The sequence below is a fragment of the Roseburia lenta genome (assembly GCF_014287435.1).
GTDB classification, from domain to species: Bacteria; Bacillota; Clostridia; order Lachnospirales; family Lachnospiraceae; genus Pararoseburia; species Pararoseburia lenta.
The window spans coordinates 288,358-346,028 of sequence record NZ_JACOPG010000004.1 but is presented as its reverse complement, the minus strand read 5'-3'; the positions used below and the strand labels follow the sequence as shown (position 1 = coordinate 346,028).

The window sequence follows — 57,671 nt, the reverse complement described above, 5'->3', positions numbered from 1 at the left end:
GCCGCACACATCTCTGGCAAACTCAATGGCTGCCACCTGCATACCCAGACAGATGCCAAGATATGGCACATCATGCTCTCTGGCATACTGGCAGGCTAAGATCTTGCCTTCCACACCACGATCTCCAAATCCGCCCGGTACCAAAATACCGTCCAGACCGGATAAGATTTCTTCTACATTATCCTTGGTGATCTTCTCACTATCGATCCACTCGATCTCCACCTTGGCATCATTGGCATAACCGCCATGCAAAAGTGCCTCATGCACAGACAGATAAGCGTCATGCAGGGCTACATATTTACCTACGATAGCGATCTTGGTCGTCTTGGTCAGATGATCGATGGTATCGACCATCTTTTCCCAACCTGCCAGATCCGGTGTCTTATCCTCGATCTGTAAGCGGCGGCATACCACGGTATCCAGACCATGCTCATGCAGCATAAGAGGTGCCTTATAAAGGCAGTCCATGGTATCATTTTCGATCACGCAATCCTTTGGCACATTACAGAAGAGGGAGATCTTGTCCTTGATGCTCTGCTCCAACGGACGGTCTACACGGCATACAATGATGTCCGGTGCGATTCCCAAGGACTGCAATTCCTTTACGGAATGTTGGGTCGGCTTTGACTTATGTTCGTTGGAACCGGAAAGCCATGGTACTAAAGTCACATGGATAAAACAGCAGTTTTCCCTTCCACGCTCCAGTGATACCTGACGGATAGCCTCCAAAAACGGCTGGCTTTCAATATCTCCCGTCGTTCCACCAATCTCTGTGATCAAAACATCTGCATCGGAACTCTCTGCCCCCATATAGATAAAGCGCTTGATCTCCTCAGTAATATGTGGGATCACCTGTACGGTCTGTCCTAAGTATTCACCCTTTCTCTCACGGTTTAAGACATTCCAGTAGACCTTACCACTGGTCAGGTTGGAATACTTGTTCAGATTTTCATCGATAAATCTCTCATAATGTCCCAGATCCAGATCTGTCTCCGCGCCGTCATCTGTCACGAAAACCTCGCCATGCTGGTATGGGCTCATGGTTCCCGGATCTACGTTCATATAAGGATCCAGCTTTTGTGATGCCACCTTGTAGCCACGCATTTTCAAAAGTCGTCCCAGCGATGCTGCCGTAATGCCCTTTCCTAGTCCTGATACTACTCCACCGGTTACAAATACATGCTTTGTCATAAAATTCTCCTTCCTCTTTTTTAGCCATAGGTCCGCACGATATCCTGTGCGATCTCCAAACGGCTCATTCTCTTATCCATTGCCTGTCTTTCAATATATTTATGCGCATCCTCCTCTGACATCCCACAATAGGAGATCAAAAGACATTTTGCGCGCGATACGGTCTTTAAACTATCCAGTTTTTTCTGTAATTTTGCATTTTCTTTTTGTGCCATTGTGATACGTCTTTGTGCGACCCTGGCAAGTTTTAGGGCGCTCCAGAACATCTGCCTGCTGATCGGCTTGCTGACGGTGATCACACCGTAATCCTCCACCCGATCCATGATCTCCTCGCTGTATTCCGCTTTGACAAACAAAATGACCTGACAGATATTTTTCTCCGCAATGTCGATCGACAACTGCTCGCCGGATTCCTTACGCAGGGGTGCATTGATCAGACACAGATCAAAATCTTTGTCGACCAGCATGCGTCTGGCTTCCTCGCCGCTATCCACCACGGTGATCTCTTTATAATCATTTTGCATCAGAAAATCGCGAAAGAACTCGATGCCCTTGGGCGCATCACATACGATCAACGCTTTGTCCATCCGCGCATCCTCCCTTCATAAAAATGAATTGCTTACATTGCCTCCTGCTCGATCACTTCTATGAAACGATTTGCGATGTCCTTGCATGGACTATTCTGTAAAAATGCACTCTTCTTGGCACATTCTACCGCCTCTGTCAAAGACAAAGGCAGCTTATCGTAGGATGCTTTTTCCTCATCCTTTACCAAACGGCTACTCTTATCCACCGGCGATGGCAGAATCTCTTTGCCACGCACCCCGGCAAGCCCTGCCTGGATCACGATGGCAAATGCCAGATAAGGATTGATTCCGGAATCCGGCGAACGCAGTACAAAACAGGTACGCTTGCCCTGCACGATCGGCACACGCAAAAGACGTGACCGGTTCTGGGCTGACCAGGTAATATACTTTGGTGCTTCGTTCTCTCCAAAACGCTCATACGACTGCTTCTGGGTATTTAAAAATAAGGTAATATCACGCATACGGTGGAAAACGCCTGCCATAAAGTGTTCGGTAAACTCCGGATCGATCTCATCCATATTGACGCCGTTTTTCCATGTGGAGATCTTCATATGCAGACCATTGCCGCTCTTTCCCTTGAGAGGCTTTGGATCAAAGGAAGCAAAGACCCCGTTTCGGTTAGAAATGGCACTGACCACATTTTTGTAGGTAATATAATTGTCTGCGGTTCCAAGCGCATCCGAAGACCGGAAATCGATCTCATTTTGTCCCGGACCGGATTCATGGTGGGAAGATTCCGGCTGGATGCCCATTTCTTCCAAGGTCAGGCAGATCTCTCGCCGGATGTTTTCTCCACGATCCTTTGGCGCAATGTCCAGATATCCACCTTCATCCCAAGGAATATCGGTCGGTCTGCCCTCATCATCTGTCTTAAAGAGATAAAACTCACTCCGCAGTCCCATACGACAGGAAAATCCCATATTGGCACATTCCTGCAGGGTATCTTTTAAGAACTTTCTGCTGTCGTAGGGATATGGACTGCCATCCGGCAAGACCACATCACAATAAAAACGGATCACCCGCCCCTGCTGCGGCCGCCACGGCAGGACATTTAAGGTATCAGGTACCGGTTTCAAATAAAGATCCTGATAAACGGGATCATCATATCCTAAGATCAAAAAGGAGTCAAAATTGATGCCTGTTGTAAAAGCTGTCCGCAATTCTTCCGGCATAATAGAAATATTCTTCTGATTTCCAAAGATATCGCAAAACGCCAGTCGAATGAATTTGACATCATTTTCTTCCACAAATTCCATTACTTCTTCCATCGTATCGTCTGCCATAGTAACCTCCATCCCATTAGTAAAACGCACGGTTTTGAATGTAAAAAAGCGCCCGAAGAGGGCAAAAGTCCTGTAGACCCAAGCCCTACTTCGAACGCCATTGTTCGTTTAACAGTAATACTTTACTACATCATGTTTTCTTTGTAAAGATACTATTTTAAAAATAATTCTGCCACAAAAGTGATGGCACAACAGACCACTGCCACCTCAAACAAGCCCCCATGAAACCATGCCACCAAGATCCCACAGATCAGTGCCAGAAGACCTGCGACCGGACTCTGTGTGGCTTCCACCATTGCCGGAAAGGTCATGACCGCCAGGGTCACATAAGGCACATAATATAGAAAGGATCTGATAAAGGGACTTTTGATCTCCTTGCGCAAGAGCACCATGGGAAGCATGCGGATGCCATAGGAAACCAGTGCTGTGATAAGTATATAAATATAGATATTATGACGCATGCTCTGCCTCCTCCTTGTGTGGAAATACGATCGCAGCGACCGCAGAGATCACCAGCGTCAAAAGAATGGTCCTCGTTCCACTTGAGATCGATGCGATCCCCGGCAAAATCCTCGCCAGATAAGAGGATGCAAAACTGATGACGATCAGTCCCAAGACCACCTTATCCTTCTTTGCGGGCGGAATGATGATGGCTAAAAACATACCATAGAGGGCAACACTTAAGGCACTGACGATCCTCGCCGGCAGGATGCTGCCTGCCAGACAGCCCAACATGGTGCCAAATGCCCATGCCGGAAGTGCCAGCGTAATGATGCCATAGGTATAATTTGGATTCAAATAGCCCGGCTGCGAAACCGATAAGGCAAAGATTTCGTCGGTGATATCAAATGCCACCAAAAAGCGATGTCCGATCGATGCCTCCGGTTTGATCTTCTGGCTTAGGGCTATGCTCATCAAAAGATATCTGGCATTGGCGATAAACGTCATAATGGCGACTTCTACATAAGATGCCTCCACCATGATAAGGGAAAATGCTGCATACTCCCCCGCCGATGCGTTATTAAAAAAACTTGCCAAAAAAGCGGCAAAAGGACTCAGTCCTGCCCTTTTTGCCATGATCCCCAAGGAAAAGGAAACAGCCAAATAGCCCATGGCGATCGGGATTCCCTCCGTCATACCCTTACGAAACATTTTTCTGTTTGATGCAAGTCCAAAAGAATACTGACTCTGTGTCTTTTTCATCTGTCTTCCTAACTTTTTATAAAATAGCCTGTTTTTTCATATGTGATAAAACGCCCAAAGTCGCGATCATGCATATGCCTTCCGTCACCGGAAATGCCGTTAAAGATTGCCACCCCGACCAGGGCCAGATTTGCGATCACGCCGTAAGCCGCCACAGCAACATTGCCTACCAGAGCAAGCAAGAGGTAATTAAATACCATGGTCGTCACCCCGGATGCGAACTCTCCGACAAAGGCTGCCACGCCCAGTTTCATGGATGCCAGAAGACGGCGCAGTTTTGCCGCAATATAATTTTTAATTTACTTTTTACTTCCATTCTCTATATCCTCTTGTAACTGTGTCCGAATATCTTCAAAGACTTTTCTTGTCCTTTCATTTTCCGATGCAAATTCTGCCAAACGCAGCAGGTAGCCCTGGCTCAAGGCGATCTGGCGGCTCTTTGGATAGACCAGTTCATAATATAAACTGATGTGTCCTACCACATTGTCGACCGGCGTCTTTTTCAAGGCACGAAGCACGGCATGCCGCTCTTTAAATGCCTGCAAGACCTCCGAGGTCACCTCTGCCTGCTTCAAGGTCTCTGTCGTTGTATTATAAATATCCTCCATAGGTGTTTCCAGATTGACCCGGAAAATATCGATCTTATCTGCATCCCTAAGGATCTGGCAATAGGTCTTTTCCATCTCGGATAAATCCGGTGGCAGGCGGTAGGCACTGTGATATTTGATCGCCTTATAAAGATAAATGTCCCACGACGGATCTAAGATGACCTGACGGATCCTGCCACAAGAAGCATCCTCCTTTGTCCCAAATAAGATCTCTGTACTTAAAAGCGCATGGTCAATGGAATCCGCATCCGAAAACGTGTTGAATCTGCGGATCTGCTCAAATCTGCCGACATCATGCAAAAGTCCGCTCAGCCAGGCTGCCATGCACTCGACCTCATTTAGTGCCAGACTCTCAGCGATCGTCTGACATAGTTCTGCCACATGATAGGTATGCACTGCTTTGAGCGCGATCTTGGGATCTTCCATATCATAGTCTGCCGTATAAGATGCAAACCATTCTTTTGCTTTTCTTTTTGTCTCTGCGATTTCTCTTATTTTCATGCCATACTGCCTTTCTTTTCTGCAAACCTGTTCTATCATAACAAAAACCTGCGTCAAAGTAAAATGACGCAGGTCTTATCACATCTTTTTTTATTTTTCTTTTTTCTTTTTCCTAATCCCTATTCTACATCCTGAAGGGCTGCATAATCTTCCTCACCGGTACGAACCTTAACAACTTTAAGAACGTTATATACGAAGATCTTACCATCTCCGATATGTCCGGTATAAAGTGCCTTCTTGGCTGCCTCGATCACTGTTGTTACCGGAATCTTGCTGACAATGATCTCAACCTTGATCTTAGGAAGTAAGGTTGCATCCATCTCAACACCACGATAATATTCGCCGGCGCCCTTTTGTACGCCACAGCCCATGACCTGGGTTACCGTCATACCGGTCACGCCGAGATCGTTCATTGCCTTCTTTAAGGTATCAAACTTGGAAAGTTTTGCGATAACAACGATCTTATGCATACCTGTGTTGAAGATCGGCACACCGTTTGCATCCAGATCATCTGCTTCTGCAACAACCGGAACTGCGGTATCTTTTTGCAGATCAGATGCCTTATCGTACTCACCCTCACCAAGATCTGTGTTCTCGTTGACATCCATTGCCATAGAAGTATCGGTAATAGAAAATCCAGCATATGCACTTGGAAGACCATGTTCCATTGCATCCAAGCCGACGATCTCCTCTTCCTCTGTAACACGAAGTCCCATGACCGCCTTAATGATCAGGAATGTAATGGTGATCAGAACGGCTGTATAGAGTGCTGTGGTTCCCATACCAAGCAACTGTAATCCCAACTGCTTGAATCCACCACCATAGAATAAACCTTTTCCGGCGATCTGGTTTGCACCAAAGGTAACGCCATCACCCAGACCTCTTGCAAAAGCAGGTGCGGTATCGGTTGCGAAAAGTCCAACGGCGATCGTCCCCCAAATACCGTTTAAGCAATGTACGGCAACGGCACCAACCGGATCATCTACATGCAGTACATAATCACAAAGCCATACACCAAAGACGACGAGCAGACCGGAAACAGCACCGATCACGATAGAGCCAAAGGCATCTGTTACATCACACCCGGCGGTAATGGCAACCAGACCTGCCAAAGAAGCGTTCAGACACATAGATACATCCGGCTTACCATACTTGATCCACGTAAAGATCATACAAACAACGGTTGCGACCGCCGGAGCGATGGTCGTAGTTACGAAAATAGAGCCGAGTTCTTCTACAGAAGTTGCTGCTGCGCCGTTAAATCCATACCAGCCGAGCCAGAGGATAAATACACCAAGGGCACCCAGTGGAATGCTGTGTCCAGGGAAAGCATTGACTTTAACAATCTTTCCTTCCTTATCCTTGGTAAACTTTCCAATTCGAGGTCCTAAGATGGCTGCACCAATGAGGGCACAGATACCACCGACCATATGGATACAGTTAGAACCGGCGAAATCGTGAAATCCCAACTGGGCTAACCAGCCGCCGCCCCATGTCCAGTGTGCTTCGATCGGATAAATGATCGCTGAGATCACACCGGAATATACACAGTAGGAAATGAACTTTGTTCTCTCTGCCATGGCGCCGGAAACAATGGTTGCCGTCGTAGCACAGAATACTAAGTTAAATACAAAGTTTGACCAGTCAAAATTTGCATAGTTGGTGAAGATATCAAATCCCGGCTTTCCGATGATACCTACCAGATCTTCACCCAGTAAAAGCGAAAAACCGATCAGTATGAACATCACTGTACCAATACAAAAGTCCATCAGGTTCTTCATAATGATATTTCCGGCATTTTTTGCTCTGGTAAAACCAGTCTCTACCATGGCAAATCCTGCCTGCATCCAAAATACTAACGCTGCGCCGATCAAGAACCAGACTCCAAAGGTCTGCGAACTGATGGCATCCATAATCTCTTGTGTCATAACGTTATCCTCCTTTAATTACATTTTAAAAGCGTGCACGTTTCGAGAATTTCCTGCGAAAACGTGCACGCCTTTGTGCATTTACTTTTTCCTTTTTTCTTTATTTGATACTGTAAAGCATCTCTCCGTAGGTCGGATATGGCCAGATGTCGGATGGGATCACAACTTCCAAGTCGTCGATCACCTCGCGCAGACTGCTCATATCACTAAAGATGACCTCGCGGTAATATTTAGCAATCTCAAGTGCATCTGCGGATTCGTCTACCTTGTCTACATCTGCCTCCAACTTGTCTAAGCGCTCTGCTAAGGCTTCGGTCAGACTTGCTGCCTTTGCCAGCATTTTTTCTTCTGTCTTAGCCGTGACGGCTACGCCCGTTGCCTGTTTTGCATTAAAGACCTCGGCCAAGGTGTACTGATATTCTAAGGCTGCTCCCATGATGTCTTTCTTGGCCATGGAGATCAGTGTCATTGCCTCGATATTGATGGTCTTATAATAGTTCTCCAACAAGATCTCGTAACGGGAACAGATCTCTGACTCGGTATATACCTTATTCTTGGTAAAGAGTTCGATCGTCTTATCCTGAATAAATACCGGAAGGGCATCTACGGTTGACTTCAAGTTTGAAAGCCCTCTTCTTTCTGCCTCTTCTACCCATTCCTCGCTATAACCGTTGCCGTTAAAGATGATTCTCTTATGGGCTACCAGTTCTCTGCGAAGGAGTTTATCCAGTGCACTGTCAAAGTCTTCTGCCTTTTCCAATTCATCGGCAAATTCTGACAAGGACTCAGCAACGATGGTATTTAAAATAACGTTCGGTCCTGAAATAGATGCCGTTGATCCTAAAGAACGGAACTCAAACTTATTTCCTGTGAAGGCAAATGGTGAAGTTCTGTTTCGATCGGTCGTATCCTTTGGAATATGCGGCAGAACCGTTGCTCCAATGGACATGAGTGTCTTTTCTTTATCGTGATAATCAACGCCCTTTTCGATTGAATCCACAACATCTGACAATTCATCTCCTAAGAATACAGACATGATGGCTGGTGGTGCTTCATTGGCACCCAGACGATGATCGTTTCCTGCACTTGCAACAGATAACCGGAGCAATTCCTGATAATCGTCTACTGCTTTAATGACAGCGGTTAAAAACAGTAAGAACTGTGCGTTTTGGGAAGGAGTTGCACCGGGTTCAAGCAGGTTGGCTCCGGTATCCGTTGATATAGACCAGTTGTTGTGCTTACCGGAACCATTGACTCCGGCAAAAGGTTTCTCATGCAACAGACACGCCATTCCATGACGTCCTGCCACTGTTTTCATCATTTCCATCGTAAGCTGGTTATGATCCGTTGCTATGTTCGTGGTTGAGAAAACCGGTGCCAACTCATGCTGAGCCGGTGCGACCTCGTTATGCTTGGTCTTTGCAAGAATACCAAGTTTCCACAACTCCTCGTCTAACTCTTTCATGTACTCAGAAACTCTCGGTTTGATCGTACCAAAATAATGATCTTCGAGTTCCTGTCCCTTTGGCGGTTTTGCACCGAAAAGGGTTCTGCCGGTATAAATCAAATCCGGTCTCTTGTCGTATACGGATTGGTCTATCAGAAAATATTCCTGTTCCGGACCTACGGTTGTAATGACGCGTTTTACGTCTGTATTTCCAAATAATCGAAGCACACGGACTGCCTGCTTATCCAAAGCCTGCATGGATCTAAGAAGTGGTGTCTTCTTATCCAATGCTTCTCCACTGTATGAGCAAAATGCGGTCGGAATGCAAAGTGTATCGTCCTTGATGAACGCATAGGATGTAGGATCCCATGCGGTATAGCCTCTCGCCTCAAATGTGGCACGAAGTCCGCCTGACGGGAAAGAAGATGCATCCGGCTCTCCCTTTACCAGTTCCTTGCCGGAAAATTCCATAATGACTTTTCCGCCCGGTTCCGGGGAAATGAAACTGTCATGCTTTTCTGCGGTCACGCCTGTCATTGGCTGGAACCAATGGGTAAAGTGTGTTGCGCCTTTTTCAATCGCCCAATCTTTCATGGCTGCGGCAACGACATTTGCCACATCCAGTTGTAAATGCAAGCCATCTGCGATGGTTTTTTGCAATGCCTTATAAATGTCTTTTGGCAAGCGCTCCTTCATCACTTCGTCGTTAAAGACCATACTTCCAAATAACTCTGGTACATTCTTTGTCATAATGCTGTCCTCCTACTCTCTTTTCTTATTTAACAACCACTCTGTCCATAGTTCTTAAGAACACGGGCAGATGGATCATTGACATCACAGTTTTCCCAATTTTTATTCGGCATCCAGAAATCGACGATCATATCCGCCTGATCCGGATAATATTTTTCAAACAATTCTCTATAAAGAAAGGATTCCTTTGTAAAAGGTCTTGCGTGTGTATATTTCTTTCTTTTCTCCTCATACTCCTCATCGCTATAAAGACCGTTTGCATATTCCTTGATGTAGTCCACCATGGAATGTCCTACCGCATCAGAAAATGCTGCCTTCTCTCGAAAGAGGATATCGTAAGGGAGGTAATCGTCATCCTCAAACGCATGTCTGAGAAGGTATTTTCCTTTGTTGTAGGTGTTCATCTTGAGTTTTGGATCAATGCTCATCACATATCTGACAAAATCAAGATCTCCAAAAGGAACTCTGGCTTCCATGGAATTTACGGAAATGCAACGGTCTGCACGAAGCACATCATACATGTATAACTCCCGCAGTCTCTTTTCCGCTTCCTCCTGAAAACTCTCGGCATCCGGTGCGAAATCCGTATATTTGTAACCGAAGATCTCATCTGAAATCTCACCGGTAAGAAGCACCCGCACATCCGTCTCTTCGTGGATGGCTTTGCAGATCAGATACATGCCCATGCTTGCTCGTATGGTCGTGATATCAAAAGTTCCCAGGATCCTTACCACTTCTTCTAAGGAAGAAAGAACAATGTCTTTGTTAATGATGATTTCGTGATGGTCACTATGCAGATAATCTGCAACTTCCTTTGCATATTTCAGATCGATTGCATCCTCGTTCATCCCGATCGCAAAAGTCTTGATCGGCTTTCCCAAGATCTTCTGTGAAATGGCACAGACCAAAGATGAATCCAAACCACCGCTCAAAAGGAATCCGACCGGTGCATCTGCATCCAGTCTCTTTTCTACGCCCTTGACCAAAAGTTCTTTGATCTTCTTACATGCCGTTTCCAGATCATCACTGCTGTAGGTCTGTCGCTTGGAAAGATCTTTGTAACAGATGAACTTGCCATCCTCATAATAATGTCCCGGTGGAAATGGCATGACCTTATCGGATAAGCCGATCAGATTTTTTGCTTCACTGGCAAACATGATCGAGCCTTCGCTATCATATGCATAAAACAAAGGGCGGATACCAATGGGATCTCTTGCCGCGATCAGATCATCTTTCTTTGCATCGTAGATGATCATTGCAAATTCCGCATCCAGTCGTTCAAACATTTCCACGCCGTATTTTTCATACATAGGAAGGATGATCTCACAATCCGAATCACTCAAGAAAGTGTATCCCTCATTTTCCAGGATTTCCTTTTCCTGACGAAAACCATATAACTCGCCGTTACATACGACATAATTTCCATGCAGGGAAAATGGCTGCATACCACTTTCGTTAAGTCCCATGATCGCCAATCTCTGAAATCCTAAGACCGAATCTCCGACGATCTCTACCCGGCTCATATCCGGTCCTCTTGAAGTCGTCTTGGCAAAATGCATTTGAAATTCCTCCATGGAAATATGCTTTTTTGCCAATGCCATAATTGAACACATATTTCTTGTCTCCTTCCCTTTCCAGCGCTGCCTGGATTTTTGTAAAAAAAGAAGGCGCCACAGATCAGTCTTAAAACTAATCTGTGGCGCCTTTGCCATCTGAATTTATTTACATCATAGTCATTGTCTTTGGCGATGTCAATAAAAAATTTAAAATTGTATACAATTTATACAAAATAACTGACATATACAAAATTCATTGTCACTTTTTGTAAGTTTTTGCCATATTCTATTCCTTATAGACCATATTCTGCCTTGTACTCGTCATACATAGCACGGAATTCCGGTGTGTTGTTCTCCTTGAGGGTGTCCAGATACTCATGGGTATCATAGACATCATCCCTGGTCTGGATCATACATACGGCAACATTGGAACAATGGTCAGATACACGCTCAAAGTTGGTCAGCAGATCTTCAAACGGTACGGAAAGTGCGATCGTACACTTGCCCTTCTGCAAGCGCTTGATATGATGCTTCTTTGCCTTGTCGTTGATACCGTCGATCACGTCCTCCAAAGGCTCTACGTGCTTTGCCAGTTCATAATCGTCTGTATTAAATGCCTGCATGGTCATAGAAACGATCTTTTGCAGGGCGCGGATGTAAATCTGCAATTCTTCCTTTGCCTTGTCGGAAAATACCAGTTCCTTTTTGTTCATAACCTGCGCCGTTTCACAGATATTCATGGCATGATCGGAGATCCGCTCAAAATTGCCACTGCAATGCAGGATCGTAGAAATGGTCTGGTTATCTGCGACGCTGAGCGGCTTTGCAGATAATTTGATCATATAGGTGCCAAGCATATCCTCAAAGGTATCGATCTGGCTCTCTAAACTTGCCACCCTCTTTGCCGTCTTTTTATCATATTGTTCCAAAAGATCGGTAGAAAGGACTAAACATTCCTCGGTGAGTTCTGCCATCTTGCGAGCAACTGTCACACAGTGTCCAACGGCGAATGCCGGCTTCTCAAGAAAACGCTCGTCCAAAAGAGCAAGTTCGGATGGAAGTCCTTCCATCTCCTCGTCCTCCTCCTCATCATCATTTCCACGAACAGTAATGGTAGCCAATTTTTCCAGAAGTCGATGGAACGGAAGCAGGCATACCGTAGCGACCACGTTAAACACACTGTGGATCACTGCGATCCCTGCCGCATTGGCCGCGGTTCCCAAGAAGGCAAAATGCATAAATGCATTCAAAGTGTAAAATACGACCATAAAAAGGATCGTGCCAATAATATTAAAGTATAAGTGGACAAAAGCCGCACGCTTGGCATTCTTCTTTGCTCCGATTGCAGAGATCAATGCCGTGATACAAGTACCGATATTCTGTCCCATGATGATCGGAAGTGCTGTACCGAAGGTAACGCTGCCGGTAGCACAAAGTGCCTGCAAAATACCAACGGATGCCGAAGAAGATTGGATCACTGCCGTAAGGACGGCACCGGCGATCATACCAAGTACCGGATTGGAAAACATGGTCAGGATGCTGGTGAATTCCGGGACATCTGCCAACGGTTTTACCGCATTTGACATGGCATCCATTCCAAACATCAGGACAGCAAATCCCAGCAAGATACCACCGATATCATGCTTCTTTTCATCCTTAGTAAACATCAGAAGGATGATACCGATCAGTGCTAAGATCGGGCAAAAAGATGTCGGCTTTAAGAATTGTAAAACAATATTGCTACTCTCGATGCCGGATAGACTGACAATCCAGGATGTGACCGTCGTACCGATATTGGCACCCATGATGATACCAACTGCCTGTGACAGTTTCATAATACCGGAGTTTACGAATCCGACGACCATGACCGTCGTTGCGGATGACGACTGAATGACTGCCGTAACTGCGGCACCTAAAAGTACACCTTTGATCGGTGTAGATGTCAATTTCTCTAAGATGTGTTCCAATTTACCACCTGCCGTCTTGGCAAGTCCATCTCCCATGGTCTCCATTCCATACAGGAACATGGCAAGACCACCTATCATGGATAACACGCTAAAAATGTCCATCATTATCTCCTCTTATATAGTATTGTCAAAAATTCTATGTAAAATATTTTTACACACACAATTACACTGTATAAGATTTGTATGTGAAATTCAAGTAAAATCCATGTAAAATCTATCTAAAGTATGGATTATTCCCCACGCATATCCTATACCACAAATGGTTAGTTTTCATCTATAGTCTCGTCCCTTAAGATCAGGACATCCCCCAGTTGCAGTTCTGTATCTTTTTGTGGCAGGATGGACAGGTTATCCCGCAGGATCAGGTAGACCTTGGTATTTCCCTCATCCTCCACATCTTCCAGACATTTTCCTGCCAGACAGGAATCCACCATGACCTCTGCGATCTCTTTGATATCTTCCCTGCCCCAGTCTGAAATACTGCTCTTCCTATGATACTGCTCCACAAAACCTGCACTGATGATACCGGTCGGGATGGCAACAACACCTACCCCAAGATAGGCGATCACGATCGCCATGACACGCCCTAAAGTCGTGATGGGATAAATGTCCCCATAGCCTACCGTAAGCAGGGTACTCATGCTCCACCACATACCGCTAAAGGCATTGCGAAAGACCTCCGGCTGCGCTGCATGTTCCACACTATACATGCAAAGACTGCTAGCAAGCATGAGGATCAGCACGATAAATACCGAGGATATGATCTGATTTCTTTTTTCATATAAAACAGTGGTGATCACATTGAAAGAGTCGTATCTGGCATTCAGACGGAACAGATGGAAAATACGCGCCACGCGGAGCATGCGGAAGATCACCATGCCGGAAAGGAAAAATGCCGGAATGATGGTAAGCAAGTCCACAATTCCATCAAAAGATATCAGAAAATGCAGGCGAGACCACAATTCGCTCTTGTCCGGATAAAGATAATCTGCCGTCCAAATGCGCAGTGCATACTCTACACAAAAGATAAGCAGAGTGATCCATTCTATGATATGAAATACGAAAAAAAATGCCGCCAATTCCTGAAAAGTCAGTAAGACAGTCACTGCGATATTTGCAAAAATGGTGATCGTGATAAAGACATCAAACGCACGGCTGATGCGATTACTTTTATCCCCGATCTGGATGATGTTAAAGACTTTTTCTTTCATATGATCCACCTGTATCTTTTCTTACATTTTCCATTTTGTGCCGGTTGTTGGCACGCTACATTTTTGGTGCTCTCTCTTCAAACTCCGGTTCTACCTGCTCCGCAGTATTTACAGATACCTTTTGTAAATGCTGTTCAATGGGGAGTTCATAATATGACACAGGATATGTCATAAAAATAAAAAAGCCTTGAAAACTCAAGGCTTTTAGAGTGGACTAGACGGGAGTCGAACCCGTGTCCAAAAACCAATCCCCTGTCCTTCTACGAGTGTAGTTTGTTCTTTGACATTCCCTCTGCCGCCCGGGAACAAACACCCTTGCGGTTTTAGTAGCTTCATGATACGCCCATGGACGCAAAGCTTAGTCCATGTCGTTTCTCACATAGTCGAAGCCTGGGTCCTAATGTGTGAGTGCACTAGGTCAGACTACTGCCAAATTAGGCAGCGTATGCTAAATTATTATCTTCAGCGTTTAATTTTAATTTGGCCATTTAACGCATTACCATACGACTCGCTTCTCCAGCTTCATAATCCCTGTCGAAACCTTTACTAGCCCATATTCACTTGTAACTTCCAAGCCTCCTACTATAGACATCGGTGACTCGGAACAGATATATTATAACAAGTTATGGCTTTTTTTCAAGTCAACTTGTCATTTTCTAGAGTTACATTTCCCATATGCTAAAGATTGCGCACCTTGAAATCGCGTTCCGCTTCACGGCGCATATCCTTTTTGGCAATATCTGCACGCTTATCATAGAGTTTCTTACCCTTTGCCAGCGCGATCTCAACCTTGACAAGACTGCCCTTGAAATAGACCTCCACCGGCACTAAGGTATAACCTTTCTCGGCGATCTTGGCTTTTAACTTATTGATCTCTGCCTTGTGCATCAAAAGTTTCTTGGGACGCAGCGGATCCCGGTTAAAGATATTCCCCTTTTCATAGGGAGAAATATGCATCTGGTAAATGATCACCTCATCATTCTCGATCCGCACAAATGCCTCTTTGATGCTACATTTTCCCATACGAAGCGACTTGACCTCTGTGCCATGCAGCGCGATGCCTGCCTCATATTTTTCTTCCAGAAAATACTCGTGATATGCCTTTTTATTGTTTGCTATGAGTTTCTTGCTCTCTTTACTCATCTTCATCCTCCGCCAAAACAAAGTCGATCGTGCGCGCCATGGTATCGCAGTCGTCTACCACAACTTTAACACGCTGCCCCAGTTTATAATGTCGATTTGTGCGCTCTCCGACAAGTTCATAAGTTTCTTCTACAAACTGATAATAGTCCCCCCGGATCGTAGAGATATGCACGAGCCCCTCAATGGTATTTGGCAGTTCCACATAAAGCCCCCATCCGGTCACACTGGAAACAATACCCTCGAAAGTCTCTCCGATATGTCGGCTCATGTATTCTACTTTCTTTAACTTGTCTACCTCCCGCTCCACCTCGTCTGCCCGGCGCTCCAGCCGACTGGTCTCTGTTGCAATGACCGGCAACAGCGATTCATAGTGTTCCCGTCTTGTCTCATTATATCTGCCACGCAAGGTTTCCTTAATGATACGATGGATCTGCAGATCCGGATATCGGCGGATCGGCGAGGTAAAATGGCAATAATAATCTGCCGCCAATCCAAAGTGTCCTGTACATTCTACCGTATATTTTGCCTGTTGCATAGACCGCAGCGTTAGTCTTGAAATAAAATCTTCCTCCGGTGTCCCCTGGATTTTACCCAACAGTTTTTGCAATTCTTTCGGATGCACCTCATCCGCGCCACCCTTGATCGTATAGCCAAAATTTCCGATAAAGGTAGCCAGTTTACGGATCTTCTCGCCATCCGGCGTTGCATGGGTACGATACAAAAACGGGATCTCCTGCCAATAAAAATGCTCTGCGACCGTCTCATTGGCAATCAGCATAAAATCCTCAATGATCTTGGTTGCCACATTGCGCTCATAAGGCATCACATCCACAGCATGTCCCTGCGCATCCAGAACGATCTTTGTCTCCGGAAAATCAAAATCAATGGATCCCCGCTGCATACGCTTCTTGCGAATCAGACCGGATAATTCTTCCATCAGGGCAAACATCGGCACCAAGTCCTGATACTTTTTACATTCCGCCGGATCCTTATCCACCAGGATCTTCTTGACCGATGTATAAGACATACGCGCATCAATATTGACAACCGTTTCCGCGATCGTATGATCGATCACATTTCCCTTGGCATCCAGTGTCATGATACAAGAAAGTGCCAGACGGTCTTCCCCAGCATTTAAGGAACAGATCCCATTGGAAAGTGTATGCGGCAGCATAGGGATAACACGGTCTACCAGATAGACACTGGTGCCGCGCTTTTTCGCCTCCTCATCCAGGGCACTCCGCTCCTGCACATAATTTGACACATCGGCAATATGCACGCCCAGTTCGTAACCGTCGCCTTTGTGGCAGATGGAAATGGCATCGTCCAGATCCTTGGCATCTTCTCCGTCAATGGTCACCATGGTAACCCCGCGCAGATCCAGTCTTCCGGCACGATCGGCTTCCGACACCTCATTCGCCACACGCGTCGCCTGATTTAAGACCTTTTCCGGGAATTCCGTTGGCAGGTCAAAGCCACGTACGATCGACATAATATCTACGCCCGGATCGTTACGATGCCCTAAGATCTCCGTGATCACGCCCTCCGGGTTGCGGTTCTTTTTGCCATAACTCGTGATCTGACAGACCACCTTATGTCCGTCCACCGCATGCATGTCCTTCCCCTGCGGGATAAAGATGTCCTGCGTGATCCTTGCATTGTCCGATATGACAAAGCCATAATTTTTTGACTTTTCATACGTTCCGACGACCGTCGAAATATCATGGGACAAGACCTCTATGATCTTAGCCTCTCTGCGCTTTCCCTTAGACGGTGGCAAAAGTTCGATCCGCACCTGATCACCATGAAAAGCATTTCCGACATATTCCTCCGGGATATAGTAGTCCTCACCCTCATCCTCCACACAAACAAAGCCAAAGCCCTTGGCATGGCTGATAAAAGCCCCCTCTTTTACCACTTTTTCTGCCTTCTGGTACTTGCCTTTTTTTGATACCTGGGCTTTGCCCTCCTCGACCAGAGCATCCAGCACTTCCTGTAGATCCTGACGTTTGCTCTTTGGGATATCTAAAAGCATAGCGATCTCTTTGGTGCGCATAGGAACATAAAGTTCATCGCACAAAAGACCATATATCATTTTTTTGCGTTCTTCCAATTTTTTCTCGTTCATATCCAATCTCCCTGACATCACTAGGATGCCCCGTCCTCACTCTTTTCATAAAGAAAAAAGCCACCGTTTCCACGATGGCTCACATACCTATGATTAAAAACTTCCGATATTCAAAACTGCGGCAAGCACAAAGAATAATAAAACAAGAACACTGGTGATCTTGACAAGCATTCCCTCTTTGGAATGTCCCTTATTCTTGCTCCAGTATGTCTCAGATGTCTGTCCGCTCAAAGAACCAAGACCTGCTGACTTACCTTCCTGCATCAGAATAATCACGATAATAGCCAAACATATAATAATAAATGCAATCATAAGAATTGTCTTTAATACTTCCATGAGAACCTCCTAATGTAAGCCCGTAACTACGAGCCATTCGTCACAACTTAACAAAGTATAACACAGTCATACCTTATACGCAAGAGTTTTTTATAGACCGCCCGGATGAAAGGAGAAAAAAAGAGACGTCCCTTTATTCAAAAGGAACGCCTCTGAAAATGCTATATTTTAGTAAGCAACACCCTGTGCGATCATAGCATCTGCAACCTTTTCAAAGCCTGCGATATTAGCACCGGCAACCAGATCTCCGTCTAGGCCGTACTTTGCAGCAGCATCGAGTGAGTTGTGTACGATACCGGTCATGATGTGCTGTAACTTCTCGTCAACTTCTTCAAATGTCCAATGTAATCTCTCAGAGTTCTGGCTCATCTCAAGTGCTGATGTTGCAACACCACCTGCGTTTGCGGCCTTTGCCGGTCCAAAGAGGACGCCAGCCTTCTTAAGTGCCTCAATAGCGGCTGGTGTAGAAGGCATGTTTGCACCTTCACATACAGCAAGAACGCCATTGTCGATCAGCATCTTAGCATCGTTTTCATCCAATTCGTTCTGTGTTGCACAAGGAAGCGCGATATCACACTTCACTGACCAAACACCATGCTCTCCGTTCTTCTTCTCATGATATTCAGCAGATGGACGTGCAGCAGCATACTCTGTCAAACGAGCACGCTTTACTTCCTTTACTTCCTTCAAAAGGTCTACATCGATTCCTTCCGGATCATAGATCCAACCGGTAGAATCAGAACATGTCACTGGCTTACCGCCTAACTGATATGCCTTCTGGATAGCGTAGATAGCAACATTTCCTGCACCGGAAACTGCGACTGTCTTGCCGTTAAAGTCTGTATTTCTGAGACTCTTTAATGCCTCCTGTGTATAATAACAGAGTCCATAACCGGTTGCTTCGGTACGAGCAAGAGAACCACCGTAAGTAAGTCCCTTTCCTGTAAGTACGCCGGTAAATTCGTTGCGCAGTCTCTTGTACTGACCATACATAAATCCGATCTCACGTCCGCCAACACCGATATCTCCGGCTGGAACGTCTGTATCAGCACCAATATGCTTCTCAAGTTCTGTCATAAATGCCTGGCAGAATCTCATGATCTCCATGTCTGACTTGCCCTTAGGATCGAAGTCAGAACCACCCTTGCCACCGCCGATCGGAAGTGTTGTCAGGCTGTTCTTGAAGATCTGCTCAAATCCAAGGAACTTAATAACAGAAAGGTTTACGGATGGATGAAGTCTAAGACCTCCCTTGTATGGTCCGATTGCAGAGTTGAACTGTACTCTGTATCCACGGTTGACCTGAACCTTGCCATTGTCATCTACCCAAGATACTCTGAACTGGATAATACGCTCCGGCTCAACGATACGCTCGATGATGCCCCATCTCTCCAATTCCGGATTGGCTGCCACAACAGGCTCCAAAGATTCCAGAACTTCTGCCACTGCCTGCAAAAATTCTTTCTGCTCTGCGTTACGGCTCTCAAGTCCGTCATACACTCTCTGCAAATAACTACTCTCGAATTTCATTGATTGTGTCCTCCTACTCAAAACTTCTTTCCGACCTTGTTCTCACAAAATCTAGTGACATTATATACTTTATCGTGTTGAAGTGCAATGCATAATTAAAATTTTTAACTTGCATTTTTTGATTTTTCCCGCGATAAAAATATGCAAAAAAAACCTCCCGTGCATAATTGCACAGGAAGTTCCTGCATTCTGATCAGACGTTGATCTCAGCCTTTACACCGAGAACGTCTTTATTTTCATCCAGGATCGGCTGGATGACTTCTTCTAAATATTTGACTACCTGACGAGGTGCGCGTCCAACGTACTTGTCCGGCTGCATGGTTGCTTCCAGTTCCTCTAAGCCCATCGGGAACTCATCATCTGCTGCGATCAATTCTAAGAGGTTATTATCCTTGCCCTCTACCTTGACCGTCTTTCCTGCTTCCATGGAAAGGGTTCTGATCTTTTCATGCAGATCCTGACGGTTGCCGCCATTCTTTACCGCATCCATCATGATGTTCTCGGTTGCCATAAATGGCAGTTCACTGCGCAGTCTCTTTTCGATGACCTTTGGATAGACCACAAGACCATCCACAACATTCAGGCAAAGATCTAAGACACCGTCACATGCCAAAAATCCCTCTGCAATAGAAAGTCTCTTATTAGCAGAATCATCCAGAGTTCTTTCAAACCACTGGGTTGCAGATGTGATCGCCGGATTTAAGGCATCAATAATGATATAACGTGATAAGGATGCGATACGCTCGCTACGCATCGGATTGCGCTTGTATGCCATGGCAGATGAACCGATCTGGCTCTTTTCAAATGGCTCCTCTACTTCTTTTAAGTGCTGGAGCAGACGAATATCGTTGCTCATCTTGTGTGCAGATGCCGCAATGCCTGCCAAGATATTGCAGACTCTGGTATCCACCTTGCGGGAATATGTCTGTCCGCTGACCGGATAGCACTTCTCAAAGCCCATCTTCTTTGCGATCATCGGATCGATCTTGTCGATGGTCTCCTGATCTCCCTGGAAGAGTTCCAAGAAACTTGCCTGTGTACCGGTAGTTCCCTTAGATCCCAAAAGTTTTAAACTAGACAAAACATAATCCAGATCTTCCAGATCCATAACGAACTCATTTAACCAGAGTGTCGCACGCTTACCAACAGTTGTTGGCTGTGCCGGCTGAAAATGTGTAAAAGCAAGGGTCGGCATATCTTTATAGGTATCTGCAAACTTTGCCAATTCTGCAATGACATTGACCAGTTTCTTGCGCACCAGAAGAAGTGCATCACGCATGATGATAATATCGGTGTTATCACCTACATAGCAGGAAGTCGCTCCCAGATGGATGATGCCTGCTGCCTTCGGGCACTGTTTGCCATATGCGTAGACATGGCTCATAACATCATGGCGAACCTCTGCCTCTCTTTTCTTTGCCACATCATAATTGATGTCGTCGACATGTGCTTTCATCTCATCGATCATATCCTGTGTGATGACCGGCTTGCCGTCCTGGCTCAGTCCTAATTCCATCTCTGTCTCAGCAAGTGCGATCCAGAGTTTTCTCCATGTGGAGAACTTTTTATCCTGAGAAAAGATATACTGCATTTCCCTGCTGGCATATCTCTCTGAAAGTGGGCTACTGTAACGATCTGTACTCATACTCTCCTCCTATAAATTGCGTTCCAATTTCTTTGCCATATCGATCTCTTTGTCAAAATATTCACCACGGATATCTTCCTTCGGCGGCTCCATCGGATACTTGCCGTTAAAGCATCCCCGACAGATCGACAGACCTTCCACCATCTCATCCAGGCGTTCCATGCCAAGATATCCAAGAGAATCTGCACCGATGATCTTGCGGATGTCCTCAATGGATCTCTTGTAGGCGATCAGTTGTTCGCGCTCCGGAATATCCGTTCCAAAATAACACGGCCAGAGGAATGGTGGTGAACTGATGCGCACATGCACTTCCGTCGCACCTGCCTCACGCAGCATACGCACAATACGGTCTGATGTTGTTCCACGCACAATGGAGTCATCGATCATGACGACTCGTTTGCCTGCAACGGCTTCCTTTAAGACATTTAACTTGATACGCACACTGGATTCACGACTGCTCTGCTTTGGTTTGATAAAGGTACGTCCCACATAACCGTTTTTGACAAAAGCAGTTCCGTAAGGGATCCCGGACTGTAAGGAATAGCCCAGGGCTGCCGCATTGCCCGACTCCGGTACGCCGGTAACCAAGTCTGCTTCAACCGGTGAGTCCATGGCAAGGAACTTGCCCGCCTTGATACGGCTGCCATAAACGCTGACCCCGTCAATATGACTGTCCGGTCTTGCAAAATAAATATATTCAAAAATACATCTGGCTTCTTTTTCTTTTGGAAGTGCCATTTCCATATCGGACTCAACGCCCTTTTCCGGTGTGATTGTAACAACTTCGCCCGGTAAGACATCACGGACAAATTCGGCACCGATGGTATCCAGCGCACAGGTCTCGGATGCTAAGATATAAGCATTGTCACGCTTACCGATGCAAAGTGGCTTAAAGCCGAAAGGATCTCTGGCACCGATCAGTTTTCGTGGAGAAGCCACAACAAGTGCATAGGCACCTTTTAACTTCATGCAGGCGCGGCGTACTGCCTCCTCTGCAGTCTTAGACTGCAAGCGCTCTCTGGCAATATGATAGGCAATGACCTCGGAGTCGATCGTTGTCTGGAAAATGGCTCCGGTATATTCCAGATCCTTTTTTAATTCCTTGGCATTGATCAGATTTCCATTGTGTGCCAGCGCCAGCGTTCCCTTGACATAATTTAAAACGAGAGGCTGTGCATTTTCTCTGGTGGACTCTCCTGCGGTCGAATAACGGACATGTCCTACACCAATGTCACCCCGCATCTTTTCCAAGGTCTCGCCGTCAAAAACCTCATTGACAAGTCCCATCCCCTTATAAGAAGTGACCTTGCCCTTTGGTCCGCTCGTCTCACTAACGGCAATACCGCAGCTTTCCTGTCCCCTGTGCTGTAAGGCAAACAAGCCATAGTAAATAGAGGAAGCCACGTCACCGCCGTCAAAATCATACATGCCAAAGACACCACATTCTTCATGCAGTCCTTCAAACGGCATAGCCTTATTTGAATCTGTTGTCGTCATCTGCATCTCCTGTCTACGCTCCAAATTTCTTTCCTGTCAGCATTTCAAATGCTTCTTTGTATTTTGCGATGGTCTTGTCAATGACATCCTGGGGAAGCAGATAATCGCTGTCCGGATTTGCCTTTAACCAGTTTCTTACAAACTGCTTGTCAAAAGAAGGCTGTCCCTGTCCTGCCTGATAGCCCTCCAATGGCCAGAATCTGGAAGAATCCGGTGTCAGCATCTCATCAGCCAAAACGACATTGCCATCCTCATCCAGACCAAACTCAAACTTGGTATCTGCAATGATGATGCCCTTGGTAAGTGCATAGTCTGCACATTTCTTGTAAAGTGCAAGTGTATATTCCTTGATCTTGGAAGCATATTCCTCTCCCTTGCCCGGGAAAGCCTTTTCCAATACTTCTACAGACTGTTCGTAAGAAATATTTTCATCATGCAGACCGATCTCAGCCTTTGTTGACGGTGTATAGATCGGTTCCGGCAATTTTTCAGACTCCTGTAAACCAACCGGAAGGGTGATGCCGCATACTGTGCCGTTCTCCTGATAACTAGCCCAGCCGCTTCCTGTGATGTAACCACGGACGATACATTCGATCGGAATCATCTGCAACTTTTTACACATCATGCTCTTTCCTTCATATTCCTTATTCTGGAAGAACTCCGGCATATCTTTCACATCCACTGAGATCATGTGGTTTGGAACGATATCCTTGGTGTAATCGAACCAGAACTTGGACATCTGTGTCAGGATTGCTCCCTTGTCTACGATCTTGTTCTTTAAGATCACGTCAAATGCAGAGATACGATCGGTGGCTACCATGATGATGCTGTCACCATTATCGTAAACTTCGCGGACCTTGCCTTCTTTCATTGGTTTCATTTGTCTTTCCTCCATTATCCTTAATTATTTATGCTTTTATGATATACGCCTGCAAAATACAGGCGGATCTTACTTTTTGATCAAAAGTGACTTGCCTGTCATTTCTTCCGGCTGTTCCATACCCATCAGTTCGATGAGGGTCGGAATGATATCTGCTAAGCATCCATTTTCACGAAGACCATAGGAAGGATCTGCGTTTACCAGGATGAATGGTACCGGATTGGTCGTGTGTGCGGTCAGCGGCTCACCTGTCTCGTAGTTTACTAACTGCTCGCAGTTACCATGATCTGCACAGATGAACATGGTGCCGTCTACAGACTTCAAGGCTTCTACTGCACGTCCCACACAGGAGTCAACGGCTTCTACCGCTTTGATGGCTGCTGCCTCAACGCCGGTATGACCTACCATGTCCGGATTTGCAAAATTGATGATGATCACATCATATTTGTCAGAAGTGATCGCATCACATAATTTGTCACATACTTCATAAGCACTCATTTCCGGCTGAAGATCATAAGTTGCAACCTTTGGAGACTTTACAAGGATGCGGTCTTCGCCCGGGTTCGGCTCCTCTACACCACCGTTGAAGAAGAAAGTAACATGCGCATACTTTTCTGTCTCGGCAATTCTTGCCTGGGTCTTTCCATGTGCTGCTAAAAATTCGCCGAAAGTATTGTGTAACTCTACCTTGTGGAAAGCGATCTCCTTATTCGGGATTGTCACATCATACTCGGTAAAGCATACATAGGTAAGCGGCAGACGCTGACCTCTGTCAAATCCGTCAAAATCATCACTGCAGAAGGCTCTTGTGATCTCTCTCGCACGATCCGGGCGGAAGTTAAAGAAGATCACGCTGTCATCTGCGGATACCTTGCCGATCGCCTGACCATCTTCTGTGATCACGGTCGGGATCACAAACTCATCCGTCTTGCCATCATCATAGGATGCCTGCATAGCACTGACAGCATCGCTTGCTGTATTGCCCTCGCCAAGAGTAAGTACACGGTAGGCCTTTTCCACACGATCCCAACGATTGTCACGATCCATGGCATAATAACGACCGGAAAGACTGGCGATCTTACCGACACCGATCTTTGCCATCTCCTCTTCTAAAGCCTTGACATACTCAATACCACTGGTCGGTGCTGTGTCACGGCCGTCCATAAATCCATGGACATAAACCTTGCTCAAGCCCTCGCGCTTTGCCATCTCGAGCAATCCATATAAATGGGTAATGTGGCTGTGCACACCACCATCTGATAAAAGTCCGAATAAATGAAGGGCAGAATCCTTTGCCTTAGCATTCTCCATTGCTTTTTTCAAAGCCTCATTCTGGAAGAAATCTCCGTCCTCGATTTCTTTGGTAATACGGGTCAGTTCCTGATATACGATACGTCCTGCGCCCATATTCAGGTGTCCTACCTCAGAGTTTCCCATCTGTCCGTCCGGGAGTCCAACCGCAAGTCCGCTGGCATTTCCCTTAACATAAGGATAGTTCTGCATCAAACTATCGATATTTGGTGTATTTGCCTCATATACGGCATTTGCTTCGTGTCTGTCATTCAGACCAAATCCATCTAAGATCATTAAAACAACTGGCTTCTTGCTCATTCTCTTTTCCTCTTTTCTCTGAAATTATATTTATTCTATCCCGATTTCATGGTAAAAATCAATGGACACAATAACTAAAAAACATGCACTTTACACTTGAACTAATGGACAAGTAGATAGCCGTCACCATCAAAAGCTATCTGGTCCGAATATCCTTCTACATCAGCAAGGATCTGGCGGTATTTTTCCGGGTCGGATACCAGTTCCAGATTTCCTCCCGAAAAATGACACGGCAGGAGTCTTGCACTCAGTGTCCCGGAATCATCAATGATGATCTGTGCCATGGCAGTATCATAATCATCCGGCATTTCTGCTTCCTGCGAAAAATAGAAATTTCCCAGACTGTAAAAGACCGGAACACCATCCATGATGTCTGCCCCCTGCAAACAGTGCGGATGAGCGCCTATGATGGCATCCGCTCCTGCCGCCACAAAATCTTTTGCCAGTTTGACCTGGTCACTGCCGTATTGATGTGTGTGTTCCGTGCCCCAATGCACATAGCAGATCACATAATCGGCATTTTGCTTTGCCTGTGCGATCTGGGCTACATATTTCGCCGAGTCCAAAGTCTTTAGGACTCCGGGACTGTCCTCGGTCGCTTCCTTGGTGTATTTGGTGCTCCGCTCGATCTGGGTCGCCGCCACGATGGCGATCTTCTTGCCGTTTGCAATGAAAAAAATCGGCTCCGATGCCTCCTCCAGGTTCCTGCCGGCACCGATATAAGGGATATTCTGCGCCTTTAAGGTATCTAAGGTATCCAAAAAGGCATTTTCTCCAAAGTCATAGACATGATTGTTGGCAAGTCCCGCGACATCTACGCCCAGGAGCACGAGGTTCTGGCAGGTCTTTGGATCTCCGCGGAAGGTATAGGCTTTTCCCGCCAGTGCCTGTCCACGTGTCGAGTAGACAAACTCGTTGTTGATGGTCATGATATCTGCATTAAGCATTTCCTGACGCAGATCTGCCCCCAGGCATTTGGTGATATCATCCCCCACACTGTGATAATAGTCTGTCGTCCCCACGCCCTCAGCCAGAGAAAAATCACCGGTAAAATCCAGCACGATACGATCTGCATCCTGACACTCTTTAACATACGTCTTGTCATAGGCATACTGCTGGATCCCAGTCTCCATACAATAATCATACCACAAAACATGGATACTGTTCCCTGTGATTTCGTACCAAATCTCTCCATCGTCCAACTGGGCATAAGAAGCGATCTTTTCCAACTGCTCTATACCATAGTTGCCGGTGAACCAGGAAAGAAACTCCTCGTCGATCGGATGGTTTCCTATAAATTCTTTTGTACTTTTGTTGAGTATGGCATCATAGGCCTGATCCACGTTGGAAATGTTTAAAAGTTCTTCCTTTTCCGTGGTCTCCTCCTGCTTCTCTTCCTGTCCGTCGGACTTTTGTGCACGCCGGATAAAGTCTGCCCCAAAGAGCAGATACCAGACCAAAGCGATCATGGCGATCACAAAGACCGCCGCCACGATGCCCACGTAATTCTTACTCTTTTTCATCCATCAGTTTGAGCACACGCACGACTGCTTCCTTGGCACCCTCATTATCCTGATCTGCCGCCATGCGATAGTATGCCAGTGCCGTGCTGTAGTTCTGCTCTACTCCAATACCGTTTTCAAACAAATATCCCAAATTGATCTGTGCAACCGCATAACCCTGCATAGCAGCCAGTTTCTGATAATAGATTGCCTGATCAATATCTGTTTCCACGCCAAATCCATTATAGTAAAGGTAGCCGATCTGGTTCAAAGCCGGAGCATAGTCCTGATCTGCGGCGCTCTGATACCACTGTAAGGCTTCCTTATAATCCTGATCGCAGCCAAAACCGTTTTCAAACATCTGTCCCATATAATACTGTGCCATGGCATAATCCTTGCCTGCCGCTGTCTTGAAACACTTCATGGCTTCCTCATAATCCTGTGCCACGCCCTCACCACGCATATACATCATGCCAAGATCCGTCGCCGCAGCATTTGGAAGATAAGCGTCATAGATGGTAAGGTCTTTGAGTTCTGCCACCTGCTCATATATGCTCATCGCCTGTGCATAATCCTGCGCACAACCGATACCGTTCTCTAAAAGATAAGCCATATAATACTGCCCTACCGGAATGCCCTTTTGGTAGGCAAGATTGATATTTTCATATGCCTTAGCAGGTCTGTCTGCCTCATCCCCATAACCTGCCAGATATGTGCGCGCCAAGCCTACATATGCCCGCTCACTTCCGGCATCGATCGCCGTCTGGAAATAGTCTGCTGCCTGGTCCAGATCCACATCCTGCGTAATACCGTTGAGGGCATAATATCCCAGTACACAAAGTGCATCGGTATTTCCCACTTCTCCTGCGGATTCATACCACTTTTTTGCCTCTGTAAAATCCTGTTCGCAGTCCTCACTGCCATAATCATAACGATTTGCCAGTTCCATCATGGCTTCTTCATCGTTATCCGCACCCAGCACTTCCAATTCCTTGATCGACAACTGACCGTAGTCGGAGACTTCCTGTTTTGCCACTTCTTTGACGGTCTCCTTAGTCTCTTTTTTATCTGTTTTGCCGCATCCTGCCAGTAAGCAGGCGGTAAGTATAAGTCCTATAACAAGTCCACGCTTCATTTGTATCTATTCCTCCTGTCAAAAATACGCATTTCTTTTCGATCCATACGCACCTAACCACGGCTTATTTTAGCATATATAAAGAAGTGTCACAAGAGAAAAAGGAGACATCCAGAATTGGATGTCTCCTAGAGTTACAATAGCAGTTGTAACGATGCCATTATGCATTATAATTTACGATCTTGCCAAAATCTGCCTTCAAAGAAGCACCGCCGACAAGTCCGCCATCAATGTCAGGCTTTGCAAAAAGTTCTGCAGCATTGCCTGCATTTACAGATCCGCCATACTGGATGCGGATTGCTTCTGCTGTAGCCTCATCATATACTTCTGCGATGCATTTTCTGATTGCGCCGCATACTTCTTCTGCCTGATCGCTTGTTGCGGTCTCGCCTGTTCCGATTGCCCAGATTGGCTCATAAGCAATGACTGCCTTCTTTGCCTGATCTGCTGTGACATTCTGGAATGCGATCTTGATCTGCATACGGATCCATTCAATGTAGATACCCTGTTTTCTCTGGGTCAAAGTCTCACCACAGCAGATGATCGGTGTCAAACCATGTTCAAATGCCTTTAAGACCTTCTTATTTACAGTCTCGTCTGTCTCAGCGAAGTATTCTCTTCTCTCTGAGTGTCCGAGTACCACGTACTCTACGCCTGCATCTGTAAGCATGTTTGGAGCGATCTCGCCTGTGTAAGCGCCACTCTCCTCAAAATACATATTTTCTGCACCAATGTGGATATTGGTTCCCTTTGCAGCCTCAACTGCAGGAATGATATCAATTGCCGGTACACAAAATACTACATCTACGTCATCATTCGCTACTAACGGCTTTAATTCGTTGATCAAAGCAACTGCCTCGCTTGGAGTCTTGTTCATTTTCCAGTTGCCTGCAATAATCTTTGTTCTTGCCATTATAATAACCCCTTTTCTTATTTATCGTTTGCTGCTGCTACACCAGGAAGTTCCTTACCCTCTAAGAATTCCAAAGATGCGCCGCCACCGGTAGAGATATGTGTCATCTTGTCGCCGAAGCCAAGGTTGTTTGCTGCGGATGCAGAGTCACCACCACCGATAATGGTTGTTCCATCGATATTTGCAAGTGCTTCACAAATAGCGATCGTTCCCTTTGCAAAGTTTGGCATTTCAAAACATCCCATTGGTCCGTTCCAAACAACAGTCTTTGCATCTTTGATCGCATCGGTAAAGAGTTTGCATGTCTTAGGTCCGATATCCATACCTTCCATGTCGTCCGGGATCTCTCCACGGTCTACGACCTTGAAGTTGCAGTCGTTCTTGAAGTCATCACCTACAACGGTATCGATAGGGATCAAAAGTTTAACGCCTTTTTCCTTTGCCTTTTCTTCCATCTGAAGTGCATACTCCATGTAATCCTTCTCAAGAAGAGACTTTCCTACAGGCTCGCCATGTGCAGCCATAAAGGTATATGCCATACCACCGCCAATGATCAAAGTATCTACCTTGTCAAGGAGGTTCTCGATAACAGAAATCTTAGAAGAAACCTTTGCTCCACCAAGGATAGCAACGAACGGACGAACCGGATTCTCTACTGCGTTTCCGAGGAAATCGATCTCTTTCTGCATCAAGTAACCAACAACTGCGGTGTCAACATACTTTGTCACACCAACATTTGAGCAATGTGCTCTGTGTGCTGTACCGAATGCATCATTTACAAATACATCACAAAGGGATGCCAGATCCTTAGAGAACTCGTCTCCGTTCTTGGTCTCCTCTGCACGGTATCTTGTGTTCTCAAGTAAGATGATGTCGCCATCTTTCATTGCTTCTACAGCAGCCTTAGCATTTGGTCCTACAACTTCCGGATCTGCTGCGAATTTTACTTCCTGTCCTAAGAGTTCTGTAAGTCTCTTAGCAACCGGTGCTAAAGAAAGTTCCGGAACCGGCTCTCCCTTTGGCTTGCCAAGATGTGAACAAAGGATCACCTTGCCACCGTCAGCAACCAGTTTCTTGATGGTAGGAAGTGCCTGTACCAGACGGTTCTCATCTGTGATCTTGCCATCAATAAGAGGCACATTAAAGTCGCATCTGCAAAGAACGCGCAGACCCTTTACATTGATGTCATCGATTGATTTTTTATTTAATCCCATGATTAAATCCTCCACTCTTTTAATAAAAAAGAGGTCCGGTCCCAACGACCGGACCCCATGTTGGCTAGGACTATGCTAACTCAGAGAAATACTTGATTGTACGAACCATCTGAGATGTGTAACTGTTCTCATTGTCATACCAAGAAACAACCTGTACTAAGTTGTCTTCTCCAACCATTGTCTGTGTAGCATCGAAGATTGAACCATATGTGCTTCCGATGATATCAGAAGAAACGATCTCATCCTCATTGTATCCGAATGACTCTGTAGCTGCTGCCTTCATTGCTGCGTTGATCTCTTCAACTGTGCAAGACTTCTCAACAGTAGCAACAAGGATTGTTGTAGAACCTGTTGGGCATGGAACACGCTGTGCAGATCCGATCAACTTTCCGTTCAACTCAGGAATTACAAGACCGATTGCCTTTGCAGCACCTGTTGAGTTAGGAACGATATTAACTGCAGCTGCACGAGATCTTCTAAGGTCACCCTTTCTCTGTGGTCCATCAAGTGTCATCTGATCACCTGTGTATGAGTGGATTGTGCTCATGATACCAGACTTGATACCGAAAGCATCGTTAAGAGCCTTAGCCATTGGTGCCAAGCAGTTTGTTGTACAAGAAGCTGCTGAGATGATCTTGTCATCTGGAGTCAATGTCTTATGGTTTACATTGTAAACGATTGTAGGAAGATCATTTCCTGCAGGTGCAGAAATAACAACCTTACGAGCACCAGCGTTGATATGAGCCTGTGCCTTTTCCTTGCTTGTGTAGAATCCAGAACACTCTAATACTACGTCTACCTTTAATTCACCCCATGGGCAATTGTTTGCATCCGGGAAAGCGTAGATCTTGATTTCCTTGCCATCAACTGTGATAGAATCTTCTCCAGCAGATACTGTATCAGCCAAAGCATACTTACCCTGTGATGAATCATACTTTAACAGATGTGCTAACATCTTTGGGCTTGTCAAGTCGTTGATTGCAACTACTTCATATCCTTCTGCTCCAAACATCTGTCTGAATGCAAGACGACCAATACGGCCGAATCCATTAATCGCTACTCTTACTGCCATTTTAAATTCCTCCTAAGATTTAAAAATACTATGTCTAGGGAATAACATTCCCAAACTGACTTCATTTTAACCAATTTCTACCTACATTTCAACCCCAAAAACAAAGTTTGATAATTTTTTCACTAAGGTTTTTCCTCTGTCCTGACATTTTGCGGATTCGTTGCATTTTATGCGACATTTTTCTATAATTGGTAAGTGAATGGAGGTACTTTGCCAATGAAACTTTGGGACAATCACATGCACTGTCATTTTTCCGGTGACAGTGACGCGGATCCTTTGGATATGATAGAAAAAGCCAGACAGTTGGGTCTGTCCGGCATTACATTTACAGACCACTTGGATTTAGACTATAAGGAAGAACCGCATCTTTTCGATCTGGATCTGGATGCTTGCGAAAAAGCCATGCCGGCTTTGCAAAAAGAGGCTGCGCCTTTCTTTGTACTTCATGGCTTGGAACTGGGTCTGCAACCGCATCTTGCACAAAAGCATGCCGATCTGCTTGCATCCTATGCCTTTGACTATGTCATCGGCTCTGTGCATGTCGTACATACGCGAGATCCTTACTACCCTGTTTATTTTGAGAGGCGCGATCCTGCGGAAGCCTATACAGAATATTATCAGGCCGTCTATGAGAACCTGGCGGCATTTCACAATTTTGACGCTCTGGGGCATTTGGACTATGTCTTTCGCTATGGACCGCAGGATCCTGCCCAGCCTTACGATACTTACACGCCATATGCGCCGCTGATCGATGATATCCTGCGTTTTCTCATTGCACATGATATTGCACTGGAAGTCAACACCGGTGCCTTCCGCTGTGGGCTTTCTGTGCCAAATCCATGCCCGCAGATCCTAAAGCGCTACCATGAACTCGGCGGAAAACTGATCACGATCGGTGCAGATGCACACAACCCCAGCGATATTGCATTAGGCTTTGACCGTCTGCCGGGCTTTCTTGCCTCCTGTGGATTTGACGAATATATGGTCTATCTCCACCGTGTGCCGCATCCACATAGCATCTACTAATTTTCCGGCATATAAAAAATGCTTCTGCACATTTTCGCGCCAAGCACAAAAAGAGCCATCTCGTAATGAGATGGCTCTCTGATTTCTAATATAACATCTCTTGAACGATCGTGCCGCCTCCGGCAACATAATGTCCATCATAAAGGACAACTGCCTGCCCCGGTGTGACCGCGCGTACCGGTTCTTCAAAGTCCAGCCGCATCTGTCCGTCTGCAAGCATTTTCACATGGCACTTGGTGCCCTTGTGGGAATAACGGATCTTGGCAAGGAATTCCTGTCCGTCCAAGAATTCCGGCACAGCCATGCAGTTGATCTGGTCTGCGACCAGATGATCCGTAAAGACATCGTCATCATCGCCCAGAACAACACGGTTATTTTTCGCATCGATCTCCTTGACAAAAATGCGCTTGCCTACAGAAATGCCAAGTCCCCTACGCTGTCCAATCGTATAATGCGTAACGCCCTCATGTTTTCCAACAACTGTACCGTCGCTCAGGACAAAATCCCCCGGTCCCGGTACACGATCCGGTGCGGCCTCATCAATAAAGGATGCATAGTCATTATCCGGTATAAAACAGATATCCTGACTGTCCTTTTTGTGTGCCACCGGAAGTCCAAGATCTTCCGCGATCTGCCGGATCTGATCCTTGTGATAGACACCGACCGGCATCAATGTATGCGACAGTTGTTCCTGGGTCAGGTTATAAAGCGCATAAGTCTGATCCTTAGCAGCCGTCACAGAGTTGGTGATCGCATATCTTCCATTGGGTAGCTGCGCGATCCTTGCATAATGACCGGTCGCGATATAATCTGCGCCGATGGAGAGCGCACGGTCTAAAAGTGCCTCCCACTTGACATAGCGGTTGCAGGCATTGCAAGGATTAGGGGTACGCCCCTGTAAATATTCTTCCACAAAATAATCCATGACCTTATGCTTGAACTCTGATTTAAAGTTCATCACATAATAAGGGATCTCCAGCCTTGCAGCCACACGTCTGGCGTCATCTACCGCAGAAAGCCCACAGCAGCCGCCATTTTCCTCCTGCACAAATTCATCCTCATCCTGCCAGATCTGCATGGTCACACCGATCACATCATAGCCCTGTTCTTTTAAAAGATATGCCGCCACGGAGGAGTCTACTCCTCCGGACATACCAACAACTACTTTTTGTTTCAATTAGTATTCTTCCTCTTCTTCCAGTTCCTCGATATCATTGACTGGTGGCTCCAAGCCCTCGATCTTGATGCCATTTTTCTGTGCATAATCCCAGAGTGCTGCATGGATCGCCTGCTCTGCCAAAAGGGAACAGTGAACCTTTACAGGTGGAAGTCCGTCCAGAGCCTCCATAACTGCCTTATTGGTAACTTCCAAAGCTTCCTGTACCGTCTTTCCTGCAACAAGTTCCGTTGCCATACTGCTGGTTGCCACTGCTGCGCCACAGCCAAATGTCTTGAACTTTGCTTCTTTGATAATACCATTTTCGTCAATATCCAGATACATTCTCATGATATCGCCACACTTAGCGTTACCAACCGTACCTACGCCACTCGGATTTTCCATTTCTCCGACATTTCTTGGATTTTGAAAATGATCCATTACCTTTTCACTATACATAATTTTTCCTCCGTTTTAAATACTTATGACAAATGTTTTTTCGCATAGTCCTCATAAAGTGGTGACATGCTGCGAAGTTTTGCAACAATTTCTTTCAAATGATCCACAACATAATCCAACTGTTCCTTGGTGATCTCATCACTTAAGGTCAGGCGAAGGGATCCATGTGCGATCTCATGTGGCAGACCGATTGCTAAAAGGACATGGGATGGATCTAGGGATCCTGATGTACATGCAGATCCTGATGATCCACAGATACCAGCCATATCCAACATGATCAACATTGACTCGCCCTCAATAAAACGGAAGCAGAAATTAATGTTGTTTGGCAGCCTCTTAACTCTGTGTCCGTTTAATTTTGCAAACGGAATTTCATCTTCTATTCTTGCAATCAGATAGTCACGAAGTTCGCTTTCCTTTTTGATACGCTCATCCATGGTTGCCATAGCAATCTCAACCGCCTTGTCAAGTCCAACGATACCCGGCACATTTTCCGTTCCGGCACGACGCTTTCTTTCCTGGGCACCACCATGGATAAAGGATTTTAATTTAAGTCCCTGACGAATGTAAAGGAAACCAATACCTTTTGGTCCATTTAGTTTGTGTCCACTGGCGCTCAAAAGATCGATATGCATCTTTTCCACATCGATCGGCACCTGGGCATATGCCTGTACAGCATCTGTATGGAATAAAATGCCATGTTCATGTGCGATGGCACCAATCTCCTCGATCGGTTCAATGGTTCCGATCTCATTGTTAGCAAACATCACTGAGATCAGAATGGTATCCGGGCGGATTGCCTTCTTGACATCTTCCGGGGAAACCAGCCCGTCTGCATCCACATCCAGATATGTCACTTCATAGCCCTGCTGTTCCAGATAAGCGCAAGTATGCAGGATGGCATGATGTTCGATCTTGGTCGTGATGATGTGTTTTCCCTTATCCTTGTAGGCCTCTGCAACACCCTTTAATGCCCAGTTGTCTGACTCACTTCCGCCTGCAGTAAAATATATATTTGAAGCCTTGGTTCCGATGGAGGATCCGATCGTCTCTCTGGCATCTTCAATCGCCTGCTTACACTTCTGTCCAAAATCATAAACGGCAGATGCATTTCCATAAATCTCTGTAAAATAAGGAAGCATTGCTTCCACAACTTCCGGTCTGACTTTTGTCGTAGCCGCATTGTCCAAATAAACAAATTCTTTCATAAGTTTTCACCTCGTTTTATTTCCTACCTTTTTACTAGGATATTGATATACTAGCATTCCCATTTTGTTCTGTCAACCAAATTCTAACATATAATGTTAAAAATGTTTTTTGGATGGAAATCTCTTGCGAAAAAATACTCACCCCGTCTATTCTGGTGCATTACTTCTTACAATTACCGGGCTTTTCTGTCGTCTTTTAGGCTTTTATTATAAGATCTTTTTGTCACGCGCCATCGGTGCAAAGGAACTCGGACTTTACCAACTGGCAATGCCCCTCTTGGCAGTAGGAATAGCCTTTGCCAACTCCGGCATCCACACCGCTATCTCCCGTTTTGTCGCCAAAAGTTCTTCCGCCAAAGATGGCAGGGAAAAATCCTACCTGGCTATGGGAATGTGCCTCTCCCTTGCCCTGAGCGCCGTCTTTTGCATCCCCTGTCTGCTTTTTGCTGACAGCATCGCAGCCGGACTCTTTCATGAGCCTTCCATAAAGACACTCCTCTATCCGCTCATCTTGTGCATCCCCTTAGAATGCATCCATGGATGTATCAACGGTTATTACTATGGTCTGCAAAAATCAAAGATTCCATCCATCGGACAGTGCATTGAACAAGTGGTACGCATCGGCAGTGTTATGGGCATCTACTATATTACCATACATAGCGGTCTGCCTTTCACGAAATTTCATGCCATGCTAGGGCTCCTCCTGGGCGAGATCGCAGCAACCTTTTATTACTTAAATCTCCTGTCCCTCAGCCAGAAGCAGATCCGGCAAAAGCCGAGCGCACAAGTCAACACCACCTGCAAAGATCTTTTGTCCATGGCTTGTCCCCTGACCGCCACCCGCCTGCTCCTCACTGTCTTACACGGCATTGAAAATATCATGATCCCGCTTTGTCTGGTGCGCTTCGGGCTGACCAATACCCAGTCCCTCAGCATCTATGGCATCTACAGCGGTATGGCTCTGCCCATGATCTTTTTTCCGACCGTCCTTTCCAACTCCATCGCGGTCATGCTCCTGCCCTCGATCTCGCGCGCCAAGGAAGAAGGCAGGAACTATTATATCCGGCATTCCATCACCGTTGGCTTTTTCCTCTGCATGTTCTTAGGCTTTTTATGTTCCTTTTTCTTTTATTTTTTCAGCCCTTTGATCGGGCAGAAAATATTTGCAAACGAAGTCGCCGGTATCTACATCCGCACCCTGTCCTGGCTGTGTCCTTTTCTTTTTCTCGGCACGACCATGAACAGCATCTTAAACGGTCTTGGTAATGTCAAAGATACCTTTTTTAACAGCATGACCGGTGCCCTGATCCGTCTTGCCTTCATCTTCTTTGGCATCCCGCTTTACGGCTTCCGCGCCTTCCTGCTTGGCGTCCTGTGCAGTCAGGTCGTATCGGCTTTCATGGCATACCTGCGCCTGCTTTCCATCACATGCAAAAAGAATGCGTAAAAAAACCGTTGTAAGGCTGTCCTTACAACGGTCCTGACTTCGATTTTATCTTATGCTATCTTTTGCGCTTTTTATGCATAAATATATTTCTTTTCAAAATCATCGATACAAAGCGGTTTGTCATACAGATAGCCCTGAATGACATCACAACCGCAGGAAACGATCTTCTGCTTTTCTTCCTCGGTCTCTACCCCTTCGCACAAGACCTCAAACTCGATCTCCTTAAAGGTGTTGACCAGATTGGAAAGAATGGTCATTCCCATCTGATTTTGGATGGAATGTAAAACAAATCCACGATCAAACTTGATCACATTTGCCGGAACCTGTCCTAAAACATATAAGGAATTATAGCCGGAACCAAAATCATCTAAAGCGATCCGGTAGCCCTTCTCGCGCAGGTGGTTCATTTTAGCAATGATCATTTCCAGATCCTTGACCAGCACTGTCTCCGTCAATTCAAATTCGATATATTGTTTGTCCAGCCCTGCATCTTCCACCAGATGATCCAGAGATTCAATAAAACGATCTTCCAAAAGGTCCACGCGCGACAGATTGACCGAGATCGGGAAAAGTTCATGTCCGTCATCCCGCCATTTACTAAGAAGTTCTACGCTTTTTACCAGCACCTGATAATCCAGTCTGGAAACGATCCCAGCCTGCTCTAAGATCGGCACATAGATCGCCGGTGACAAGATCTCGCCGTCCTCGTCACAAAAACGTGACAGAGCCTCCGCACCAATGATACGGTCATTCTTGGCAGAACATTTTGGCTGTAAATAGACCTGGATCCCGTCTGTATCAATGGCATGTTCAAAATTTGGAATAATACTTGCCTTCTTGATGGATCTGCGGCGCAGGTCTTCGGAATAAAAAGCAACCGTATTTGAATAACTATGCCGGATGCTCCTGCGTGCATAGCGTGCATTGTCCTGTGCATAGATAAAACTGTCTCCCGGCTGCATGACGTACAGACCGCACTCCACATGGATCTTGACACGGTCATAATGCTCACTGACTCGCTCTAAGAAGCGGTCTGCAATATCCTGATAAAAGGCTAAGATCTCCTCATCGCTATCTCCACCCGCCTCACAGAGAACTAATAAATGGTCCACATAACTCATGCTTCCCAAAATACTCTTTTTGTTTTCCCGGCAAAAATAATCCACCATAAGTGTGATCAGCCAGTCCCCTTTTGCTGTCCCATAGATCTCATTAAAATACTTGAGATTGCGCAGATTAAAACTGGCAAGTACCGGTTTTTTCATCTCCACTACCACCTTGGATCCCAGCATCTTAAAACGCTCTAAAGATGGTAATTCTTCTGTTTTGTGTTCTAAAATCTTATTTAACATTTTTAATTAAACTCCCACATGGATTCTATCATCAGTTACCGCAAAGTGCAACAAAAAAATTCATCGCGCTCTTGACATCATACATATTATGCCAAAATGCGACGAACTTTTTGTCGAATCCTCTGGATAGCGTTATCAATATTCTTTTCTGTCTTGTCCATCTTTACGGCGATCGTATGATAGTCCAGTCCCTGTACCATGTAAAAAAAGACTTCCAGTTCCATCTTGCTCAGATTTTTGATGATCTGTTCTACGATCTGCTCTGTCTTTTCCGCATCGATCCATACATTTTCCGGATTCTGCACATCATCCGCCAAGATATTCTCGATGATCTGCCGGTTTGGGCTCTCCTCGTCCTCCGAATCAAAGATCGACACATAGGAATTGAGCGGCTGGTTCTTCTTGCGATCCGCCGCCTCGATCGCCTTATAGATCTGCCGGCTGATGCAGAGCCTTGCAAAATGCGAAAAGCTCACTTGCGTCTGTGGGTCATAATCCTGGATCGCCTTGAAAAGACCGACCATGCCCTCCTGCACGACATCCTGTTCTTCACTGCCTTTGATAAAGAACTTTTTGCCGTAAGCAGAAACCACTTTTTGATATTTTTTGCACAGATGCTCCATGGCTGCAAAATCGCCTGCGCGATAGGCTGCTACCAAGACTTCATCCGTCATCTCGTCATATCTGTCCATGGGCTCCCCTATTTTTTCAAAAGCCGCTGCCGCACGATCTCATACGTCAGCACGCCTGTTGCAACAGAAACATTCAGGGAATCGATATCCCCTTTCATCGGGATGGATGCCACGAAATCACAGTGCTTTTTCACAAGGTCACTGACACCGCTTCCCTCATTGCCCATCACAAGTCCGATTGGTCCTGTCAGGTTCAGATCATACATGGTGCTTCCGCCCATATCCGCACAGACGAACCACATACCTTCCTGTTTGAGTGTTTCGATGGTCTGGGACAGATTTGTCACCTTTGCGACCGGTGTATAATTGATGGCTCCGGCACTTGCCTTTGCCACGGTTGCCGTCAATCCTACTGCACGTCTTTTGGGGATAACCACGCCATGCGCCCCCGCCAGATTTGCCGTACGGATGATGGCGCCCAGATTGTGGGGATCTTCCACATTATCCAAAAAGATCAAAAACGGATCTTCGCCGGCATCCTTTGCCTTTTGTAACATATCATCGATACTGGCATAGGTGTAGGCAGCCGCATAAGCGATCACGCCCTGATGCTTTCCGGTCTCAGAAATCTGATCCAGACGCTCCTTGGTCACATAAGAAATGATCGTGTCGTGCTTTTTTGCCTCTCTTTGGATCGTCCGGATCGGTCCGTCCATGCAGCCGTCCAAGAGAAACAACTTGTCTATGGTCTTGCCTGAGCGAAATGCCTCCAACACGGCATTTCTTCCCTCTATTGTAAGGCTTTGTGTCTCTTCCATTCTTTATCCTTTCCTGCTTATAATAAATGACAGCGTTCCAGCCCAATGCTGACCACTTCCATCATGCGCTCCATCTGATCGGTCAGATAGAGATATCCCATCAATGCCTCAAATCCCGTAGCACTGCGGTAGTCCGTCACCGTTGCATTCTTTGCCATGGTGTGTGACTTGGCATTGCGCCCTCTGCGGTAAATATCCTTTTCCGTATCCGTCAGCACATCCATCAGTGCCTCCGCCATGATCGCCTGCGAATGTGCCTTGACGACATGGCTGGTCTTGTGATGCAGTTGATTGACCGGCGTATTGCCCCTGCCTACCACAATGGAGCGGATAATCACATCAAAGATCCCGTCCCCGATATAAGCCAGTGTCAGCGGCGAGTAGGTACGGATATCAACGTCAGCGATCGCAAATTTATCTTTGATCTCTTGATTTAGGCTTTTTTCCATTTTACCCCTTCTCTGGTATCTTCCAGTACAATGCCCTTTGCCAAAAGTTCGTCACGGATGGCATCTGCTCTGGCAAAATCACGGTTCTTTCTTGCCTGCTGACGTTCCTCGATCATTGCCTCAATGTCAGAATCCAGCATTTCTTCCTTGGTCTCTACGATAATACCGAGCACATCGCAAAGTGTCTTTAACTCGTCCAAAAGTGCCTGCACATATGCCTTGGAGGAAGATCCGTCTGCATTCTGGTTGGCATATTTTACCAGTTCAAAAATAGAAGAGATCGCGTCTGCCGTGTTAAAATCATCTTCCATGGCCGCCTTGAACTTGTCTACATAGTTCTTTGCTTCTGCAAGTTTTGCTTCCTCGCCGTCCAAAAATGCCTCTGCCTCTGCGTGATCTGCTAAGAACTGCAGATTGGATGCTGCGGTACGGATACGCTCCAGACCATTCTTTGCGGCTTCCATCAGTTCTGCGCTGAAGTTGAGCGGGCTGCGGTAATGTGCCTGCAACATAAAGAAACGCAGAACCTGCAGGTCATATTTTTCGCCGATCTCCCTTACGGTAAAGAAATTGCCCAGAGACTTGCTCATCTTTTTGTTGTCAATATTGAGGAAACCATTGTGCATCCAATATTTGGAGAATTCTACTCCATTGGCTGCCTCACTCTGTGCGATCTCATTTTCATGATGCGGGAAGATCAGATCTTCGCCACCGGCATGGATATCGATCTCATCGCCCAGATAATGCTTTGCCATAACAGAGCACTCGATATGCCAGCCTGGACGTCCGTCGCACCATGGAGACTCCCAGTATGGCTCGCCATCCTTTTTTGGTTTCCAGAGCACAAAGTCAAAGTCATCTTCCTTTTCGTCTCCGACTACCTTGATGCTTCTGTGTCCGGCTTCCAGATCGTCCAGATTTTTATGAGAAAGTTTGCCATAGTCAGCAAACTTGCGTGTGCGGTAATATACGGTTCCATCGGATACCACATAGGCATAGCCTTTTTCAATCAGGGTAGAGATCATCTGGATCATGCCCCCGATCTCCTCGGTTGCCAGTGGATGGGTCGTTGCCGGCATGACATTCATGTCTGCCATGTCTTTTTTGCACTCTGCGATATAGCGCTTTGACACTTCTTCTGCCGTAGAGCCTTCCTCGATCGCTTTTTTGATGATCTTGTCATCCACGTCCGTGAAGTTGGAAACGTAGTTGACATCATAACCGATAAACTCTAAATAACGGCGCACTGTGTCAAAAACGATCATAGGTCTTGCATTACCGATATGAATGTAATTGTAAACCGTCGGTCCGCAGACATACATACGGACCTTGCCCTCTTCGATCGGCACAAACTCTTCTTTTTTCTTTGATAATGTATTATAGATCTTCATGAAATTCTCCTTATGTTCTTATTTCTTTAAACTGCGTATTTCATTTTCCAACTGCAATACACGGTTGACCAGTTCTGAATTTTCCTGTTGCAAGACCTTGATGTCTTCCTGTACCGGATCCGGTAAATGGATCTGATCCATATCGCTGGTCGGCACCTTGACATTGTTCTGCTTGACGATATGCCCCGGCACACCAACCACAGTACAGTTGGGCGGCACTTCCTCGATCACAACACTCCCTGCACCGATCTTGGAATTCTTGCCTACAGTAAAGGAACCGATGACCTTGGCTCCGGCACTGACCATGACATTATCCTCCAAAGTCGGATGACGCTTGCCTGTCTCCTTACCGGTTCCACCCAGGGTAACTCCCTGGTATAAGGTGACATTATCTCCAATGATCGTAGTCTCTCCGATGATGACGCCGGTACCATGATCGATAAAAAATCCTTTGCCGATCGTTGCTCCCGGATGGATCTCGATCCCGGTCCTTCTGGCGGCACGCTGGGAAATCCATCTTGCCCAGAAATAATGACCTTTCAGATACAACTTGTGCGCCCTGCGGTAACTGATCATAACCTTAAAACTCGGATACAGGATCACTTCCATCGGACTTTTGATAGAAGGGTCTCTCTCCTGAATGACCGCAAATTCTTCCTTTATATGTTTAAACATGACTAACAACCTCTTTGTCTATTCTCTTTTTAAAATTCTTTGCTACATCCCTGACAGGACGAACATCGATTTGCTGAATCAGCAACGGCTACGCTGCTCTCATAAAAAGATTCCAACAAACAGACTGCCTGAGAAGAAATGCCTTCTTCTCTTCCGGTAAATCCCAAATGCTCCTCAGTCGTTGCTTTGATATTGACCTGATCCACAGAAATCCCGAGCACGCTTGCTACATTTTCCTCCATCCGGCTGATGTAAGGGCGCAGTTTTGGCTGCTGTGCGATCACCGTAGCATCAATATTGCCGACCACATAACCGTGGTCTGCGAGCAAAGCACCTACATGTTCCAATAACTTCATAGATGAGATCCCGCGATAAGCCTCATCCGTATCCGGAAAATGTTTACCGATATCTCCCAGTCCTGCCGCGCCAAGGATAGCATCCATGATCGCATGCAAAAGCACATCGGCATCCGAATGTCCCAATAAACCAAGCGTATGCGGCACCTCTACGCCACCTAAGATCAACTTACGACCTTCCACTAATTTATGCACATCATAACCTGTTCCAATCCGCATAGGTCTTTCCCTCCTATTCTACGGTCTTTATCCGTAAAATATAACATGATCTTCAAATTCAAAAACCACCCTATATGATACCATATCCACAAGTTGCTTTTCAATAAAAAAGAACGTGATGCAAAAAAGCCTCAATCCAAAGGATCAAGGCTTCATTCAGTAGCGAGGGAGAGACTCGAACTCTCAACCTCCCGGGTATGAACCGGACGCTCTAGCCAGTTGAGCCACCTCGCCATATTAAAGTGTTGGAATGGGACCTATAGGGCTCGAACCTATGACCCTCTGCTTGTAAGGCAGATGCTCTCCCAGCTGAGCTAAGATCCCATTTCATTGCCGCTCGTCGCGACCGAAATTAAATATACTATACTTGTACCCTTTCGTCAACACTTTTTTAAAAATTTTTTCAATTTTTTTATTTTTCAAACTTTTTCTACAATTTGGACTGGATAAGGGAATCTATCAGTTTGACACACTCTGACGCATCCTTGGAATAACCGTCTGCCCCGATCTCCTCCGCAAAACTCTCCGTGATACAGGCACCACCAATGATGATCTTTGCCTGACAGCCTTTTTCCTTTGCCAGATCCACGACATCTTTCATTCGCATCATGGTCGTAGTCATAAGGGCTGACAGACCGATAATCTGTGCATTTTCTTCTATCGCTTTATTTACGATCGACTCTGCCGGCACATCTTTTCCCATGTCAAAGACACGATAACCATAGTTCTTGAGCATGAGCACCACCAGATTTTTGCCAATATCGTGGATGTCGCCCTCTACGGTCGCAATGACGACGGTCGCCTTCGCCTCATCCTTTTTGCCTGCCAGAAGCAGTGGCTCTAAATACTCCATGGCTTCTTTCATGGCATTGGCTCCCGCGATCAACTGTGGGAGAAAATATTTTTTGTTGTCGTAATATTCTCCCACCTGATTGATGCCCGGGATCAGATACTTTTCGATCACAGCCGACGGTTTCTCTCCCGCTTCCACCTCTTTTTTTACTTCCCGTATGATGGATTCCTTGTCTCCCTTTACCACGCAGTCAAAGATCGGGTGATGAGCCTCTTCTTTCGTCTGGCTATCTGCCTTGACATCCTTGGAGCCGACCATCTTCATGGCTGTCGTAGGTACTGTTCCCAAGTAGCGCTCTGATGCCCCTTCCTTACCAAGCAAAAGATCTGTAGCCAACGCCGTATACATGAGGAGTTCCTGTGATGGGTTGGCAATCGCCATGGTCAGTCCCTTGGAAAGAGCCACATTCAAAAATGCCGTATTGACAAAGATACGCTGTGGCATACCAAAAGAAATATTGGAAAGTCCACAGATAGTAGGCAGATGTAGAGTATCCTTGCAATAGGAAATCGTCTCAAAACATTCCAAAGCCGCCGACGGATTGGCTCCCACAGTCGCCACCAGGACATCGACCACAGCATCGTTATCCTGCAATCCGATCGCACGCGCCGCCTCTAATACATGGGTAATATGTTCTTTCTTTTCGTCCAGATCCTTTGGCAGTCCTGCCTGTGAAAGTGGAAGCAGAACAAACATGGCTCCGTACTTTTTGGCGATCGGCAAAAGTTCTTTCATTTTTTCTGCTTCGCAGGAAATAGAATTGATGAGGGCTCGTCCCGGATAGATACGAAGGGCTGCCTCCATGACATCCACATAAGAAGTATCGATGGAAAGCGGCAGATCTACCGTCGATATCACCTCATAGATGGCATCCAGCATAGTCGCTTTTTCGTCAATACCGTTCGTTCCCATATTCACATCCAGAATGGCTGCTCCTGCGATCTCCTGATCTCTGGCAAACTGACGTACCATCTGCATACTGCCTGACCGCAGTTCTTCCTGCAATGCCTTTTTTCCGGTCGGGTTGATACGCTCTCCCACAACCTTAAAGCCACCGTCCAGCGTCACCTCCACAAAGCCACGCTCCGAGGTCAGCACCGGTCTGTTCTTCTTTTGGATCGGCTCCACTTTCTTGCCACGCATACAGTCTGCCAGCGCCTTGATATGATCCGGTCTGGTACCACAGCAGCCACCCACGACCGATGCTCCGGCATCTACTAATTGTTCGCAGGCATCCGCAAACTCCTCCGGCGTCATCTTATAGACGGTCTCTCCGTTTTCCAGTTCCGGCATGCCGGCATTGGGTTTGACCATGATCGGGATATCCGCATAAGGCAGCATAGCCTTTACCAAAGGGATCATAGCAAGAGGTCCGGTCGAACAGTTCACGCCGACAATATCCGCGCCCATATGCTCTAAAACAACCATGGCGATCTCAGGCGATGTGCCATACAGAGTTCTGCCGTCCTCATTGTAGGTCAAGGAGATCATAACCGGAAGATCACAGGTTTCCTTGACTGCCAAAAGAGCCGCACGACATTCCTGCAAACTCATCATGGTTTCAATCACAAAGAGATCCACACCCTCCTTTAAGATTGCCCTCACCTGCTCCTTATAGACATCCACAAGATCCTCAAACATGAGATCTCCGACCGGATATAACTGTCTGCCCGTCATGGTAAGATCTCCGGCAACAAATGCCCGATCTCCTGCCGCTTCCCTACTGTAGCGCACCATGGCACGATTCAATTCTTCTAAGCGGTCTTCCATGCCATATTCTGCTAATTTGATGCGATTTGCTGTAAAAGTCGGTGCATACAAAATCTGTGTTCCCGCCTCGACATATGCCTTTTGTAAGGAAACGATCGCCTCCTTGTGATGATAGATCCAATCCTCCGGGCATACTCCCATAGGCATACCCTTTGCCATCAGGTTTGAGCCCGTTGCTCCATCCAATATGATCGGTCCTTTTTGAAAAAGATCCTGTAGTTCCTGCTTTGTCATCTTTGTTTCTTCCTTTTATCTTTATATATGTTATACTTCTGCAGTTTTTCAATCAGCCTTCATTATAAAAAAAAGGGTTGCTTTCTGCAACCCTTTACTTGCTCGCCAGTAGGCCGGCAAACCTTCTATTCTGACACAATCATGTCATTTTCCTGTTCTGCCACATCCTTGAGATTCTCAGCAATACGGAAGATCTGATTCAACTGTTCATTCAGTGTCTCTAGATCTGCCACACTCTGTCCAAAGACTGTTGTACAACTCTCAGATGATGCAGCCACTTCTTCACTGGTTGCAGACAGGTCTGTAATGCTGTCGCTAATCTGACTGTTGGATGTTAGGATATCATTAACCTCTCCGCTCAGACTCTGAATCTCTGTATATGCTTCCTGCATCTTTTCCTCGATCAACTTGAAGTTTTCTGCAGTTGTAGCGATCATCTCATTCTGTTTTTCTACGGACTCGGTAGACTTGCGCATATTTTCCGATGCCTCTCCTACATTGACCGTAAGTTTTTCAATGATAGCCGTAATCTTGCCGGTAGATTCCTTGGTCTCCTCAGAAAGGGTGCGGATCTCATCTGCAACAACCGCAAATCCCTTGCCTGCATCTCCTGCTCTCGCAGCCTCTATGGATGCATTGAGGGCTAATAGATTGGTCTGTCCGGAAATACTAAGAATGGTTCCGACGATCTCTTCTACTTCCTTGATACGGTTGTTCAGTTCGTCCGTCGTATCCTTTGTCTGACGGTTGATCTGGGCTGTTCCGATTGCCTGCTCACGCAGTTCTTCGATCAACTGGGCTCCGTTCTGAACTGTCGTTGTGGATACCTCTACCGCCTCTTTCATGAGTTCCGTACCATTGCCGGCATTTTCCAGACTGGTCTGGATATCACTGGTCATCATGGTCTGATGCTCGATCGCCTGCGCCGTAGACTTAACACCCAGAGAAATCTCCTGCACAGAACCGTTGCTGGTCTCCATGCTCTCTGTCAGGCGTTCTGCCTTCGCCTTCGCCTGTTCAAACATCTGCACCAGTTCATCGGACATACGGATGATATTCTCAGCCACAGTCTGCTGTTCTTTTGCACGTCGTTCTACTTCTTCTTTGTCCTGTGCATGATGATCCTGCATCATCTTGACTACGATATAAGCAACCACCGTCGTTGCCACCGCAAAGATCAACTGAACGAAACTGGTTGAAAACAAAGATTCGTCCGCATAAATGACCTTGCACTGCACGACCTTGATAGCATTGACGATACTAAAGGCAATGCCCCCTGCCATGATCCACTTCGGATGCATATAAACAGCCATGGAGAATAAGATCAAGTACATAAAAGCATACATACCGATACTGCGAACAGAAAGAATATAAACAGCATATACCACGATCAATGTAATCATAAATATCTTTTCAAACCGTTCATCTGCCTTATTTCTATTATACACAACGATCAAAAGTACCATTGCCACTGCACAGACTACCGTTCGTACGATTGCATTCGCGATCAGCGTGTCTGCCTGTGTAAAACTAAGAAGTGCCAGTGCCAGTTCAATGCCCGTAATAATCACCGCCACTGTAAAAGCGACACGATTCTTTTCCTTCATCTGCCGTTGCATCAATTCCATGTCATTCATCCCTTCCCTTACCAAAATTTATAAGAAAAGTATAACACTCATCTTCCGGTCTGTCATCCATTTTTGTGTTTTTTCGACAATTGTGTGTATAAACATTAGTTGATTACATTATCCAACTTCTTCAAACTGGCTGTTGTAGAGTTCTGCATAAAAACCATTTTGAGCGATCAGATCTTCATGGCTGCCCTGCTCGATGATATCGCCATCTTTCATAACAAGGATCAGGTCTGCATCTTTGATCGTAGACAATCTGTGTGCAATGACAAAACTTGTTCTGCCCTGCATCAGATGATTCATTGCCTTCTGTATTCTCTGCTCTGTTCTGGTATCTACAGAACTTGTCGCTTCATCCAAAATCAGAATTGGATTATCGGCAAGTATAGATCTGGCAATGGTAAGCAACTGCCTTTGTCCCTGTGAAACATTGGTTGCTTCTTCATTCAAAACGAAATCATAACCACCCGGCAAGGTCTCGATAAAGTGATGTGCATGCGCTGCCTTTGCTGCGGCGATCACTTCTTCATCTGTCGCATCGAGTTTTCCATAACGGATATTCTCCATGATGCTTCCCTTAAATAACCATGTATCCTGCAAGACCATACCAAAATGTTCTCGCAGATTGCTGCGGCCGAACGCACGGATATCCTGGCCGTCGATCTTGATGCAGCCTTCGTTGACATCATAAAAACGCATCAATAGTTTTACCATCGTTGTCTTTCCGGCACCGGTAGGTCCTACAATTGCAACCATCTGTCCCGGTTTTACCTGACTTGAAAAATCGTGGATGATGATCTTATCTTCGTTGTAACCAAATTTGACATGTTCAAAAGAAACTGCCCCCGAAACATGATCCATAATCATTGGGTTTTCCGTCTCAACTTCTTCGGTCTCTTCTAAGAACTCAAAAACACGCTCTGCGGCAGCAACGGTAGACTGCAAGAGGTTAGAAACATTTGCCATCTGCTGGATCGGCTGCGTAAAGTTCTTTACATATTGGATGAATGCCTGAATATCGCCAACGGTGATCGTTCCTGCCACTGCAAGAATACTTCCGACAATGGCCACTGCAACATAACCGAGGTTTCCAACAAATGTCATGATCGGCTGCATCAGTCCGGATAAAAACTGTGACTTCCATGCAGAGTTATAAAGCTCTTCGTTTCTTGTATCAAACTCCGCTAAAACATCCTTTTCTTTGTTGAATGCTTTAACGATGCTCTGTCCAGAGAAGGTCTCCTCCACCTGACCATTGATCTCACCTAAGGTTCTCTGCTGGGCAATAAAGTATTTCTGCGAAAACTTAACAACCAGCATTACAAGCGCAATAGAAACCGGTAAAATAACAAGCGCGATCAAGGTCATCAGCGGGCTGATGGAAAGCATCATGACAAGTACGCCTACCATTGTTGCCACCGAGGTAATCACCTGTGTCACACTCTGGTTCAAACTCTGTCCTAAGGTATCGACATCGTTGGTGATACGCGAAAGGATCTCACCGACGGTCTTGGATTCAAAATAGGACATTGGCAGTCGATGGATTTTTTCGGAGATTTCCGATCTCATGCGGTATGTCATCTTTTGCGATACCCCTGCCATAATATATCCCTGCACAAAACTCATCAGCGCACTAAAGATATAAATTGCAAGCAGGATCAATAAAATCTTGCCGATCACATCAAAACGAATATTTCCTGTCCCCTGAATCTTTGCGACCAGACCGGTGAACAACTCTGTTGTCGCCTTACTTAAAATCTTTGGTCCGATTACATTAAATATGGTACTTAAAATTGCAAAAAAGATTACAACTGCAATCCCTATTTTATAAACACTCAGATAATTCAGTAATTTCTTTAGTGTTCCTTTAAAATCTTTTGCTTTTTCCGCCGGTCTGCCCGGACCTCCGCCCATAGGACCATGATGACGACGAGGTGCTTTTGCTCTTTCATTTGACTCACTCATTAGGCTAAGCCTCCTTTCGTCTTTTCTATCTCCTGCTGGCTCAACTGTGAAGCCGCAATCTCCTGATATGCCTGGCATTGCTTCAAAAGTTCCTGATGGGTTCCTTTTCCGACAATCTTTCCATCATCCAAGACCAGGATCTGATCTGCATGTAAGATCGTGCTGATACGCTGTGCAACAATGATAACTGTTGCATCTTTCGCATGTTCAAACAATGCCGCACGCAGTGCCTTATCTGTCTTATAATCCAGTGCTGAGAAACTGTCATCAAAGAGATAAATCTTTGGATTTTTCGCAATGGCTCGCGCGATAGAGAGTCTCTGCTTCTGTCCGCCAGATACATTTGATCCCCCCTGCGCAATATGGCTGTCGTACTTTTTCTTTTTTTCTTCGACAAATTCTGTTGCCTGTGCAATGGCAGCAGCCTCTTCCATCCTGTCATCCGAAATCGTCTCATCCGCATATTTGATATTAGAGCGGATGTCTCCCGAAAACAGGACAGCCTTCTGCGGAACATACCCTATGGCATCGCGCAGTTTCTTTTGTGATATGGTACGAATATCTACACCATCCAAAGTAATACTTCCTTCTGTCACGTCATAAAGACGTGGAATCAGATTTAGAAGTGTCGACTTACCACATCCCGTGCTTCCGATAATCGCCGTCGTTTTTCCCGGCTCAGCCTCAAAATCAAGACCATCCAGTACATTATCCTTAGCATTTGGATAAGCAAAACTTACGTTATGGAATGCAAGTTCTCCACGGATATCTCCCATCTCATCATCTGCTAACTGCTCAGCATCTGCGATGGATGATCTCGTTCCGATGACTTCCTGAATACGTTCTGCAGCAACACCTGCACGAGGAAGCATAATAGACATCATGGTAAGCAATAGGAAGGACATAACAATGACCATGGCATATGTAATAAATGCCATCATATCTCCCACCTGCATATGACCTGCGGATATTCCCTTTGCACCAAACCATACAATCGCTACGGTAATACAGTTCATGATCAGCATCATAATTGGCATCATCCATGCCATCATGCGGCTTGTATATAACTGTGTCTCCATGAGTTCTGTATTGGCATCCTTGAAGCGTTCCTTTTCATGCTCCTCACGTGAGAATGCGCGGATAACCGGAATACCCGTTAAGATCTCGCGTGAAACCAGATTCATGCGGTCAACGAGTTTCTGCATCATCTTAAACTTCGGCATAGAAAACTTCATCAGTACCATAACTACACTGATGATAACAGCGACCGCCACAACAATGATCCAACTCATGGATGCATCGGTCCTGGTCACCATGATAATACCGCCAATGGCAAGCACCGGAGCATACAATACCATACGAAGCAGCATAACTTCTACCATCTGTACCTGCTGAATATCGTTGGTACATCTGGTGATCAGTGATGCCGTCGAGAACTGATCAATCTCTTTTCCAGAGAAAGAAATAACACTGGTGTAAACTTTTTTACGCAAACTACGTCCAATGTCTGCCGCTGTTCTTGAAGAAACATATCCCAACAATACGGCTGCCAGCAGCATGCCAAGTGTCATCAGAATCATCACACCACCGGTACGAAGCAGATAGTCCATCTGCATCTGGTGCATATCATACCCCAACGCCTCATATTCCTGCTGTGCCATAGCAATGGACATCTGGTCGGTCATCGTGTCACCCAGATCACCAAACTTTTCTGTCACCGCCGCACGCATATCATACAAAGAGGAAGGTGTCAGTGCACCTGCCTGTGCAAGTTGCTTTAACTGCTCCTGCATCTTAGCCGCATCCCCCATCATGGATGCATATTCCGAATCGCCGGACGCTTGCGCACCATATTCCATAAAGTAAGTCAGCACCATTGGCTCCTGCAAAACTTTTTCCAATGCTGTTTTTTTATCTTTATCCTCTGAAACCTCATCCTTTAGGACATAAGTCTCCCCCTGCTTTTCATAGCAAGCATCGAGATAAGAAATCTCATCATCATCCATAAAAGCAAGAAGCCAGTTATGTGTCTCCTGACGCATTTTCTCCACTGCTACAGAGTCAACACCATTCTGCTGAATACCGACATCAACGATATCCGCTGTGTAGTTTGGAAGTGACAGTTCACATAATGCCTGTGCGATCAAAAGCACAATAACTATGGCAACTGCCTTTTTCCGTTCCCATAAGTTTTGAAATAAAAATTTCATCTTGTCTCCCTAATTCTTATACATGTGTTTATTTTTTATATCTTTCTTATTGTAGAACTCTTTTTTTCCAATGTCATCCAAAATTCTGTTCATACTTATTAAATTTCTATAAATTTTCATTTCTATAAATTTTCTTCACGGATACGCTCAATGATATTACAGATGAGTTCTACGCGGTTAAACGGTGTCATAAAATAATAACCGTCAACAATCGAAGACATCTTTCTGGCAATCTCCACGGATACACGGATGGCAACTTCTTCATATTCCGAACGGCTCATGCCCTCCTCATAATATGCCAGCGTTTCCGGTGGCACATGCATACCCGGCATCTCATTTGCGATAAACAAGGCATTTTTTCGGCTCACAAGTGGCATAATACCTCCGATGATCTTTGCACCGGTACGGTCTTTCAAGTCCTTGATACGTTCCACATCCGCGTCTGCATAAATCGGCTGTGTCAAAAAGAAACTACATCCCTGTTCCATTTTCAGTTTCATTCTTCTTGCTATGGCATCCACACCTACGCCCTGATAATTTAGGGCACCGCCATAAACGATACGATCCTGATAAAACTGGTCTTCATTCATTTCCTGCAAAAGTCCCATAAACTTGATAGAATTGTAATCAAATACCTGTGTGATCGTGTTTCTGTCATTCTGTGCAATCGGATCTCCCGTAACGACCAGAAAATGCCTTAAATCATTGACGTAATCACCGAGCATCGTACCGCGCAGAGAGATCACATTCCGATCACGGCAGGACAAGTGCGGCATGACATAAATGCCGGTCTCCCTCTGAATCTTACTGCCCAGCAAGGACGCATCCATACGGCTGCGTGCCATCGGAGAATCGGAAAGTGTCAGTAGATCAACACGATGTTCCTTTAACAATTGCGCTCCCGATACCAGTTTTTCAACCTTGATATCCGATGGCGGATCCAGTTCTACCACAAAGGGCTTCTCCCCACTTTGTAACTTTTTCCAAAATACAGACTCCGTTCTCGAGACAGCAGGTGTCTCCGGCGAGCCTGTCTTTTTTTCTATTTTCTTCTTGCCTTTCAACTGTTCTGCAATCTCTTTCAGATAATCCGGTGTCGTTCCACAACAGCCACCAACAAGATCAATCCCTAAGTCTGCGATCTGCAATACCATCTTCTGAAAATAAGATTCATTCTTTCCGTAAATGGTCTTGCCGCGCAACTGATATGGATAACCGGCATTTGGCAAGGCGATGACAGGTTTTTCTGATGGAAAGGTTACATTTTTCAAAAGTTGGTACATATGGGCGGCTTCCATGCCACAGTTTAATCCATAGGCATTCACTTCATCCATTTCACTCATCAGTCGCACCATGCGATCAAATTGCAAGCCACCCTTACTATAGGCCGTTTTATCCATAGAAAAGGAAACCATCACATAAGCCTGCGGTGCTTTTTCCTTGATATAAGCAAGCAATCTCTTCAGATAGTAAACATCCACCTGCGTTTCCAGCCAGAAAATATCCATACCGGCCGATACAAACGTATCCACGATATGATGATATTCTGCCAGAACATTGCTATCATCTTTCTGCTCCATATCATAGATCGTACCGATGTCTGCTGCCACATAAACAGGATAGGTCTCTTTTGTCAGTCCTGTTTTTTCATAGTATGCTTCCACTGCACTTTTTGCGATCTGGCAGGCGATCATAATATTGTTTTCCATCTCCTCGATAGAATCAAAGAAGTTTAAATTGGTAGCAAATGTATTGGTGCGGAGCAGTCTCGCTCCACCATCTAAATATTCTCCGTGAATCTGGGCAATTCGTTCCGGATGCTCGAAATTTTCACGTTCTACCAATGTTTCATTATGAAATTTCGCAGCATAGTAGGTTCCCATTGCACCATCACAGAGAAGTGTATGTTCCTTTAAGAATTCTCCTATTTTCATCTTTTTTCCTCGTATCTAAAGATTTCTGTCACTTAAAAAGCGAAACCACTTTCCATAGTAACCAAAAGAAAGCAGTTTCGCAATATGAAACTCACACTTATTCCAGTGCGTTTTATTTAGATGTTCTTTACTTTTGCAATATCCACTAAGGTAAATTCATCTGTGGCAGATTCCAAACTGGTTGCCAGTGCATTTGCCGTATCCATTGCTGTAATACAGTGTACGCCTGTCTCGATCGCATTTCGACGGATCAGGAAGCCATCACGGGTCTTATCGCCGTGTCCCTGGGTCGGTGTGTCAATGACAAGGTCGATCTTGTGACCCAAAATCAGATCCATGACATTCGGTGATTCTTGAGTAATCTTGTTGACCCAGAGTGCATCTACGCCATGCTCCTGCAAATACTTGGCGGTACTTCTGGTCGCATAGATCTTGTAGCCCAAGGCCGCAAAACGCTTTGCCACGCCAACGGCTTCCGGCTTATCCGCATCCTTTACGGTCATGATCATCTGCTTGTACTTCGGCAGTACGATACCTGCACCGAGGAATGCCTTATAAAGTGCCTCATCAAAGGTCTTTGCAATACCCAGACACTCACCGGTAGACTTCATTTCCGGTCCCAGGGAAATCTCTGCTCCACGCAGTTTTTCAAAAGAGAATACCGGCATCTTAACTGCCACATACTCTGCTTCCGGCTGCAATCCCGGTGTGTAGCCCATACCCTTTAAGGTGTTTCCGATGATGACCTTGGTTGCCAGATCCACGATCGGAATACCGGTAACCTTGCTGATATACGGCACGGTACGAGAAGATCTCGGATTGACCTCGATCACATATACTTCCTCATTCATAACGATAAACTGGATGTTGATCAGACCTACGACATGCAGTGCCTGTGCCAGTTTCTCAGTATAATCGGTAATCTTTTTCTTGATGGCATCACTGATCGTATGTGCCGGATATACAGAGATACTATCTCCGGAATGGACACCGGTACGCTCGATATGTTCCATGATACCAGGGATCAAAATATCTGTACCGTCGCATACAGCATCGACTTCGATCTCCTTACCCTGTAAATACTTATCCACTAAGATCGGATGATCCTGTGCGATACGGTTGATGATCTCCATGAACTCATCCACTTCGTCATCATTGAAAGCGATCTGCATGCCCTGTCCGCCCAGTACATAGGAAGGACGTACCAGAACCGGATAACCGATCTCATTGGCAACTTTCTTTGCCTCTTCTGCGGTAAATACCGTTCCGCCGGATGCTCTCGGGATACCTGTCTTTTCCAGAATCTCATCAAAGAGTTCTCTGTCCTCTGCGGCATCAACATCCTCTGCCTTGGTTCCTAAGATAGTAACTCCCATCTTCATCAGGGCTTCGGTCAACTTGATGGCTGTCTGACCACCGAACTGGACAACAGCTCCATCCGGCTTTTCAAAACGGACGATGTTTTCTACATCTTCCTCCGTCAGCGGCTCAAAATAAAGTTTGTCCGCAATATCAAAGTCTGTAGAAACCGTCTCCGGGTTGTTGTTTACAATAATGGTCTCATAACCTTCCTTGGCAAATGCCCAGGTAGAATGTACAGAGCAATAGTCGAACTCGATACCCTGTCCAATACGGATCGGCCCGGATCCAAGTACGAGTACCTTTTTCTTCAGATTGGTCTCTACCGCCTCATTCTGGCTGCCAAATACAGAGTAATAATATGGGGTGCTTGCTTCAAACTCTGCCGCACAGGTATCAACCATCTTAAATGCAGCAACAATATCATTGTCATAGCGCATCTGGCGGATCTCTTCTTTGGTCTTGCCGGTAAGATCTGCAATGACATTATCCGGGAACTCGATACGCTTTGCTTCTTTTAAGAGTTCCGGTGTCAGTTCCTCGCTCTTTAACTTTTCTTCCATCTCGATCAGGATAGCGATTTTGTCGATGAACCAGATATCGATCTTGGTAATCTCATGGATGTGGTCGTAGGAAACGCCTCTGCGCAGTGCCTCTGCGATCACATAAATTCTTCTATCGTCTACGACGTGTAACTGGTCTTCCAGTTCTTCGTCACTAAGTCCCGTAAAGTCATAACTCATAAGAGAGTCTACATGCTGCTCTAAGGAACGGATTGCCTTCATCAAGGCCCCCTCAAAGTTGTTGCAGATACTCATGACCTCACCGGTCGCCTTCATCTGTGTCGTTAAGGTACGTTTTGCCGTGATGAACTTATCAAACGGCAGACGTGGGATCTTGACAACGCAATAGTCAAGCATTGGCTCAAAGGATGCATAGGTCTTGCCGGTAATGGCATTGGTGATTTCATCCAATGTATAGCCTAAAGCAATCTTTGCAGCCACCTTAGCGATCGGATAACCGGTTGCCTTGGAAGCCAGTGCAGAAGAACGGCTGACACGAGGATTTACCTCGATAACGCAATATTCAAAACTATCCGGGTTGAGGGCGTACTGCACGTTACAACCACCGGTAATGCCAAGTTCTGAGATAATATTTAAAGCAGAACTACGGAGCATCTGGTATTCCTTATCACCCAAAGTCTGTGACGGTGCCACAACGATAGAGTCGCCGGTATGCACACCGACCGGATCGATATTTTCCATGTTACATACGGTAATGCAGTTGCCTGCTGCATCACGCATCACTTCGTACTCGATCTCTTTCCAGCCTGCGATGCAACGCTCAACCAAAACTTCATTGACACGGCTCAAGCGCAGACCATTGGATAAGATGTCTACGAGTTCTGTCTCGTTGTGGGCGATACCACCGCCGCTGCCGCCAAGGGTAAATGCCGGACGGAGTACGACCGGATAACCGATGGTATTGGTAAACTTGATACCGTCTTCTACGTTCTTAACGACCAAAGATGCCGCACAAGGCTCACCAATCTTTTCCATGGTGTCCTTGAATGCCTGACGATCTTCTGCCTTAAAGATGGTCTCTGCCGTTGTACCGATGAGTTTTACGCCATGCTCTTCCAAAAAGCCTGACTCTGCCAGTTCCATACCAAGGTTGAGTCCTGCCTGTCCACCCAAGGTTGGAAGCACGCTGTCCGGCTTTTCCTTTAAGATGATCTGCTCTAAGACTTTGGCTGTCAGAGGCTCGATATAGACCTCATCTGCGATCTCTTTGTCTGTCATGATGGTCGCCGGATTGGAATTGACCAGAACAACCTCGATGCCTTCCTCTTTTAAGGAACGACATGCCTGTGTGCCTGCATAGTCAAACTCTGCTGCCTGTCCGATGACGATTGGACCGGAACCGATCACAAGTACCTTTTTGATGTCTTTATTCTTTGGCATTACTGGTCACCTCCCATCATTTCAATAAAACGGTCAAACAAATATCCACTATCCTGTGGGCCAGGGCAAGCTTCAGGATGGAACTGTACCGTAAAGATATTCTTTCCTGTATATTTTAATCCCTCATTTGTGCCATCATTGACATTGACAAATGCCGGTGTCGCAATGGACGGATCCAACTTGTCGACATCAACCACATAACCATGGTTCTGTGAGGAGATATAGACACGTCCGGTGGAAAGATCCTTGACCGGATGGTTGCCGCCACGGTGTCCGTATTTCATCTTGTGGGTATCCGCGCCGGTCGCAAGTGCCATGAGCTGATGTCCCAGACAGATGGCAAAGATCGGTACGTCCGAGTCATATAACTTCTTGATCTCCTTGATGACCTCTGTACATTCCTTTGGATCCCCAGGTCCGTTGCTGAGCATGATGCCGTCCGGATTGCCTGCCAAGATGGTCTCTGCCGGTGTATCTGCCGGATAGATGGTCACTTCGCATCCTCTATCATTTAAGGACTTGGCAATATTTCTCTTGGCTCCCAGATCTAAAAGTGCCACCCGCTTGCCGTCACCCGGCAAAACCTTTGGTGCAGCACATGTGACCTTGGATACCACATCACCTGTGGTATATGCCGCAAGTCTTGGTAAAATCTCATCCAGATCGTAATCCTCGTTGGTCGTGATCATGCCATTCATGGTTCCCTTGTCACGCAAGATCTTGGTAAGTGCTCTCGTATCAATACCACAGATTCCCGGGATGTCATGTTCTTTCAGGAAATCCTGAATGGTCCCCTCACAACGGAAGTTGCTTGGGATACGGCTGAGTTCGCGGACGATATATCCGTCCACCCACGGTCTTTCTGACTCCATGTCCGGTGTAATGCCATAATTGCCGATCAAAGGATATGTCATAACGACTGCCTGTCCGGCATAGGAAGGATCTGTCAAAACTTCCAGATATCCAGTCATGGATGTATTAAATACGATTTCACTGATGACTTCGCGTGTCGATCCGATGCTCTCACCGGCGAACACAGTGCCATCTTCCAGAATAAGAAATGCTCTCATCTTTTGCCCTGTCCTTTCGAAATTCTACATGTTAAATTTTAAAAATGCCTAAACTTATAGTATGTTATCACATGATTTTCTATATTGCAAGAGCCTTCTATCAAAAAGATAAAAGGCTCTCTCATTTTTCTATTATTTAAAATATGCGACACCGGATTCAAAGATCTTCATATCCTGCTCGCCATAGATATTGATGGCAACGGATTCTCCGCGTCTTTCAGAATGTGCCATCTTACCAAGCACACGTCCATCCGGGCTGGTGATGCCTTCGATCGCCATATAAGAACCGTTGACATTCCACTCCTCATCCATGGTCGGATTGCCTGCCTCGTCCACATACTGAGTTGCGACCTGACCGTTTGCAAACAATTTGTCCAACCATTCCTTGCTTGCAACGAAACGTCCCTCTCCGTGGGATGCCGGATTGCAATAAGTCTGTCCCAGCGTAGCCTGTGCCAGCCATGGTGACTTGTCAGATACCACCTTGGTGTAGACCATCTTGGAAATGTGGCGTCCGATCGTATTGTAAGTCAGGGTCGGTGCATCTGCCTGCTGGGTATGAATCTGACCATATGGCACAAGTCCCAATTTGATGAGTGCCTGGAAACCATTACAGATACCAAGGGCAAGTCCGTCACGGTTGTTCAAAAGATCC

45 protein-coding genes, 2 tRNA genes and 1 other RNA gene (2 of these 48 only partly in view) are annotated in these 57,671 nt (G+C 45.9%); 2 read left to right on the top strand and 46 right to left on the bottom strand.

What is annotated here, in order from left to right:
- The 26 genes from H8R94_RS11325 to gap all read right to left on the bottom strand — a co-directional run.
- Positions 1 to 1,191, bottom strand: the 5' portion of a protein-coding gene (locus H8R94_RS11325) for a CTP synthase (RefSeq protein WP_118282693.1). The gene continues 402 nt to the left of window position 1, outside the view; only the first 1,191 of its 1,593 coding nucleotides appear in the window; it begins with the start codon at positions 1,189 to 1,191; its stop codon lies beyond the left edge, outside the window.
- Positions 1,192 to 1,211: 20 nt separating this feature from the next.
- On the bottom strand, positions 1,212 to 1,778 hold the full coding sequence (locus H8R94_RS11320; protein ID WP_186854688.1) for an ANTAR domain-containing response regulator: 567 nt from the start codon (positions 1,776 to 1,778) through the stop codon (positions 1,212 to 1,214).
- Positions 1,779 to 1,810: 32 nt separating this feature from the next.
- Entirely contained in the window at positions 1,811 to 3,061 is a 1,251-nt protein-coding gene (locus H8R94_RS11315) for a glutamine synthetase family protein (RefSeq protein WP_118535876.1), read from the bottom strand.
- A 152-nt stretch (positions 3,062 to 3,213) separates the two neighbouring features.
- Positions 3,214 to 3,522 (bottom strand): AzlD domain-containing protein, encoded by a 309-nt coding sequence (locus H8R94_RS11310; RefSeq protein ID WP_118282686.1) that lies wholly within the window; start codon positions 3,520 to 3,522, stop codon positions 3,214 to 3,216.
- Positions 3,512 to 4,264, bottom strand: a complete 753-nt coding sequence (locus H8R94_RS11305; RefSeq protein ID WP_186854687.1) for an AzlC family ABC transporter permease — start codon at positions 4,262 to 4,264, stop codon at positions 3,512 to 3,514. Before H8R94_RS11305 ends, H8R94_RS11310 begins: the two co-directional genes overlap by 11 nt.
- 8 nt (positions 4,265 to 4,272) lie before the next feature.
- Positions 4,273 to 4,506, bottom strand: a complete 234-nt coding sequence (locus tag H8R94_RS11300) for a hypothetical protein (RefSeq protein WP_118282680.1) — start codon at positions 4,504 to 4,506, stop codon at positions 4,273 to 4,275.
- A 57-nt stretch (positions 4,507 to 4,563) separates the two neighbouring features.
- The gene (locus H8R94_RS11295; protein ID WP_118282723.1) at positions 4,564 to 5,373 is read right to left on the bottom strand and encodes an HD domain-containing protein; all 810 of its coding nucleotides are present in this window, start codon (positions 5,371 to 5,373) and stop codon (positions 4,564 to 4,566) included.
- 119 nt (positions 5,374 to 5,492) lie between these two features.
- Positions 5,493 to 7,301 carry an ammonium transporter gene (locus H8R94_RS11290; RefSeq protein WP_118282677.1) on the bottom strand — a complete coding sequence of 603 codons (1,809 nt, stop codon included), beginning with the start codon at positions 7,299 to 7,301 and terminating at the stop codon, positions 5,493 to 5,495.
- A 100-nt stretch (positions 7,302 to 7,401) separates the two neighbouring features.
- On the bottom strand, positions 7,402 to 9,498 hold the full coding sequence (locus H8R94_RS11285) for a glutamine synthetase III family protein (protein ID WP_186854686.1): 2,097 nt from the start codon (positions 9,496 to 9,498) through the stop codon (positions 7,402 to 7,404).
- Between the two features lie 29 nt (positions 9,499 to 9,527).
- Positions 9,528 to 11,111: an asparagine synthase B gene (gene asnB / locus H8R94_RS11280; RefSeq protein WP_186854685.1), complete on the bottom strand. Its 1,584-nt coding sequence runs from the start codon at positions 11,109 to 11,111 to the stop codon at positions 9,528 to 9,530.
- A 236-nt stretch (positions 11,112 to 11,347) separates the two neighbouring features.
- A complete protein-coding gene (locus H8R94_RS11275) occupies positions 11,348 to 13,123 on the bottom strand; it encodes a Na/Pi cotransporter family protein (RefSeq protein ID WP_186854684.1) in 1,776 nt (591 codons plus the stop codon).
- A 161-nt stretch (positions 13,124 to 13,284) separates the two neighbouring features.
- A complete protein-coding gene (locus H8R94_RS11270) occupies positions 13,285 to 14,232 on the bottom strand; it encodes an ion transporter (protein ID WP_186854683.1) in 948 nt (315 codons plus the stop codon).
- Positions 14,233 to 14,439: 207 nt separating this feature from the next.
- Positions 14,440 to 14,785: a transfer-messenger RNA gene (ssrA, locus tag H8R94_RS11265) on the bottom strand.
- Positions 14,786 to 14,910: 125 nt separating this feature from the next.
- Positions 14,911 to 15,375, bottom strand: a complete 465-nt coding sequence (gene smpB / locus H8R94_RS11260; RefSeq protein WP_118281894.1) for an SsrA-binding protein SmpB — start codon at positions 15,373 to 15,375, stop codon at positions 14,911 to 14,913.
- Positions 15,368 to 17,503, bottom strand: coding sequence for a ribonuclease R (gene rnr / locus H8R94_RS11255; RefSeq protein WP_118535883.1), 2,136 nt, complete (start codon positions 17,501 to 17,503; stop codon positions 15,368 to 15,370). Before rnr ends, smpB begins: the two co-directional genes overlap by 8 nt.
- A gap of 93 nt (positions 17,504 to 17,596) precedes the next feature.
- On the bottom strand, positions 17,597 to 17,839 hold the full coding sequence (gene secG / locus H8R94_RS11250; protein ID WP_118281896.1) for a preprotein translocase subunit SecG: 243 nt from the start codon (positions 17,837 to 17,839) through the stop codon (positions 17,597 to 17,599).
- A 168-nt stretch (positions 17,840 to 18,007) separates the two neighbouring features.
- Positions 18,008 to 19,369 (bottom strand): NADP-specific glutamate dehydrogenase, encoded by a 1,362-nt coding sequence (gene gdhA / locus H8R94_RS11245; RefSeq protein WP_118535885.1) that lies wholly within the window; start codon positions 19,367 to 19,369, stop codon positions 18,008 to 18,010.
- A gap of 193 nt (positions 19,370 to 19,562) precedes the next feature.
- Positions 19,563 to 21,014, bottom strand: a complete 1,452-nt coding sequence (gene purB / locus H8R94_RS11240) for an adenylosuccinate lyase (protein ID WP_118281898.1) — start codon at positions 21,012 to 21,014, stop codon at positions 19,563 to 19,565.
- A gap of 9 nt (positions 21,015 to 21,023) precedes the next feature.
- Positions 21,024 to 22,511, bottom strand: coding sequence for an amidophosphoribosyltransferase (purF, locus tag H8R94_RS11235; protein WP_186854682.1), 1,488 nt, complete (start codon positions 22,509 to 22,511; stop codon positions 21,024 to 21,026).
- Between the two features lie 13 nt (positions 22,512 to 22,524).
- A complete protein-coding gene (locus H8R94_RS11230) occupies positions 22,525 to 23,406 on the bottom strand; it encodes a phosphoribosylaminoimidazolesuccinocarboxamide synthase (protein WP_118281899.1) in 882 nt (293 codons plus the stop codon).
- Between the two features lie 54 nt (positions 23,407 to 23,460).
- Entirely contained in the window at positions 23,461 to 25,002 is a 1,542-nt protein-coding gene (gene gpmI / locus H8R94_RS11225) for a 2,3-bisphosphoglycerate-independent phosphoglycerate mutase (protein WP_118535888.1), read from the bottom strand.
- Positions 25,003 to 25,103: 101 nt separating this feature from the next.
- Positions 25,104 to 26,525, bottom strand: coding sequence for a CapA family protein (locus H8R94_RS11220; RefSeq protein WP_186854681.1), 1,422 nt, complete (start codon positions 26,523 to 26,525; stop codon positions 25,104 to 25,106).
- A complete protein-coding gene (locus H8R94_RS11215; RefSeq protein WP_186854680.1) occupies positions 26,512 to 27,639 on the bottom strand; it encodes a tetratricopeptide repeat protein in 1,128 nt (375 codons plus the stop codon). The genes H8R94_RS11220 and H8R94_RS11215 overlap by 14 nt, the downstream gene beginning before the upstream one ends.
- A 160-nt stretch (positions 27,640 to 27,799) precedes the next feature.
- Positions 27,800 to 28,552 carry a triose-phosphate isomerase gene (gene tpiA / locus H8R94_RS11210; protein WP_118535896.1) on the bottom strand — a complete coding sequence of 251 codons (753 nt, stop codon included), beginning with the start codon at positions 28,550 to 28,552 and terminating at the stop codon, positions 27,800 to 27,802.
- A gap of 17 nt (positions 28,553 to 28,569) precedes the next feature.
- Complete coding sequence (locus H8R94_RS11205) at positions 28,570 to 29,766, bottom strand: phosphoglycerate kinase (protein WP_186854679.1); 1,197 nt, start codon at positions 29,764 to 29,766, stop codon at positions 28,570 to 28,572.
- Between the two features lie 70 nt (positions 29,767 to 29,836).
- A complete protein-coding gene (gene gap / locus H8R94_RS11200) occupies positions 29,837 to 30,838 on the bottom strand; it encodes a type I glyceraldehyde-3-phosphate dehydrogenase (protein WP_118281905.1) in 1,002 nt (333 codons plus the stop codon).
- A gap of 216 nt (positions 30,839 to 31,054) precedes the next feature.
- Between gap and H8R94_RS11195 the strand changes: the two genes are divergently transcribed.
- The gene (locus H8R94_RS11195; protein WP_186854678.1) at positions 31,055 to 31,864 is read left to right on the top strand and encodes a histidinol-phosphatase HisJ family protein; all 810 of its coding nucleotides are present in this window, start codon (positions 31,055 to 31,057) and stop codon (positions 31,862 to 31,864) included.
- A gap of 85 nt (positions 31,865 to 31,949) precedes the next feature.
- On the opposite strand, the gene mnmA is transcribed toward H8R94_RS11195, so the two are convergent.
- Genes mnmA through nifS form a run of 3 tightly spaced genes read right to left on the bottom strand, consistent with a single transcriptional unit; the run spans position 31,950 to position 34,687 of the window.
- Positions 31,950 to 33,041 (bottom strand): tRNA 2-thiouridine(34) synthase MnmA, encoded by a 1,092-nt coding sequence (gene mnmA / locus H8R94_RS11190; protein ID WP_118281907.1) that lies wholly within the window; start codon positions 33,039 to 33,041, stop codon positions 31,950 to 31,952.
- Complete coding sequence (nifU, locus tag H8R94_RS11185; RefSeq protein ID WP_118281908.1) at positions 33,042 to 33,479, bottom strand: Fe-S cluster assembly scaffold protein NifU; 438 nt, start codon at positions 33,477 to 33,479, stop codon at positions 33,042 to 33,044.
- Between the two features lie 23 nt (positions 33,480 to 33,502).
- Positions 33,503 to 34,687 carry a cysteine desulfurase NifS gene (gene nifS, locus H8R94_RS11180; protein ID WP_186854677.1) on the bottom strand — a complete coding sequence of 395 codons (1,185 nt, stop codon included), beginning with the start codon at positions 34,685 to 34,687 and terminating at the stop codon, positions 33,503 to 33,505.
- A 124-nt stretch (positions 34,688 to 34,811) separates the two neighbouring features.
- Between nifS and H8R94_RS11175 the strand changes: the two genes are divergently transcribed.
- Positions 34,812 to 36,134 carry an oligosaccharide flippase family protein gene (locus H8R94_RS11175; RefSeq protein ID WP_118281910.1) on the top strand — a complete coding sequence of 441 codons (1,323 nt, stop codon included), beginning with the start codon at positions 34,812 to 34,814 and terminating at the stop codon, positions 36,132 to 36,134.
- 71 nt (positions 36,135 to 36,205) lie between these two features.
- Here the strand turns inward: H8R94_RS11175 and H8R94_RS11170 are convergent, their stop codons facing one another.
- From H8R94_RS11170 to H8R94_RS11090, 17 genes are all read right to left on the bottom strand, one after another.
- Positions 36,206 to 37,486, bottom strand: coding sequence for an EAL domain-containing protein (locus tag H8R94_RS11170; RefSeq protein ID WP_118535904.1), 1,281 nt, complete (start codon positions 37,484 to 37,486; stop codon positions 36,206 to 36,208).
- 86 nt (positions 37,487 to 37,572) lie between these two features.
- Complete coding sequence (locus H8R94_RS11165; RefSeq protein ID WP_118281912.1) at positions 37,573 to 38,178, bottom strand: sigma-70 family RNA polymerase sigma factor; 606 nt, start codon at positions 38,176 to 38,178, stop codon at positions 37,573 to 37,575.
- A gap of 8 nt (positions 38,179 to 38,186) precedes the next feature.
- Positions 38,187 to 38,936 carry a 23S rRNA (guanosine(2251)-2'-O)-methyltransferase RlmB gene (gene rlmB / locus H8R94_RS11160; RefSeq protein WP_118535906.1) on the bottom strand — a complete coding sequence of 250 codons (750 nt, stop codon included), beginning with the start codon at positions 38,934 to 38,936 and terminating at the stop codon, positions 38,187 to 38,189.
- 17 nt (positions 38,937 to 38,953) lie between these two features.
- Complete coding sequence (locus H8R94_RS11155; RefSeq protein ID WP_118281914.1) at positions 38,954 to 39,385, bottom strand: Mini-ribonuclease 3; 432 nt, start codon at positions 39,383 to 39,385, stop codon at positions 38,954 to 38,956.
- Positions 39,370 to 40,776, bottom strand: coding sequence for a cysteine--tRNA ligase (gene cysS / locus H8R94_RS11150; protein ID WP_186854676.1), 1,407 nt, complete (start codon positions 40,774 to 40,776; stop codon positions 39,370 to 39,372). Before cysS ends, H8R94_RS11155 begins: the two co-directional genes overlap by 16 nt.
- 18 nt (positions 40,777 to 40,794) lie before the next feature.
- Positions 40,795 to 41,451: a serine O-acetyltransferase EpsC gene (gene epsC / locus H8R94_RS11145; RefSeq protein ID WP_118281916.1), complete on the bottom strand. Its 657-nt coding sequence runs from the start codon at positions 41,449 to 41,451 to the stop codon at positions 40,795 to 40,797.
- A gap of 29 nt (positions 41,452 to 41,480) precedes the next feature.
- Entirely contained in the window at positions 41,481 to 42,026 is a 546-nt protein-coding gene (gene ispF / locus H8R94_RS11140; protein WP_186854675.1) for a 2-C-methyl-D-erythritol 2,4-cyclodiphosphate synthase, read from the bottom strand.
- 160 nt (positions 42,027 to 42,186) lie between these two features.
- Positions 42,187 to 42,260 (bottom strand) — tRNA-Met (locus H8R94_RS11135).
- Positions 42,261 to 42,277: 17 nt separating this feature from the next.
- Positions 42,278 to 42,350 (bottom strand) — tRNA-Val (locus H8R94_RS11130).
- Positions 42,351 to 42,456: 106 nt separating this feature from the next.
- The gene (locus H8R94_RS11125; RefSeq protein WP_186854674.1) at positions 42,457 to 44,883 is read right to left on the bottom strand and encodes a homocysteine S-methyltransferase family protein; all 2,427 of its coding nucleotides are present in this window, start codon (positions 44,881 to 44,883) and stop codon (positions 42,457 to 42,459) included.
- 125 nt (positions 44,884 to 45,008) lie between these two features.
- Positions 45,009 to 46,511 (bottom strand): methyl-accepting chemotaxis protein, encoded by a 1,503-nt coding sequence (locus tag H8R94_RS11120; protein WP_186854673.1) that lies wholly within the window; start codon positions 46,509 to 46,511, stop codon positions 45,009 to 45,011.
- A gap of 117 nt (positions 46,512 to 46,628) precedes the next feature.
- On the bottom strand, positions 46,629 to 48,479 hold the full coding sequence (locus H8R94_RS11115; protein ID WP_186854672.1) for an ABC transporter ATP-binding protein: 1,851 nt from the start codon (positions 48,477 to 48,479) through the stop codon (positions 46,629 to 46,631).
- Positions 48,479 to 50,689 (bottom strand): ABC transporter ATP-binding protein, encoded by a 2,211-nt coding sequence (locus H8R94_RS11110; RefSeq protein ID WP_186854671.1) that lies wholly within the window; start codon positions 50,687 to 50,689, stop codon positions 48,479 to 48,481. Before H8R94_RS11110 ends, H8R94_RS11115 begins: the two co-directional genes overlap by 1 nt.
- A gap of 122 nt (positions 50,690 to 50,811) precedes the next feature.
- A complete protein-coding gene (locus H8R94_RS11105; RefSeq protein ID WP_186854670.1) occupies positions 50,812 to 52,623 on the bottom strand; it encodes a bifunctional homocysteine S-methyltransferase/methylenetetrahydrofolate reductase in 1,812 nt (603 codons plus the stop codon).
- A gap of 116 nt (positions 52,624 to 52,739) precedes the next feature.
- The gene (gene carB, locus H8R94_RS11100) at positions 52,740 to 55,946 is read right to left on the bottom strand and encodes a carbamoyl-phosphate synthase large subunit (RefSeq protein WP_186854669.1); all 3,207 of its coding nucleotides are present in this window, start codon (positions 55,944 to 55,946) and stop codon (positions 52,740 to 52,742) included.
- Positions 55,946 to 57,016 (bottom strand): carbamoyl phosphate synthase small subunit, encoded by a 1,071-nt coding sequence (locus H8R94_RS11095; protein WP_186854668.1) that lies wholly within the window; start codon positions 57,014 to 57,016, stop codon positions 55,946 to 55,948. Before H8R94_RS11095 ends, carB begins: the two co-directional genes overlap by 1 nt.
- A gap of 132 nt (positions 57,017 to 57,148) precedes the next feature.
- Positions 57,149 to 57,671, bottom strand: the end of a protein-coding gene (locus tag H8R94_RS11090) for a phosphoribosylformylglycinamidine synthase (protein WP_186854667.1). Its footprint extends 3,278 nt past the window's final position; the window shows 523 of its 3,801 coding nt (coding positions 3,279–3,801); its start codon lies off the right edge, out of view; its stop codon occupies positions 57,149 to 57,151.

Excerpts from the sequence above, each read along its gene's own strand:
- nifS (WP_186854677.1), bottom strand. The coding sequence starts at position 34,687 with ATGAAAGAATTTGTTTATTTGGACAATGCGGCTACGACAAAAGTCAGA.
- gpmI (WP_118535888.1), bottom strand. The coding sequence starts at position 25,002 with ATGAGCAAGAAGCCAGTTGTTTTAATGATCTTAGATGGATTTGGTCTG.
- H8R94_RS11220 (WP_186854681.1), bottom strand. The coding sequence starts at position 26,525 with ATGAAAAAGAGTAAGAATTACGTGGGCATCGTGGCGGCGGTCTTTGTG.
- H8R94_RS11310 (WP_118282686.1), bottom strand. The coding sequence starts at position 3,522 with ATGCGTCATAATATCTATATTTATATACTTATCACAGCACTGGTTTCC.
- H8R94_RS11315 (WP_118535876.1), bottom strand. The coding sequence starts at position 3,061 with ATGGCAGACGATACGATGGAAGAAGTAATGGAATTTGTGGAAGAAAAT.
- rlmB (WP_118535906.1), bottom strand. The coding sequence starts at position 38,936 with ATGGAAGAGACACAAAGCCTTACAATAGAGGGAAGAAATGCCGTGTTG.
- ispF (WP_186854675.1), bottom strand. The coding sequence starts at position 42,026 with ATGCGGATTGGAACAGGTTATGATGTGCATAAATTAGTGGAAGGTCGT.
- H8R94_RS11270 (WP_186854683.1), bottom strand. The coding sequence starts at position 14,232 with ATGAAAGAAAAAGTCTTTAACATCATCCAGATCGGGGATAAAAGTAAT.
- secG (WP_118281896.1), bottom strand. The coding sequence starts at position 17,839 with ATGGAAGTATTAAAGACAATTCTTATGATTGCATTTATTATTATATGT.
- H8R94_RS11215 (WP_186854680.1), bottom strand. The coding sequence starts at position 27,639 with ATGAAGCGTGGACTTGTTATAGGACTTATACTTACCGCCTGCTTACTG.
- H8R94_RS11320 (WP_186854688.1), bottom strand. The coding sequence starts at position 1,778 with ATGGACAAAGCGTTGATCGTATGTGATGCGCCCAAGGGCATCGAGTTC.
- H8R94_RS11205 (WP_186854679.1), bottom strand. The coding sequence starts at position 29,766 with ATGGGATTAAATAAAAAATCAATCGATGACATCAATGTAAAGGGTCTG.
- nifU (WP_118281908.1), bottom strand. The coding sequence starts at position 33,479 with ATGTATAGTGAAAAGGTAATGGATCATTTTCAAAATCCAAGAAATGTC.
- purF (WP_186854682.1), bottom strand. The coding sequence starts at position 22,511 with ATGACGACAACAGATTCAAATAAGGCTATGCCGTTTGAAGGACTGCAT.
- H8R94_RS11170 (WP_118535904.1), bottom strand. The coding sequence starts at position 37,486 with ATGTTAAATAAGATTTTAGAACACAAAACAGAAGAATTACCATCTTTA.
- H8R94_RS11230 (WP_118281899.1), bottom strand. The coding sequence starts at position 23,406 with ATGGAGGAAAGACAAATGAAACCAATGAAAGAAGGCAAGGTCCGCGAA.
- H8R94_RS11125 (WP_186854674.1), bottom strand. The coding sequence starts at position 44,883 with ATGACAAAGCAGGAACTACAGGATCTTTTTCAAAAAGGACCGATCATA.
- gdhA (WP_118535885.1), bottom strand. The coding sequence starts at position 19,369 with ATGAAATTCGAGAGTAGTTATTTGCAGAGAGTGTATGACGGACTTGAG.
- H8R94_RS11105 (WP_186854670.1), bottom strand. The coding sequence starts at position 52,623 with ATGAAAATAGGAGAATTCTTAAAGGAACATACACTTCTCTGTGATGGT.
- H8R94_RS11305 (WP_186854687.1), bottom strand. The coding sequence starts at position 4,264 with ATGAAAAAGACACAGAGTCAGTATTCTTTTGGACTTGCATCAAACAGA.
- H8R94_RS11195 (WP_186854678.1), top strand. The coding sequence starts at position 31,055 with ATGAAACTTTGGGACAATCACATGCACTGTCATTTTTCCGGTGACAGT.
- H8R94_RS11110 (WP_186854671.1), bottom strand. The coding sequence starts at position 50,689 with ATGAAATTTTTATTTCAAAACTTATGGGAACGGAAAAAGGCAGTTGCC.
- H8R94_RS11155 (WP_118281914.1), bottom strand. The coding sequence starts at position 39,385 with ATGGAAAAAAGCCTAAATCAAGAGATCAAAGATAAATTTGCGATCGCT.
- epsC (WP_118281916.1), bottom strand. The coding sequence starts at position 41,451 with ATGTTTAAACATATAAAGGAAGAATTTGCGGTCATTCAGGAGAGAGAC.
- H8R94_RS11095 (WP_186854668.1), bottom strand. The coding sequence starts at position 57,016 with ATGAGAGCATTTCTTATTCTGGAAGATGGCACTGTGTTCGCCGGTGAG.
- purB (WP_118281898.1), bottom strand. The coding sequence starts at position 21,014 with ATGAGTACAGATCGTTACAGTAGCCCACTTTCAGAGAGATATGCCAGC.
- gap (WP_118281905.1), bottom strand. The coding sequence starts at position 30,838 with ATGGCAGTAAGAGTAGCGATTAATGGATTCGGCCGTATTGGTCGTCTT.
- carB (WP_186854669.1), bottom strand. The coding sequence starts at position 55,946 with ATGCCAAAGAATAAAGACATCAAAAAGGTACTTGTGATCGGTTCCGGT.
- H8R94_RS11165 (WP_118281912.1), bottom strand. The coding sequence starts at position 38,178 with ATGGACAGATATGACGAGATGACGGATGAAGTCTTGGTAGCAGCCTAT.
- smpB (WP_118281894.1), bottom strand. The coding sequence starts at position 15,375 with ATGAGTAAAGAGAGCAAGAAACTCATAGCAAACAATAAAAAGGCATAT.
- H8R94_RS11120 (WP_186854673.1), bottom strand. The coding sequence starts at position 46,511 with ATGGAATTGATGCAACGGCAGATGAAGGAAAAGAATCGTGTCGCTTTT.
- H8R94_RS11290 (WP_118282677.1), bottom strand. The coding sequence starts at position 7,301 with ATGACACAAGAGATTATGGATGCCATCAGTTCGCAGACCTTTGGAGTC.
- H8R94_RS11285 (WP_186854686.1), bottom strand. The coding sequence starts at position 9,498 with ATGACAAAGAATGTACCAGAGTTATTTGGAAGTATGGTCTTTAACGAC.
- H8R94_RS11115 (WP_186854672.1), bottom strand. The coding sequence starts at position 48,479 with ATGAGTGAGTCAAATGAAAGAGCAAAAGCACCTCGTCGTCATCATGGT.
- tpiA (WP_118535896.1), bottom strand. The coding sequence starts at position 28,552 with ATGGCAAGAACAAAGATTATTGCAGGCAACTGGAAAATGAACAAGACT.
- H8R94_RS11275 (WP_186854684.1), bottom strand. The coding sequence starts at position 13,123 with ATGGACATTTTTAGCGTGTTATCCATGATAGGTGGTCTTGCCATGTTC.
- asnB (WP_186854685.1), bottom strand. The coding sequence starts at position 11,111 with ATGTGTTCAATTATGGCATTGGCAAAAAAGCATATTTCCATGGAGGAA.
- rnr (WP_118535883.1), bottom strand. The coding sequence starts at position 17,503 with ATGAACGAGAAAAAATTGGAAGAACGCAAAAAAATGATATATGGTCTT.
- H8R94_RS11295 (WP_118282723.1), bottom strand. The coding sequence starts at position 5,373 with ATGAAAATAAGAGAAATCGCAGAGACAAAAAGAAAAGCAAAAGAATGG.
- cysS (WP_186854676.1), bottom strand. The coding sequence starts at position 40,776 with ATGAAGATCTATAATACATTATCAAAGAAAAAAGAAGAGTTTGTGCCG.